Source organism: Micromonospora sp. NPDC049044, assembly GCF_040649215.1.
In the GTDB taxonomy this organism is placed as follows: Bacteria; Actinomycetota; Actinomycetes; order Mycobacteriales; family Micromonosporaceae; genus Micromonospora.
The window spans coordinates 1-55,660 of the sequence record NZ_JBEZFA010000046.1 but is presented as its reverse complement, the minus strand read 5'-3'; the positions used below and the strand labels follow the sequence as shown (position 1 = coordinate 55,660).

Below are 55,660 nucleotides of genomic sequence, written 5' to 3'. Positions count from 1 at the left end.
TGCCATCGCCGCAAGCCGGGACCTCAACCTACGCATTCGCCTGCTGTCCTCTGGCCGCGTTCGAGACAGTTGGAAGCAGCTTTTGGATCTCATCGACACGTGGCGATGGGATGACATTGACATGTCTGCCTGCTCGGGACTCGCCTCGGCACCTGCCTCGTGCACCAGTGCGAGCCACGGGAGCGCCTTCCTCTGAATCCGCTGCACCCATCGGGATGGTCTTTTAGGCTGCGTGGGCGGGGCGCTCGGTTCGACGAGGGCGTCGCGGTGGCGCTGTACGGCTGCTCGGGGCGGTCCGCTCGGCGGCCTGGCTCTACCACCATCTCAGTCGGCACGGGAGCTGCCACGACGGCGCGTGACGCCCCCCGGTGTGTTCGCCGTCCGCGACCGAGCCCGGCTACCGGTGAGGTGCACCGATGACCCACAGCGAACAGCAGCGCCCGGAGATCGTCGTCGGGCTGGTGGCGACCCCGCCGGACCAGCCCGCCCGGGTGGTCGCGCGGCTCAGCGCCGAGTTGGCCGGACGGCTCGCCGAGCGCCTGGGCGCGGATGTGCGGTGGACCGTCCGGGAAGGCTGGGGGGAGGTAGCACCGCGCCGGGACGGTGGAGTTGAGGCACTGCTCGACGATGTCGCTCGACGACGCAGTGGCGACCAGTGGGACATCGCCATCTGCCTGACCGACCTGCCGCTGCACGCCGAGCGGGTGCCGCTGGTCGCGCAGACCTCCGCCCGGCGCCACGTCGCGGTGGTGTCCCTGCCCGCGCTGGGCCTACACCAGCTGCGAGCAGCCCGCGCGGCCGTTCCGGATCTGGTAAGCCGACTGCTGACCGACGCCTCCGACCAGCGGGTGCCACCGGCCGAGATGACACGTCGGATTCCCGCCGTCCGCCGAGTGGTCGGCGAGGCCGACACCGGCGAGCGGCGCTACGTCGCCTCGGGGCTGATCGGCCGGGTGCGGCTGTTGACCGGCATGGTCCGGGCCAACCGCCCTGGCCGCGCTCTGCTGGGGCTGTCCAAGTTGCTGGTCGGTGCGTTCGGCGCTGCCGCATTTGCGCTCACCACGGACACCATCTGGCAGATGGGTGATGCGCTCGGCGGATTCCGGCTCACCGTGATCATGCTGCTTGGGTTGACGGCGTTGGTGGCCTGGCTGATCGTCGCGCACGACCTGTGGGAGAGACCAACCCGCGAGACACCGGCCGAGCTGGCACGGCTTTTCAACCTGGGTACGATCCTCACCCTCACGCTGGCCACGGCGCTGTCCTACGTGGTGCTGTTCGCTGGAACGGTGCTCGTCGGGGCATTGCTGATCGACACATCCGTGCTGGAACAGACCTTGCAGCGACCGGTGAACCTCACCGACTACCTGACGCTCGCCTGGATCACCAGCTCGCTGGCCACCGTGGGTGGCGCGATCGGCTCCGGGTTGGAGAACGAGGAGGCGGTCCGGGCTGCCGCGTACGGCTACCATCCCGAGCCAGGCGGCTGGCGAGACGAGCAGGACGGGCAGCCCCACAGCGGTAGGTGACCGGAACGGCCTCCGGCCCTACAACATCTCCAGCGGTTGCGGGCCGGACGGCGGAGGGAACGCCGTGTCGAGTGCCGCCACGTCCTCCTCGGCCAGCTGCACGTCGCGCGCTTCCGCGTTCTCCCGGGTGTGTTCTGGCCTGGACGATCGAGGGATGGCCGCGACCGTCTCCTGGCGCAGCAGCCAGGCCAGCGCGACCTGAGCGGCAGTGGCCCCGTGCCGGGCGGCGACCTCCTCGACCTGGGGGTGGCCGAGCAGCCGCCCCTGCTCGATCGGCGAGTACGCCATTACCGGAATGTGGTGCTCGCGTAGCCACGGCAGGAGGTCGTACTCGGGACCGCGGCGCGTGAGGTTGTACAGGATCTGATTCGTCGCGCAGGCGCTTCCGCCCGCATCGAGAAGATCGGTCATGTCCGAGAGGTCGAAGTTGCTCACACCCCACTGCCCGATGTCGCCAGCGTCAACGAGTTCGGTGAACGCCTCGATCGTCTCCGCGAGTGGATGCGTGCCGCGCCAGTGCAGCAGGTAGAGGTCGATGTGGTCGACGCCGAGTCGTTGGAGGCTGCGGCGGCAGGCCTCTACGGTTCCCCGTCGGCTGGCGTTGGACGGCAGCACCTTGTCGACCAGAAAGACGTCGGCGCGTCGTCCGACGATCGCCTCGCCAACGAGTTCCTCGGAAGCGCCGTCACCGTACATCTCCGCAGTGTCGATCATGGTCATGCCCAGGTCGAGTCCGGTGCGCAAGGCGGCGAGCTCGTCCCGCCGCCTCGTGGAGTGCTCGCCGAGGTACCAGGTCCCCTGACCGAGCACGGGCATGGTCTGGCCGGACGGCATCTCGATCGCTTCGCTGGCGAGGGTCATGTCAACCTTTCCCGGGTAGCGGTGGGTTGGCTGTGTTACCCGCCGCCACAGGCAGCACACCCGCGGAGCGGGGCCTTCTCCGCACCGGCGCTGACTGTGCCGCATCAGACCGGTCCTGAGCCCGTGGCGGCGGCCGTTCCGCCGCCCAAAAGGCTGCCGCTCCCGCCGAGCAGCGGCTGTGAGACTGGCCCGAAGCGACAGTCAGCCCGGTGCCCAAGAGCCGGCTGGCCTCCGGCGACTGGCGCACGGTGTACGGGCGTACGGCAGGTGTGCGCCCGACGACCTCGTCGCTTGGCTGGCCGTACCGGTGCTGGTGATCGGCCCCGTGACGTCGTGCTGAGCAACGGGACAGGGATCGCCTGCAGCGCATCGAACGCGGGGAGATCGATCCGACCCGGGTCCAAAAGCAAGCAGGGCCGCTGCGAGAAGGGTCGTCCTCAAACGTTGACCACCGCCCGCATCCGGCCACCGCGGTCCGCCCGGTGGCCGGATACGGCGTATCCGGAGGTAGCGACCTGCGGGCACCGCGCATTCGCAGCCGAACTGCCCAACTGTTTGCCGCAGACGACCCTGGGAAGGCGCACTCGGTGAGCGGACCGGAGACGAACCTGGGCAGCCGGTCGGACACCAGCCGTGCCGTGGCGTTCAGCGATGCGATCTTCGCCATCATCATCACGCTGCTGGTTCTGGACCTCCGGGTGCCGGACGTACCGCCTGGACGCCTCCTGTCCGGCTTGCTGGCCCAGTGGCCATCGTACGTCGCCTATCTCGCGTCCTACTCGTACGTGGCCGTCGTCTGGCTCAACCACAAGGCGGCGTTCAACCGCATTCAGCAGGTCGATCGCGGCCTGCACTGGATGAACCTCCTCGTACTGTTCAGCACGGCGCTGCTGCCGTTTCCGACAATCGTCGTGTCGCACGCGCTGCAGGAACACAACAACACCGACCAGCGCGTGGCCATCGCCTTCTACGCGCTCATCGGCGCGTTGCTGTGCGCGACGTGGCTGGCGTTCTACCACTACCTGGCCCGGAACCCCGACCTGCTGAAGGACCAGGCCAAGGACGGCTTCTTTCCGGTCGAGCGGGTCCGGGCCATCGCCGGGGTCGTCCTGTACGTCCTCGCGGGATTGATCGGCTACCTGCTGGCGCCGCTGGTCGGCCTGGCCATCTTTCTCCTCCTGCCCATCTTCTACGCCATCACCAGCGCCGGCCTGTACCAGCTGCGGGTGGCCCATCGGATCACCCATCACCCTCCCCCACCACGCTGAGGGCGGCGCACCACCGTTTCACCTGAGCCGGGGCGGGTACTCTCCGCCGTCCGCGTTCGAGGGGGGATCCGAGGTGAACTACAGCGAGTTCATTGAGTCTGTGGCAGCACGACCCGAGGTTCCGCCGGAGCAGGCCGAACCGATCGCCCGCGCCACGCTCGAGATCATGGCAAAACGGATCACTGGTGGCCAGGCAAGGGACCTCGCCGTCCAACTCCCCGAGGAACTACGAGGCCAGGTTGCCAGGCCCACCGAAGATCCGGAACGGTTCGGGCTCACCGAATTCCTCGAACGGGTGCAGTCTCGGGCAGGGGTGGATCGCCAGGTGGCCACCGACGGAGCGCGAGCCGTACTGGATACCCTCCGTGAGGCTGTCAGCGCAAAGGAGTACGGGGACTTCGTCGACCAATTGCCGCAGGAGTTCTGGCAGCTGACCGGGCCAGGGTCGGGACAGCTCCAGCCCCGCCGGATCGGCACCTAGGCCACCCCCGGGCCGAGGGATTCGAGGATCCGACACCGTCGAGTTGGTCGAGAAGACGCAGGCGGCCCGGACTCGCGCGTTCACTGCTGATACTGACTGCGGGTGCGGGGCAGCCACTGCGGATGATTGTCGCGCAGGTAGGCGACGAGTCCCTCGCGCAGGTCGCAGCGCAGGTCCCAGGCACTCGCGCCGTCGGCGGCCGAGGCCTGCACCTGGACGACCACCGTCTGCGGGGTGGCGTCGACCATCTGGAGCACCCACTGGCCGCGATCCCACAGCGGTGACGACTCGACCAGCCGTCGCGCTTCCCGGCGCAGGTCGTCCAGGTCGGCGGTGTGGTCGACATGGATCTGGATCTTGCCGACCACCCGGGACTCGTTCCGGGTCCAGTTCTGGAACGGCCGCTCGGTGAAGTACGTCGTCGGCAGGATGAGCATCCGCTCGTCCCAGAGCCGGATCACCACATTGGTCAGCTTCACCTCCTCGACCCGGCCCCATTCACCGTCCACCACCAGCACGTCGCCGACGTGCAGACCATCAGCGAAAGCGACCTGCACACCGGCGAACGCATTGCCGAGCGCGGTACGGGCCGACAGACCGATCAACGCGCCGACCACTCCCGCCGACGTCAACACGGAGACGCCGAAGAGACGTACCGGCCGAAAGGTGATGAGGATCAGGCCGATCGCGACGATCGTGACCACGGCGACGGTGAGCCGCCGCACGGGGCGGATCTGGGTCCGAGCCCGCCGGACCCGCCGGCTGGCTACCGCGTCACCCGGCAGCCGACTGAACGCGGCCGCCTCGGCGACGTGCAACGCCCTGATCACCAACCAAGCCCCGGACAGAACCAGTGCCACCAGGACGCCGTGCCGCAGATGACGCTGCCAACCAGCCGGACCCAACGGCAGGGCGTAGTACAGCACCCCGACCAGCAGGACCATCGCCGCCGGACGGCGGCAGGCATGCCGCAGCGGCTCCAGCAACCACTGGTAACGGCCACGGGCCACGCGGCGGACCAGCATTCCAGAGATCAGGTCCACGACCACCGCCGCCGCCAGCGCGGCTACTACGACCAACGCGGTACGCATCAGAGGCCGCTCACCGTAACCCCGATGTCAGCTTCCCCCAGCTCGCTGTCCCGTCCACGTGCTCAGGGTGCCACCCCCTCCAGTGGTAGGCGGCCAACATGGGCGAACAACCGCTGACCACACTGCGTGAGCCGCCCGTCGATCGCTTACCGGTTGCCGACAGCTGACCAGAGGTCGCCCCGGCGGCCCGAGCGGAAGCGCTTTCGATCATTGGACCAGATGGTGGGGTTGCGGTCAGCGGCGCTGCGCCAGGTGGTCGAGCAGGTGGGCGTGGCGGAACTGGTAGACCGCTCCCGCCTGGCGCAGGACGCCGCGACGGTGAGCGTCCTGCCAGAACGCGAGCATCCGGGTCGGCTGGCGGCGACCGAGAAGTAGCGGCAGCCGGGCGTAGATGAGCCATCGCCCCCAGGCCCGACCGAACAGGGCGTAGGTCAGGCCGTACCCGACGCCGACGAGGAATCCGCGCACGAAGGCGGGGCCGACCGGTGGATCGCCGGGTGCGATGTCGGCAAGGCCCGTGGCGAGGACGCCGATCAACACTCCGGTCATGGCCGTGACAACGAGCGCGTCGGCCACGGTGACCCGGCGGTCGGCGGCGAGGAGCCGGGCGACGCCGGTCCGGCTGCCCCGTCCGCTGACCGGCCGCCGGAGCCGGTCCCGGACCGCGTCGAGCCCGAAGACCCATCCGCCCATGAGTACCGCCAGCAGCGGGTACAGGGCGAGTGGCCGCTGCTGGGGCTCCGTGAGCGGCGTCGGCTTCCCGATTGTGGTCACTATCGCGATGCCGAACCCGATGCCGAGGAGCATGTACAGTCCCACGCCCCAACTGCGGGCGGTTCCGCCGAGGTCACGCAGTCGATGCCCGGGCGGCGTGCCGTACGGCTCGCCCGAGCGCAGATTCATGGTCTGGAGCCCGGCCGCGGCACCGAGCAGGCCGCCGACGCACAGCACGAGGAGGGAGCCGACACTACCGAGCAGATCGCCGAGCAGCAGGACGGGCAGCACCCCTGCCGTCACGGCGAACGCGGCCACCGCGGTCCACGCCCGCACGCCCACCGCGGTGACCGTCTCCAGCCGCCACCACGCGATGTCCGTCGTCCCGGTCCGGTGTAGAAGCCGCGCGAGGTAGCCGAGCCACGAGTCCGCCTTCCTCGCTGTGTACTTGCCGCGCAGCCATCCGGGCCGCGGGCCGTCGTCGCGATAGGCGGCGGCGAGGTAGGAGCGCAGCAGATGCTCCTCGATCGCGCGACGGCCGTCGAGTCGCAGCAGGTCGCCCGGGTCGCCGCCGGGGACGTCGTAGACAGTGCGCGCGAGGTACACCATCAGAGGTGTCTGCAGCAGCGGTGCCACGCCCTCCCAGCGTGTCGCGTCGGTGAAGCGGCCGGCCGCGAGGTACGGGCCGGCGAGCGCTCCCGTGACCGTGCCCAGCGTCACGACAGCCGCCCGTGGTATGGGTGCGCCGGCCGCTGCTACCACCTCGGCGTAGACATCCCTGACGCTCGTCAGCACGAACGGCCGATCCCAGACCTCCTGCTCGAGCGTCTCGACGGCCTTCGTCCGATTCGCGCTGGGCATCTCGTCGAGGCCGTCCAGCAGCGGTACGACATGCCCGCGCTCGACGAGCAGCCGCGCGGCCTGCGGCTGGACCAGGTCCGGATACTGCCCCGCGAGGTCCCCCGCCAGCCACTCGTCGAGCGTCTGGTCGAACGGATCCCACCGGGTGAGCGCGAACGGCACCAGGGAACGGCTGCCCTCGTCCTGACGTGAAGCGAGCATCGTGAGGGCCGCGCTCTTGCCGGCCTCGGGCTCGCCGAGGACGATCAGCCGGCCGGAGGGCAGCGCGCGGTACAACTCCCCGATGTGGGTCACGTCGCGGGGTCTCGGCAGCGAGGCCTTCGACCGGCCTTTGATCTGCGACGACGGTGCAACGAGTTGTCCAGTCTCGTAGACCAGCGGCAACCGGATGGCGTCCGGTGTGGCCAGCCCCAGGCGGTTTGCCTCCCGCTGCCACTGTCGGCGCATCTCCGCGTTGAGCTCGGCCGCGGCGGCCAGCAGATCCGCCGCGGTGACGAGTGCGGTCGGCTGGCGGCTGCCGAGCAGCGCGACGCCGATCGTCGCGGCAAGGGCGACGATCGCGGCGACCCAGTCGACCTTGCCGTTGTCGACAACCACGTTGGTGGCGACCCCGCCCAGCACGGTAATCCCGCAGATGACAGGGAGACGCGCAACTCCGCCACCCCAGCGCCGCATGCGCCCATTCTCCACGGCGAGGGGGCACGCCTGTAGACCCCCGTGCGCACTCTCGTCGGCTACTCGTTTCATAGACCTGCGACCGTGGCCCGGCCAGGCTTCGGTCGAGGCACCCGGGCTGTCGCTCTCACCTCGGCTGCCCACGCTGGTCGTGTGGCTCTCGTCGCCCGACCGGCTCCTGGCCGATGGCGAGCAGGTCGTCGACGTCCTGCCGAAGCTGTCCGCCCGGGCGCGGGTCTTCGCCACCGGCCGGGGCCGCAGAACCGACGCCACTGACGCCGATGTCGAGGGGGCGCTACCCGAACGCGGCCTGTTCCAGGATCTCGACGACCAGCCAGATCGTGTCGTCACCACCCAGGTCGTGGTTCACCACAGCGCCCTCATGATCCGCCAACCGAATTGCCACACCAGGTCAACCGCATACCGGGACTCGTCCCTTCGCCAGGGTGCCGACAGGTCAGGGTCGGTGCGGCCCGTTGCGCGGCATGACAATGACAGGGGTCGGTCGGTGCGCAGGTTTGCGATTGTTCACGAAGACGCCGACGCACTTTTCGCTGAATAGTTTCCTCACCATGTTTTCCGATTCCCCTGCAAATTCGGGGAACGATTTCTAGGAGGGGAAGATGCTCAGACGTCGCGTGTTCGGCATCGGGCTCGCCGCACTGCTGGCGGTCTCCGTGGCCACCGTTGCCACTCCGGCCAGTGCGGCAGAGTCCGCGACAGGTGCCGGGACGATCCCACAGCCGGTGCTCGCAGCGGCACAGGCTCTGGCCGGGGAGCAGGCCGCAGCGACGACGCCCACGTTCAGCCGGAAGCCGACCGCTCGTGGGCCGGCCATGGCGGCCGCCGAGAATGTGATCACCTGCACCGCACGGGCCCAGTACCCACATGCGTCGACCGGCGGCAACGGCATCCCGGGCAGCATCGACGGCAAGGCCGATTCGTGGTGTGACGCGCCAATCCCGTACATCGGTGCTCAGGCCGAGTTGTACCAGTACGTCCCAGGCAGCGGCTTCTTCCTGGTGTCGGTCGGAGGCCTGAACTCCGGTCCTGGCAACAAGACGTACACAGGTGTCGCCTTCACGATCTGCCAGAGTGTGCCGAACTACTACGTCACCAAGGGCATCCACACGTACACCGCTCCCGGCGGCTACTACCCACCGTCACTGACGATGACGACACAGTCGCCCATCGTGCAGGTCACCTGCTGAGGAGGCCGCACTGATCAAGCCGGTCGACCGTCGCGGTGCCAGCGGCGGTCGACCGGCTACGCCCGGCCTCGTCACGCCTCCCGCAGCCGGTCCGCGAACGCCCAGGCGACGGCGGCGGTCAGGATCCGCACGCCGCGGGTCGAGGCCGGACGCAGCCCGATCAACTCCTCCACGCGTCGCAGGCGATAGTCGAGCGTGCGGGTGTGCACACCAAGCGTCCGTGCCGTCGCCGGTCGGGACATGTCGTGCAGGTAGTACGCGTCGAGGGTGCGGATCAGGTCCGGGCCGGCTTCGAGTCGGGTGATGAGCTCCCGCAGCCAACCGTCCATCTGGGGCGAGCGGGCGGCTCCGAGTTCGACGAACCTGTCCGCGACGCTGTAGAGGTGCTGGGGCATTCGCTCCGCCGACGTCAGTCGGCTGATCTGTCGTGCCTGCTCCAGCACACCGGCCAGCTGGCCCACGGGCCCGAGGGCAGCGCCGGCGGCGCACTCACGGCCGGAGTCCATGGCGACGCCGCGGACCAGGTCCAGGGTGCGATCCGCCGCCGAACCGTATACGCCACCGTCGACAAGCCATGCCGACGTGCCCGCCGGCGCGTCGACCGATGCCGGCGTGACAAGTACCAACTCCGCCGGCCCGAGCCAGGACATCGGGATCCGCCAGGACGCCAGCACCGCAGCGACGATGCGCTTCCGAGCCGGCGCGGTCAGGCCCGGCGGGTCGAACCGAACAACAGTCACCAGCCAGTGACTCGCAAGACGTACGCCGGCCGCCCGAGCGATGCCCGTCGGCGGTGGTTCGTCGTCGGCCAGCAGCGATCGCGCGAGCATCTGGACCTGAGCCGACATCGACCAGGTCTGTGCGACGCCGACAACGTACCCGTCCAGGTAGGCACCGCGGGCCCGGTTGCCCTCCCGCCCGAGCCAGTTGGCCATGTGGAGCACGTCCTCGGTGTTGGCCGCAGTAGCGGTCTCCACCACATCGCGCAGCATCAGTGCGGTATGGGTGCTGAGCGCCTGCCGCTGCGACGCCAGCGAGAGCCGGTCCTCGCCGCGTCGTCGGCCGACGTCGCCGATGGCCGCCAGGTCATCCTCGTCGAGCGGCGTGTCGTCCCGTACGCGCTCCAGACTCACCAGGCGGATGAAACGCGCGAAGTCGAGCATGTGCGTGAGCTGCTCCGGTGACGGTGACGCGTACTCGGGCACCTCTCGCTGGTAGGTATTGACGGCACGCACAGCATTGACGTCAATCCGCCGTTGGAGCGCCACGATCAGGTCCGGCACGACACCTCCTGCAAGGGACGGCGAACGCATTCGATAGACGTTTGCCGATCCTATCGTCGGACCTAGACGCAAACGGCGACGCGGTGACGGCGGTCCAACACGTCCCAACTGACGAGGGCGCCTGGTGGTGCCGTACCCGGAGACCCTGTCCGTGCTTGGGTGATCAACCTTGCGGTGGCCGAGTGGTGCCTACGCCGTCCGGCCCGGGTGCCAGCGCCCCGGCCCTCACGCTGAACTGAGCCCGTGGGCCGTCGGTGTCCGGCTCAGGCCGCCCCGGATGTCCTCCTCGATCCGCTTCGCGGCGGCCAGCAGCGGCGGGAGCAGCTCTCGACGGATCATCTCGAACGACCCCCGGCTGGCGTGCGCGGAGACGTTCACCGCGGCGATCACCGACCCGTTCTCGCCGTGGATCGGCGCGGCCACCGAACGCAGCCCCTCCTCCAACTCCTGGTCCACGATGGCGTACCCCTGGGCGGCGATCTTCGTCAGGATGGCGCGCAGCTTGGCCGGGTCGGTGACGGTGCGCCGGGTCAGCGGTCGCAGCTGCGCGGCGGCGAGGTAGTCGTCCAGCCACTCGACCGGCTGCGCGGCGAGCAGCACCCGGCCCATCGAGGTGGCGTACGCGGGGAACCGGGTGCCGACGCTGATCCCCACCGTCATGATCCGCTTGGTGGGCACGCGGGCGACGTAAACCACCTCGTCACCGTCGAGCACCGACACCGAGCAGGACTCGTGAACCTGCGCGACAAGCGCCTCCATGTGCCGCTGCGCGACCTCGGGCAGGCTCAGGCTGGACAGGTAGGCGTAGCCGAGTTCGAGGATCCGGGCCCGCAGCGAGAAAAGCCGGCCGTCGGTGTGCACGTACCCCAGCTCGACCAGAGTGAGCAGGAAGCGGCGCGCCGCGGCCCGGGTCAGCCCGGTCCGTCTGGCCACCTCGCTGAGCGTGAGCTGCGGATGGTCGCCGTCGAACGCCCGGATCACCGCAAGGCCGCGCTCCAGCGACTGAACGAACTCCGGCGACCTCGTCGCCTCCTCGCTCGCGCTCACCCGGCCTCCTGCCGCAGGGTCTCCCGGGCCACAGTGAACGCCCGGTTCGCCGCCGGTACACCAGCGTAGACGCCGACCTGGAGCAGGACCTCCGCCACCTCCTCGGGGCTGAGCCCGTTGCGCAGCGCGGCCCGGACGTGCATCGCCAACTCCTCGTCGTGGCGCAGGGTGGCGAGCACGGCGAGGGTGACGCAACTACGGGTCCGCCGGTCGAGGCCCGGCCGGTTCCACACCTCCCCCCAGGCGTAGCGGGTGATGAAGTCCTGGAAGTCGGCGGTGAACTCGTCGGTGCCGGCGATCGCCCGGTCCACGTGCGCGTCACCCAGCACCTGTCGACGTACCGTCATGCCGGCGTCGTGCCGCTCGCTGTCGTTCATCCGTCACCACGTCCCTCGTGGAAGTGTTCCAGCAGGAGTCGGCACACCTGCTCGGGTTGTTCGACGTTGGCCAGGTGCGCCGCCGCGTCGACCACCGCCAGCCGGGCCCGTGGGATGCGACCGACGATGTCGCGGGCGTGCTCCACCGGGGTGGCCGGGTCGTCCGCCCCGGCGATGACAAGCGTCGGCGCGGCGACCCGGCCGAGGTCGGGTCGGAGGTCCATCGCGGCTATCGCCTCGCAGCAGGCGGCGTATCCGGCCGGCGACGTCGTGGTCAGCATGGCGCGGTGGGGGGCGACCACCTCCGGCCGCGCCGCCGCGAAGGTCGGGGTGAACCAGCGGGCCACCACCGCGTCGGCGACCGCCGGCAGGCCGTCGGCCCGGACCGTCGCGGCTCGTGCCCGCCACTGCTCGGGTGGGCCGAGCGACGCCGACGTGCAGAGCAGCGCCAGCCGCCGCACCCGGTCGGGCGCGTAGGTGGCGAGCCACATGCCCACCATGCCCCCGAGGGACAAGCCCGCGTAGTGGACCCACGGCACGTCGAGGTCGTCAAGCGTCCGCACCAGCTCCCGGCCCAGCAGGTCCAGGGTGTACGGTCCGGGCGGCACCGCCGAGCGCCCGTGGCCCAGGTGGTCGTACCGGATGACCCGGAACCGTTGGGCGAGCGCCGACAGCTGGGGTTCCCACATGGCGGCGGTGGTGCCGAGGGAGCTGCCCAGCAGCAGCACCGGCGCGGCGGCCGGGCCGTCGACGGTGAGATGCAACCGGGTGGTCATCCGCGCGCTCCCCGGACGGCGGCCAGGGCACTGTCGACGAACCGGCCGGCCGAGCCGAGCCAGCGGTACGGGTCGAGCGCCTCGGCCAACTCCGTGTCGGACAGGTGGGCACGGACGTCGGGGTCGGCGAGCAGCGCGGCGCGGAACGAGGGCGCGGCGGCGGCGCGGGTCACCAGATCGTGTGCGACGCGGCGGCCGACGGCGGGCGCCAGTCGGGCGACGACCGCCTCGGCGAGCAGGAGCCCGCCGGTCGCGTCGAGGTTCTCCCGCATCCGCTCCGGGCGGACCTGGAGCCCGGCCAGCATCCGAGCGCACCGGGCGGTCGCGCCACCGGTCACGTGCAGCAGATCGAGCAGCGGCTCCCACTCGGCGTGCCAGCCGCCCGCGGCCCGCTCGTGCTCCTGCACCGCCGTGGCGAACAGTGTGGCGACGAGACCCGGACCGCGTCGCGCCGCGGCGGTGACGAGGATCGAGTCCACCGGGTTGCGCTTGTGCGGCATGGCCGAGGAGCCGCCTCGTCCGGCGCCGCCCTCGGCGACCTCACCCACCTCGTTCTGGGCGAGCAACCCGACGTCGAGCGCGATCTTGCCGGTGGCCACCAGGAGCCCACCGAGGGCGGCGGCCAGATCGAGCCAGGGTTGACGGCGGGTGTGCCAGGGCAGCGGGCTCGGCGGGAGGCCCAGGTGCGCCGCGAACCGTTCGGTGACCTCGGCGCCGGCCGGGCCGAACGCGGCAAGGGTGCCGACCGCGCCGCCGAGTTGCGCGGGCTGCGCGGCGCGGGCCTGACGCAGTCGGTCCCGGGCCTGGGCCAGACCGGTCAACCAGCCGGCGGCCTTGAGCCCGAAGGTGCTGGGTGCCGCCTGCTGCCCGAGTGTCCGGGCGACCATCACGGTGTCCCGGTGCGCGTCGGCCAGCCGGGCGGCGGCCTCCACTGCGACGTCGAGGTGAGTCAGCAGCGGCCCGAGCGCCCGCACCGCCACCAGGACCAGCGCGGTGTCCAGCACATCCTGGCTTGTCGCTCCGGAATGCACCCAGGCCCGGGCGTGCTCCGGCACGGCGGCGGTCAGCTCGCCCACGAGCGGGACGACCGGGTTGCCGGTGGCGTCGGCGGCCCGGCCCAGCGCCGCCGGGTCGTACCGCTCGGCGCGGCACTGCGCGGCGATCGCGTCGGCCGCCGGTACGGGCACGACGCCGGCGTCCGCCGCGGCGCGGGCGAGCGCGGCCTCCACGTCGAGCATCGCCTGGAGCACTGCCGAGTCGCTGAGTTCCGCGTCGACGTCCGGGGTGCCGGAGAGGCCGCCGAGCAGGCCGTCAGAGGGCGAAGAAGACTGTCTCATGGTCGCCCTGAAGGTGGATGTCGAACCGGAGCCCGTCCGGGGCGGGACTCGCCAGCAGGGTGCCACGGCGGTCGGCGTCGACGCTGCGCAGCACGGGGTCGGCGGCGTTCGCCGTCGACTCGTCGGGAAAGTAGAGCCGGGTGACGAGGCGGTGCAGCAGCCCACGCCCGAAGACCGACAGGGTCAGGTGGGGGGCTTCGGTGCCGCCGTCCGGCTCGGGCAGCGCACCGGGTTTGACGGTAAGCAGCCGGTAGCACCCCTGCCCGTCGGTCTCGCTCCGCCCGAATCCGCGAAAACCCGCGAGCGCGGGCGGCCGGGCACCCCGAGGGTCGTCCGGATGGTCGAACCGGCCCTCCGGGTCGGCCTGCCAGCTCTCCACCATCGCGTCGACCACCGGCGTCCCGGTGCCGTCGACGATCCGACCGCTGATCCAGAACGCGCCCGGCGTGCCCTCGGGCACCACGTACGGGCCGTCGGGCCAGTGCAGACCGATGTGCAGGTACGGCCCGACGGTCTGCGCGGGCATGACGCCCAACTGCTCACTCATCGTCGTCCTCGTCCTCGAAAGGAGTGCTCTCCCGGCCGCGCAGCACGATGTCGAATTCGTACGCCAGCGCCCACTCCGGTGTGGTGGCGGCGTGGTCGTACCGGGCGATCATCCGTGCCCGGGCGGCCTGGTCGCGGACCGAGTTGAAGACCGGGTCCTGGAAGAAGAGCGGGTCGCCAGGGAAGTACATCTGCGTCACCAGCCGTTGGGTGAACGCCCGGCCGAAGAGGGAGAAGTGGATGTGCGCCGGCCGCCAGGCGTTGTCGTGGTTACGCCAGGGGTAGGCGCCGGGCTGCACGGTGACGAACCGGTAGCGCCCCTGGTCGTCGGTGAGCGCCCGGCCGACCCCCTCGAAGTGGGGGTCGAGCGGCGCGGGCCAGGTGTCCCGTGCGTGGCGGTACCGACCTGCGGCGTTGGCCTGCCAGATCTCGACAAGCGTGTGGGGTACCGGCCGGCCGTCACCGTCGAGGACCCGCCCGTGCACGATGATCCGCTGTCCCTGCGGCTCGCCGTCGTGCTGGCGGGTCAGGTCGTGGTCGAGCGCACCGACCCGCCCCTCCCCCAGCAACGGCCCGGTGATCTCGGTCAGCCGCTGCGGCAGGTAGACCAGTGGGTGTCTCGGCGCCCGCGCCACTGTCGACTGGTAGCCGGGGCTGAGCAGGGGCGGGTGGGCGTCGACATCGTCGCGCCGGTACCGCGGTAGCACCAGACCACTGTCCGCCTGGGTGTCCTGGGTGGTCACTGTCGTCTCCCGTCGGACTTCGTCGCCTCCAGCGCCCGCAGCACCGCGAGTTCGCGTGCCGTCGGCGGCGTACCGGTGGCCAGTCCCCGGGCGACGGCGAGGTCCCAGCCGGTGGCCGCCCGCGCCTGGTCCTGGGTCACGCCGGGGTGCAGGTGGGTAAGTGTGAGTTCGCAGGTGACCGGGTCGGGTGCGAGGACGCCGAGGTCGGTGATCACCACTCGGGGGCCTCCGCCGCGCAGACCGAGTCGTTCCCGGTCGCCGGGGCCCGTCCCGTACCCGACCGAGGTGACGAAGTCGACCCGTTCGGTGAACGTCCGGAGGTCCTGCCGGACGATCACCACGACCTCGCCGCAGGAGGCGGCGATCTCCGGGGCGCCACCGGCGCCGGGCAGCCGGACCGTCGGGGCGTCGTAGTCGCCGCCGACGACGGTGGTGTTGATGTTGCCGTAGCGGTCGATCTGCGCGGCGCCGAGGAAGCCCACGTCGATCCGACCGGGCTGGAGCCAGTAGTTGAACACCTCGGGCACCGAGACGACCGCGTCAGCGGTGTCGGCGAGGATCCCGTCTCCGATGGAGAGCGGAAGCCGGTCCGGTTTCGCGCCGAGGCACCCGGATTCGTAGATGAGCACCAGGTTCGGGGCGTGGGTCGCGCGGGCGAGGTTCGCCGCGGTGCTGGGCAGCCCGATCCCGACGAAGCAGGCGGTGCCGTCGCGTAGTTGCCGTGCGGCGGCGACTGTCATCATCTCGTCCGCGGTCCAGTCCGTCATCGCGTTCCCTCGCTCGCTGCGCTGGCTCACGCCGCCGCGCCGGCCCTGTGCACGTGCTCGTCCAGCCAGGCCCGGAAGGTGTCGCGGTGCCGGCTGACCGCGTCCCAGTCCCGGTAGAAGTCGTTGTCCCGCACCGAGTAGCCGTGGGCGTAGGAGGGGTGCGCGCCTCCGGGCACCTCGGCCACCGCGGTGACCGCCCAGCCGGGCAGGATCACCTGCCCGGGTACGGGTTCCCACTCGTCCACGATCTCCTCGACTGTGACAAGTGAGCGGTGGGCGGCGAGCACCGCCTCCTTCTGCACCCCGGTGATGCCCCACATCTGCACGTTGCCGTTCCGGTCGGCGCGCTGGGCGTGCACCACCGTCACGTCCGGACGCAGGGCGGGGACGGCGGTCAGCGTTTCGCCGGTGAACGGGCAGGTGATGGGCCGGATGTTTGTGGTGTGCCCGGGCAGGTCGGTGCCGGTGTAGCCGCGCAGGACGGCGAACGGCAGCCCGGACGCCCCGGCGACGTACCGGTTGGCCATGCCCGCGTGACTGTGCTCCTCCAGGTCGAGTGGGCGTGGCCAGGCGTGCTGCACGGCGTCCCGGAAGCGGTGCAGCGACCCGACGCCCGGGTTGCCACCCCAGGAGAAGACCAGGCGACGGGCGCAGCCCGCCCCGATGAGCTGGTCGTAGATGACGTCGGGGGTCATCCGCACGAGGGTCAGATCCTGCCGCCCCTGGCGGATGATCTCGTGACCGGCGGCGAACGGAATGAGGTGGGTGAACCCTTCCAGGGCCACCACGTCGCCGTCGCGGACCAGGTCCGCCACGCCTTCTGCCAGCGAGACGAGCTTCGCCATGGGCCTCCCCGCCTCCCGCCCGAACCGTGCCGCGGCAGCCGTTCGCTATGCGGACTGCCGTACTCATCTCGAACGTACGACGGGGAACGACATCCGTCAACGACAGGCCGGACCGCCGTCCACAATGCACCGCAGTCATGCCGGGCGATGCGTTGACGCGAGCCGGGCCACGTGCCAACGTTCATGAAGAGAACGGCCGTTCGGTCAGCGAACACCTTCGGGCCCTTCGTGAGCGGAAGTCCGCCCAGCCCACCGGCCCCACGCTCCGAGGAGGACCGCCATGACACTGCTTGACGTCACGACCTGGCAGGGCACCCTGCACAGCGACGGCTGGGTGGAACCGGCCGGCGGCACGGCACCCGTGCGATCCCCCGCCACCGGCGAGGAGATCGGCCAGGTCGGCGTGGCGAACGCCGAGGACGTGACGCGCGCCTGCGCCCGCGCCGCCGCCGCCCAGCGCGCCTGGGCCGCCACCAGCTACACCGAGCGGGCCGCTGTGCTGCGCCGGGCCGGACAGCTGTTCGAGCGGCACGCCGCCGAGATCGGCGACTGGATCGTGCGGGAGGCCGGGTCCGTCCCACCCAAGGCCGGCGTCGAGACCGACACCGCGGCGCAGGAATGCTACGAGGCGGCGGCGCTGGCCTCGCACCCGCTCGGCGAGATCATCCCCAGCGCGCAACCGCGGCTGAGCCTTGCTCGCCGGTTGCCCGTCGGCGTCGTCGGGGTCATCGCGCCGTTCAACTTCCCGCTCATCCTGGCCACCCGGTCCGTCGCCCCGGCCCTGGCGCTGGGAAACGCCGTGGTGCTCAAGCCCGATCCGCGCACCGCGGTCTGCGGCGGAGTCTCGATCGCCCGGGTCTTCGAGGAGGCCGGCCTGCCCGCCGGGCTGCTGCACGTCCTTCCCGGCGGCGTCGAGGTCGGCGAGGCGCTGGTGGCCGACCCGAACGTACGGGTGGTCAGCTTCACCGGGTCCACCGCCGCCGGTCGCAAGGTCGGCGAGGCGGCGGCACGTCACCTCAAACGCGCACACCTCGAACTCGGCGGCAACTCGGCGCTGATCGTGCTCGACGACGCCGATCTGGACCTCGCGGTCTCCGCCGGCGCCTGGGGGTCGTTCCTGCACCAGGGCCAGATCTGCATGACCACCGGACGGCACCTGGTGCACGAGAGCCTGTCCGAACGGTACGTCGAGCGGCTGGCGGAGAAGGCGAACCACCTGCCGGTCGGCGATCCGGCGAAGGAGCAGGTGGCACTGGGGCCGATCATCGACGAGCGCCAGCGCGACAAGGTCCACGCACTGGTCACGGCGAGCGTCGACGCGGGCGCCCGACTGGCGGCCGGGGGCACGTACGAGGGGCTGTTCTACCGGCCGACGGTGCTCACCGACGTCACCCCCGCGACCCCGGCGTACGCCCAGGAGGTCTTCGGCCCGGTCGCGCCGGTGATCACCTTCGCCGACCAGGACGAGGCAGTGCAGTTGGCCCGGCAGACCGAGTACGGCCTGTCGCTGGGGATCCTGGGCCGCGACGTGATGAGGGCGATGGCCCTCGCCGACCGGATCCCCAGCGGGATCGTGCACATCAACGATCAGACGGTGAGCGACGAAGCAGTGGCGCCGTTCGGTGGGGTGGGGGCGTCCGGCACCGGCTCCCGGTTCGGTGGGGCCGCGGCGAACGTCGAGGCGTTCACCGAGACCCAGTGGCTCACCGTGCAGGGCACCATCACGCGGTACCCGTTCTGACGCCGGGAGGAGAGGAGCATGCCGGGAATGCGTACCCAGGTCGGCATCGTCGGCGCCGGGCCGGCGGGACTCATGTTGTCGCACCTGCTGCACCTGCGCGGAATCGAGTCCGTGGTGCTGGAGAGCCGCAGCCGCGACCACGTCGAGCACCGGCTCCGGGCCGGGGTCCTCGAACAGGGCTCTGTCGATCTGCTCTGCCGCAGCGGCGTCGGTGAGCGGCTGCAACGGGAGGGACTGCGCCACGAGGGCATCGAGCTGCGCTTCGCCGGGGAGTCGCACCGGGTGCCGATGGCAGACCTGACCGGGCGGGCGATCACCGTCTACGGGCAGCAGGAGGTGGTCAAGGACCTGATCGCCGCCCGACTCGCGGCCGGTGGCGCGATCCTCTTCGAGGCCGAGGCGGTACGCCTGGCCGGTCTCGACTCGGACGCGCCGGTCGTCCACTTTCGACGGGACGGGCGCGACGAGGAGCTGCACTGCGATTTCGTGGTCGGCTGCGACGGGTTCCACGGGGTGAGCCGCGGCGCGGTGCCCGAGGGGGTGCTGACCACCTACGAGCGGGCGTACCCCTTTGCCTGGTTGGGCGTCCTCGCCGCCGCGGCGCCGGCGGTGGACGAACTCATCTACGCCAACCACGAGCGGGGCTTCGCCCTCTACAGCATGCGCTCGCCCGAGATCTCTCGGCTGTACCTACAGGTCGCGCCGGACGAGGACATCGCCGCGTGGCCGGACGAGCGGATCTGGGCGGAGCTGCGGGCCCGGTTGGAGACGGTGCCGGGGTGGTCGCTCAACGAGGGACCGATCCTGGAGAAGTCCATCACCGGAATGCGCAGTTTCGTGGTCGAGCCGATGCAGTGGCGGCGGCTGTTCCTGGCCGGGGACGCCGTGCACATCGTCCCACCCACCGGCGCGAAGGGCATGAACCTCGCCCTCGCCGACGTCGCGCTGCTCGGGGACGCCTTCGCCGCGTGGTACGACGGGGGCCGCACCGATCTGCTGGATGGCTACTCGGCCACGGCGTTGCGCCGGGTCTGGCGGGCCCAGCACTTCTCCTGGTGGATGACCTCGATGCTGCACCGGTTGGAGCGCGACGACCCGTACGAGACGAAGCTGCAGACCGCCACGCTGCGGTACGTCGCCACCTCCGAGGCGTACGCCAGGAGCCTGTCCGAGAACTACGTGGGCCTGCCCGAGGTGTGAGCGCGAGCTGGTGCGACGTCGCCACAGCAGAGCGTTGTTCAACTTATTCATGACGGGCGTCAGAAATTCTTGACTTTCAATACCGGGGTGACTGACCATGGCCAACACAGCGGCGTGCGCCCCCACGCAGCGGTAGTTCGCCTGCAGATCCGAGGCATCCGCCGACTTCCGACGCACCCACCACCCCCGCCCAGGAAGGGCCTCGTCAATGAAGAAGGTAATGGCTCTCGGGCTGATCGCCGCCACCGCGATCGCCCTCACCGGATGCACCGACTCCGACGCGTCCAACCCGTCCGACCAGACCTCGGGCGACCTGCGCAAGGTTCGGGTCGCGGCGCTGCCCATCACCGAGACCGCCGCGCTCTGGGGCGGCATCAAGGCGGGTATCTTCGCCGAGCGCGGGCTCCAGGTCGAGGTGCTGCCCGCCCAGGGCGGCGCGCAGGCCATTCCCGCGCTCATGAACGGCGACATCGACTTCGCTATCGGCCAGCCCTTCGGCCCGTTCCGGGCCGACCTGCGGGATCTCGGCGTCGTCATCATCGGCAACTACGCCTCCTCTTACGCCGACGGCGACGACATCAACGCCGTGGTGGCCTCGGCGAGGTCCGGCATCAAGCGACCGGCCGACCTCGCGGGCAAGCGGGTAGCGGTCAACAGCCTGGGCGCCGCCGGCGACGTGACGATCATGGCAGCGGTGGAGAAGGACGGCGGCGACCCGTCGAAAATCAACTTCGTCGAGGTCGCCTTCCCGGACACCCCGGCCCAACTCCAATCCGGCAACATCGACGCCGCCTGGGTGCCGGAGCCGTTCGTCACCCAACTGAAGAGCCGCGGCGACACCTTCATCGTCGCGCCCTACCAGGCGGTGGTGCCCGGCCTGGCCACGCTCACCACCATCACCACAAAGGAACGCACCGAGAAGGACGCCAAACTGGTCGAGGACTTCACCGCGGCGATGAAGAAGACGTTGGAATGGGCCAAGGACCCTGCCAACGAGGCGGCGCTGCGGCAGGCCATCAAGGACAACCTGGAGCTGCCGCCGCCGGTGGCCGAGTCGGTGCGGCTGCCGGCGTTCGGTTGGGAGGTCGACAGGTCGAGCCTGCAGACGCTCGCCGAACTCGCGCAGAAGTACAAGGTTCTCGACAAGCAACCCAACCTCGACCGTCTCATCCAGCAGCAGTAGCTGGCGCGGTCCCGCCCTCCCCGCCCCCGGACCGGGGAGGGCTTCGCCGCCCGCCTGACGACGGGAGTGACATGCGCGTGTTCCCCACCCGACGCCTGCGCGCCTTACGCAAAGCGATGCTGGGCGTCGTCGGCCTTACCGGGTTCCTCGTCGTCTGGCAGCTGATCCCGACGCTGGGCCTGATCAACCCGCTGTACCTGCCGTACGTGACGGACGTGCTGGCGCGGCTGTTCGAGCAGCTCGTCGACCTCGCGTTCTGGCGACGGCTGGGCAGCACCATGACGTCCTGGGCGATCGGCCTGACGGTGGCGACCGTCGCCGCCGTCGTCCTCGGCACTGTGGTCGGGTTGGTGCCGTTCCTGCGGCGCGCGACGCACACGATTGTCGAGTTCCTGCGACCGATCCCGTCGGTCGCCCTCATCCCACTCGCCGTCCTGATGTTCGGCATCCAGCGGCAGGCCGCCCTCGTCATCATCGTCTACGCGTCGTTCTGGCAGGTGTTCGTGCAGGTGATCTACGGCGTCGCCGACGTCGACGCGGTGGCTCGCGACACCGCCCGCAGTTTCGGTCTGACCCGGCGGGAGCAGTTGTCGCACCTCGTCCTGCCCACCACCCTGCCGTACCTCATGACGGGCCTGCGCCTAGCGGCCGCTGTCGCGCTCATCCTCGCCATCACCGCGGAGATGGTGATCGGTAACCCCGGTCTCGGGCGCATGATCGAGCTGTCCCGGTCCGCCGGGGACGCCACCGGCCTGTACGCGCTGGTGGTGGTCACCGGCCTGCTCGGGCTCACTGTGAACATCGTCTTCCGGTTCATCGAGCGTCGGTTGCTGTCGTGGCACCAGTCGGTACGAGGAGAGGAGCCGTTGTGACCGCGTACACCGGGCGGATCGCCACCCCGGCACGCCGCCGGAGGGTCGGATCCCGGATCGCGGCGAGCCTGCTCTACCCGCTGGGGCTGCCGACGCTGCTGCTGGTGCTCTGGGGTCTGGTGGCGACGAGGACGACGAGTCGGTTCTTCCCCGACCCGTTGACCATCGCCGAAGCCTTCCGGGAAACCTGGGTCGGCCCGGCGTTCGTCGAGGACGTGCTGCCCAGCCTCGCCCGCCTCGGCCTCGGTGTCGCCGGGTCGATAGTGCTCGGCATCGCCGCCGGTACCGTCATCGGCCTGACCCGCTGGTTGCGCGAACTCCTCGAACCGCTGCTGGAGTTCCTCCGGGCCATCCCGCCGCCGGTGCTGATCCCGGTGGTGATGCTCCTGCTCGGGATCACCGACACCATGAAGGTCGTCGTGATCGCCTCCGGCGCGGTCTGGCCGATCCTGCTGAACACGATCGAGGGTGTCCGGGGGACGGACAGCGTCATGACGGAGACCGCGGAATCGTTCCAGGTCACCTGGTGGGAGCGGCTCTGGTTCCTCGTGCTCCCGGCCGCCAGCCCACGGATCATGGCCGGGGTCCGGCAGGCCCTCTCGGTAGCGCTGATCCTGATGGTCATCTCCGAGATGTTCGCCTCCTCCTCCGGCCTCGGCTACCGGATCGCCTACTTCCAGCGCAACTACCTGATCGCCGAGATGTGGAGCGGCATCCTCCTGCTCGGGCTCGTCGGCGTCCTCCTCGCCGTAGCTTTCGGCCTCGTCGAACGGCGCGTGCTGCGCTGGTACCACGGAATCAGGGAGGTCAACCGTGCCTGATCGGAGCGCCCTGCTGCGGGTGGAGCACCTACGGAAGGTCTACGAGTCACCGACGGGGGACGTCGAGGCGATCGGGGACATCAGCTTCACCATGGACGCCGGTGAGCTCGTCTGCATCGTCGGGCCGTCCGGTTGTGGCAAGACCACACTGCTGAAGTGCCTCGCCGGCCTGCTGCGGCCCACCGGCGGCGTGGTCGAGATGGACGGCTCGCCGGTGACCGGGCCCAGCCCGGCGATGGCCGTCGTGTTCCAGGAGTACGGTCGCAGCCTCTACCCCTGGCTGACGGTGCGCGGGAACGTCGAGTTGCCACTGCGGCACAAGAAACTCACCCGCGCGGCCCGGAACAAGCTGGTCGTCGACGCTCTTGAAGCGGTGGGCCTCGCGCACGCCGCGCGAAGCCACCCGTGGCAGCTCTCCGGGGGGATGCAACAGCGGGTGGCGATCGCGCGGGCGATCGCGTACCAGCCCGACGTCCTGATCATGGACGAACCGTTCGCCGCCGTGGACGCGCAGACCCGGGCCGACCTGGAGGACCTGGTCCGCGAGCTGCACGCCAGCCGCACCATCTCGGTTGTCTTCGTCACCCACGACATCGACGAGTCGGTGTATCTCGGTCAGCGGGTTCTAGTATTGTCCACGTCGCCGACCTGGGTCCAGGAGGACCTCGCGATCGACCTGCCGCCGGAGCGCGATCAGATCACGACCCGCGCTCTGCCCCGTTTCACGGAACTGCGGACGCACGTCTACGACCAGATCCAGCGGGCCAAGCGCGGGCAGGCTGTGGCCCCGCGATCCGCGCGGTGATCGGCGGGCAGGCCAGCGAGTTCGCCGAAGGGAAGCACTGTGGGTAGTCGTCAGCCGAAGCAGTTGTTGCTCGCCTTCTTCGGCGAGCACGTCGTCGACGCCGCCACGGGACCCATCCGGGCGAGCGCCCTGATCAACGTGCTGGAAGGCGCCGACGTCGCCGCGCCGGCCACCCGCGCGACCCTCGACCGTCTCGTACACAGCGGCATCCTCGCCCGCAGGAGGAGCGGCCGGGAGACGCTCTTCTCACTCACCGAGCACGGGGCCGCGGTGTTGCGCGAGGCGACGTGCCGCGTTCGCGGGCCGCGGCCGTTCGACCCGCAGGGCAGCGGGTGGACCCTTGTCACCTTCTCGATCCCGGAGGGCCAGCGGATGCTGCGGCACCGGCTGCGTTCGACCCTCACCTGGGAGGGCTTCGCGCCGCTGCGGGACGGGCTCTGGCTGGCGCCCGGCGAGGTCGACCTCGCCGGGTCGTTGGAGCGGCTGCGGCAGGACCTCGCGCCCAACACAGTGGTCGCCTTCCACGCCCGCGAACTCGCCGGCTTCCCGATCGGCGAGAGCGTGCGCGCTGCCTGGGACATCGAGGCGATCCGACGCGCGCACCTCGCCTTCATCGAGGTGTGGGACGACCCGTCCGCACTGACGATGGCGCCGAGCGCGCTGACCGTACGAACCATGCTCGTGGCGGACTGGCTCGCGCTGCTGCGCGCCGACCCGAGGCTGCCGGCCGAGTTCATGGACGCGGAATGGCCCGCCGCGAGATCGGTGCGGACCTACCGCCGGATGCACGACGAGCTGGCCGAGGCGTCCGCTGCGGAATTCGCCGAACTCGTCGCGGCCCGGCCGGCGACTAGGCGCCGAACCGGGTCCGCAGATCGGCCTTCCGCACCTTCCCCGACGCCGTCCGCGGCAACTCGTCCACGATGACGACGTTCTTCGGGAGCTTGTAGCGCGCGATCCTGCCGTCCAGGCGGGCCCGCACGGTGGCGGTGTCCACGGACGCCCCCTCCCGGACTGTCACGATCGCCCACGGCACCTCCCCCCAACGCTCGTCCGGCACGCCGATGACCGCCGCCGAGGTCACCCCGTCGACCTCGGTGAGCAGCTGCTCGACTTCGAGCGGGTAGATGTTCTCGCCCCCCGAAATGATCATGTCTTTGAGGCGGCCGGAGATGTAGAGGTACCCGTCGGCGTCCAGGTGGCCGAGGTCGCCGGAGCGGAACCACCCGTCGGCAGTGAACGCCTCGGCGGTCGCCTCGGGCAACCCGTGGTAGCCGGGGAAGACGTTGGGACCGGCCACCTCGATCTCACCGACAGCGCCCGCGGGCAGCACCGCACCTGCCGCATCGGTGATCCGCACGTCGGTGAAGAAGTGCGGCAGGCCGACACTGCCCTGCTTGACGCGGGTCATCGTGGGCGGCAGCGCGGTGGCGCCCGGCGCGGCCTCGGTCATTCCGTAACCCTGGGAGAACGACAGGCCCCGCGCCTCGTACGCGTTGAGGATGCGGGCCGGCACCGCCGAACCTCCGCAGGTGAGCTTCGTCAACGTCGACAGGTCGGTCGACGCCCAGGCAGGATGGTCGGCCAGCAGCTGGTAGGTGGTCGGCACGCCGCTGAGCATGGTGACCCCGTGCCGCTCGATCTGCGCGAGCGCGCGGCCCGGCTCGAAGCCCCTCTCGATGACCATCGTGGCGCCCTTGAGGATGACGGGCAGGGCACCCATCCCGAGCGAGGCGACGTGGAACAGCGGCGAGATCATCAGGGCGACGTCGGTGGAGACGACGTCATAGTCGACAACACAGTTGAGCGCCACCCAGGTGAGGTTGCCGTGGGTCAGCACCGCACCCTTGGCCCGGCCGGTCGTACCCGAGGTGTAGATGATCGCCGCCGGATCCTCGTGGGCGGTGTCGGCGTGGTCGGTGAACGGGGTGACGGCGGCCCGGGCCAGGTGGGCCAGCCCGGGCCGGTCCGCGCTGCCCGCACCGTTGACGATGACGTACGGGGTCCCGGCGGTCGCCGCGGCGGAGGCCACCGGCACCGCGAAGTCCGGGTCGTGGATCAGCACCCGCGCGGCACAGTCGGCGAGAACGTAGCCGATCTCGGGTGCGGCGAGCCGGGTGTTGACCGGCACGAAGACCGCCCCGAGCTGCGCCGCCCCGAACATCACCTGGAGGAGTTCCGGGCTGTTCTCGCCCAGGTAGGCAACGGAGTCGCCGTTGCCGACACCCCGCTCCCGCAGCACCGCCGAGATCCGGTCCGCGGCGTCGGCGAACTGGCGGTACGTCATGGGCGACCGGTCGCCGTGGATGATCGCGATCTGGTCCGGGGACTTGAGCCGGCGCTTGGCCAACCAGGCGCCAATTCCGTGCTGGTGCATCATCAATCTCCTGGGGGTGGAGGTGGTGTGCTCACCCGGCTCGACGGATGCCCCCGGGATCAGGCGTAGAAGCGGTACAGCCCGCGCGCGACGACCGCCGGCTTGGCCCCTCCCTCGATCTCGATCGTCTGGTCGACGGCGAGCTGGTAGCCGCCGCGGACCTCGACGACCTCGACGACAGTGGCCCGCATCCGCACCCGCGCTCCGACCACTACCGGGGCGGGGAAGCGCACCTTGTCGAGGCCGTAGTTCACCTTCGTGGTCACGCCCTTGACCTCGAGCAGTTCGGTCCAGAAGGGAACCGCCAGGGAGAGGGTGAGGAAGCCGTGCGCGATCGGTGCGCCGAACGGGCCGGTCCTCGCCCGCTCCGGGTCGACGTGGATCCACTGGTGGTCGTCCGTGGCGTCCGCGAACAGGTCCACCTGGTCCTGGGTGACAGTGCGGTACCCGGTGTGGCCGAGATCGGTGCCGGCGAGGTCACCGAGCTGGTCGTAGGTGATGGTCGTCGTCATGGCGTTTCCTCTCGTCGTCACCGGGCCAGGCCCAGCAGTCGGGCCGCGTTGTCCTTCAGGATGCCCGGGAGCACGTCCGGCTTGAGGTCGGTGGCCTGCACGTCGCGAAGCCACCGGTCCGGGGTGAGCATCGGGAAGTCGGTGCCGAAGAGCACCCGCCGCTTCAGCAGCGAGTTCGCGTAGCGCACCAGCTCGGCCGGGAAGTACTTCGGGCTCCAGCCGGACAGGTCGATCCAGGTGTTGTGCTTGTGCGTGGCCACCGACAACGCCTCGTCCTGCCAGGGCACCGACGGGTGGGCCATGATGATCTGGAGGTCGGGGAAGTCGGCAGCGATCGGGTCGAGCAGGATCGGGTTCGACAGGCCGAGGCGCAGGCCGTAGCCGCCCGGCGTACCCGCGCCGATGCCGGTCTGCCCCGTGTGGAAGAGCGCCGGGAGGCCGGCCCGTTCCAGCAGGCCCCACAGCGGCGCGTACTCGTCGTGGCTGGGGTCGAAGCCCTGCACCGTGGGGTGGAACTTGAAGCCGCGTACGCCCTCCTCCCGGATCAACCGGTCGGCGAGTTCGACCGCCGCTCCCCCGGTGCGCGGGTCGACCGACCCGAACGGGATGAGCACGTCGGCGTGCTCGGCCGCCGCGCGGGCAATGTCGCTGCTCGACAGCGGCTGATGCTTCAGTTGGGTACGCGCGTCCACTGTGAAGACGACCGCCGCCATGTGCCGCTCGCGGTAGTACCGCGCCACGGCGTCGACCGCGGGCCGTGGGCCGTCGGTCTTGAAGTACGCCGACGCCGCTGCCACCAGCGGTTCGGGCAGTGAGGTGTGACCGTGGTCGTCGACCTCGATGTGCACGTGCATGTCGATCGCCGTGACGTCGTCGAGGTCGATCGCGGGCTGGTACATGGGGGCCAACCTCCGTCGGGCGGTCGGGGCGGGCGGGTCAGGACGGCGCTGTCTCGAACTCCTCGGGGAGTTTCGGGAATCGTTCACCGACACTCTGCGCGGCACCGGCGAACGTCGTCGGCCAGGCCTCCACCAGCGCGTCGTACGTCCAGCCGCCTTCGCGGTGCGCGGTCAGCGCCGCCTCCGGGTGGGTCCAGATCTGCAGGCGGTCCCCGCCGACACCGATCACCTGACCGGTCACCGAGGCCGCCGCGTCGGAACCGAGGAACGCGACAAGCCCGGCCACGTCGTCCGCCGTGCCGAATCCCAGTTCGTGTCGGAAGAACGCGGGCATCGGCTCGCCGTTCGCCTCGGCCCGCACCGCCGCCGCGAAGTAGGGAACGGTGGCGGTCATCGCGGTCGCGGCGACCGGGACGACGGCGTTGGCGGTGATGCCGGCCCGCTTCAGCTCCAGCGCCCAGGTCCGGACCATGCCGACGATGCCCGCCTTGGCGGCCGCGTAGTTGGTCTGGCCGAAGGTGCCCCGCTGCCCGGTGGGCGATCCGACGCAGATGATCCGACCACCCTCGCCGGCCTGCCGCATGTGCTGCACCGCCTCGCGCACCGTGGTGAACGTGCCACGCAGGTGCACGTTGATGACGGTGTCGAAGTCGTCGTCGCTCATCTTCCACAGCACCGTGTCGCGCAGCACGCCGGCGTTGGTGACGAGGATGTCCAGCCGTCCGAAGTGCTCGACAGCCGTGCTGACGAGTTCCTTCGCGGTCTCGGTCGGGCCGACCGGTGCGACCACCGCGACGGCCCGACCTCCCGACGTTTCGATAGTCGCCACGGCGTCGGCGGTGGCCTCGGCGTCGACGTCGTTGAGCACTACCGAGGCGCCCCGCCGCGCCAACTCCTGCGCGTAGGCGAGGCCGAGACCCCGCGCGGCGCCGGTGACGATGGCGACTTTGCCGTCCAGTGACATGAGTGCTCCCGTTCGTCGATGCCGGTCCGCGCACGAGGGTGGGGAGTAACACGCGCACCAGCAACGTAATGCAGAATTTGATCGGGCGTCAACGATCCGCAGTCTGTCTACATCAGACGGCTGGGCGGGTGGAGTTGCTCAGCGCCCGGGAGACCACCCGGCCGGCGGCCTGGACCAGCGGCGCCAACGCCACCGGGTCCGCCCGGTCGTGGGCAACCACAAGCGAGATCGCCGCCACCACACCCTCCGGTACGCGGATCGGCGCGGCCACCGAGAGGGCGTCCATGGTGACCTGACGGTCGCTCACCGCGTAGCCGACCCGTCGTACCTCGGCGAGGCAGCGACGCAGCCGTTTCGGGTCGGTGATGGTCAGTTCGGTGTACCGCTCCAGCGGCGCGGCCAGCACCTGCTCTTGGACCTCGGCGGGTGCGTGGGCGAGCAGGACCAGCCCGACGCCGGTCGCGTGCAGCGCGAAGCGACCCCCCACCCGGGTGAGCACGGGCACCGCGTGTCGCCCGGCGATCCGTTCGATGAAGACGAGTTCGAGATCCTGCCGGACCGCGAGCTGGACGTTCTCGTGGGTCACCTCGTACAGGTCCTCCATCACCGGCAGGGCCAGCTCCCGCAGCCCCAGGCCCCTGGGTGCGAGCGAGCCCACCTCCCACAGCCGCAGACCGATCCGGTACCGCCCGTCGTCGCCACGCTCCAGTGCCCCCCACGCGACCAGCTCCGCGGCCCGCCGGTACACGGTGGGCAGTGGCATTCCGGTGCGACGCGCCAGCTCGCTCAGGGTCAACGCCGGGGTGGCCGGGCTGAACGCGTCGAGCAACGCCAGCACCTTGCTCGTCACCGACCGTCCCGCTTCTGCGCGCACCCCGTCATCATCCCCGCTTACGCCGGGCGCTCACAGCTCCAGCACGAGTCGGGGCGTACGGGCCCGGGAGACGCAGATCATCATGGTGTCCCCGGCGGCCCGCTCCTCGGCGGTGAGCAGGCTGTCGCGATGCTCCGGCACACCGGCGAGCACCGGCGTCTCGCAGGTGCCGCAGGTGCCCTCCCGGCAGGACGAGAGGACCTGGACCCCGGCCTCCTCCACCGCTTGCAGGATCGGCGTGCCCGGCGGCACTGTCACCGTCCGCCCGGAGAGCGTGAGTTCGACCTCGATCGTCGTCTCCGGCGCGCCGGTGTCGCCACTGGCGGTGAAACGCTCGACGTGCAGGCAGCCCGTTGGCCAGTCGCGGCAGTGCTCCTCGACCGCCGTGATCAGTGGTTCCGGGCCGCAGCAGTAGACGAGCCCGGTGCCGGGCCGGCCCAGCAACCCGGCCAGGTCGAGCAGGCCGGTCTCGTCCTGCGGGTGCAGGCTCACCCGGTCGCCGTACCTTTCCCGCAGGGCGGTGGCGAAGGCCATTGTGGCGTGGCTGCGTCCGCCGTACACCAGCCGCCAGTCGGCGCCCGCGGCGTCGGCCGCGGCGACCATCGGTGCGATGGGGGTGATACCGATGCCGCCGGCGATGAAGAGGTAGCGGCGTGCCGCGAGCAGCGGGAAGGTGTTGCGTGGCCCGCTCACCCGGACGGTCGCGCCGACGGTGAGCCGCTCGTGCGCCAGCCGGGAGCCGCCACGCCCGTTCGGTTCGCGCTGCACCGCGATCCGCAGGACGGACCGCTCCGCCGGGTCACCGCAGAGGGAGTACTGACGGGCCAGCCCGGCGTCCAACTCCAGGTCGATGTGCGCGCCCGGGGTCCACTCGGGCAGCTCACCGCCGTCCGCGCGACAGAGGCGGATCGCCACCACCTCCGCCGCCACCTGATCACGACCGGCGACCACCAGCTCGACACCGGTCAGCACGTCCACAGTCACTCGCGCATCGCCAGCCGCCTCGCCGGTCCGGGCACCGGCCCGGCCGCACCCTTGTGGTCCTGCGGGTGGCCGAGCAGCCACTCCCACAACTCGACAGGCTCCTCGGTGCGACGCTCGGCCCCGCAGTGACAGATCCCGCGCAGAATGTCGGTGCCCGGCACCCAGTGGATCCGGTAGACCCGGTCCCCGGTGCGGGAGCCTGCCCCGGAGCTCATCGCGCCGCTCCCACCGTCCCCGACCCGACCATCCGCGCCAGCAGCCGCCGGGCGGCCAGGCCACCGGTGTCGATGTTGATGCTCAACTCCTGATACCGGTCCGGCTCGGTCGCGATCACCTGCTCCAGGATGTTGAGGGCTGTCACGTCCTGCATGACAACTGTGTGATTACTGTGGTGGAGGTACTCGCTGACCGACTCGTCGTCGATCGCGAAGTCCCGCGCCACCGCCCAGAAGTCATAGGTGGTGTGCTCCGTCGACGGGGTGATGGCGTACACGATCTCGGCGTGGAACGCTTCGCGGTCCTCACCCTCGGCGGGCGGGTAGACACCCTGCGGCGCGATCCGGCTGTGCAGCAGGTAGAGGCAGGGCGGGTGGTACTCGATGTCCTGCCACCGGGTGATCCGGCCCTGGATGCCGGTGGAGCGCGCGTAGAACGGCGGGCACTCGGCGTCGTCCATGTGCCGACTGACGTAGACGATCCCCCGGTCCTCGTCCACAGCGGTGGTGATCGGGGTGTTCGCCACCTCCGGCGTGCCGATGTAACCGCCGTGCAGATAGGTCTCGTGGGACAGATCCAGAAGGTTGTCGACCAGCAGGCCGTACCGTGCGTTCAGTGGCGCCATGCCCCGCACCACCGCGTAGCGCGGGTCGGCCAGCCACGGTGCGCGGGGAATCGCAGCCGGATCGGCCCGGTCCAGGTCGCCGATCCAGACCCAGATGAAGGAGTCCTGTTCGACCACCGGGAAGGAGACCACCCGCGCGGTGCGCGGGATGCGTTGTTGACCGGGTACGAAGACGCAGGCGCCGGTCGGATCGTAGGTGAAGCCGTGGTAGCCGCAGACGATCGTGTCGCCGTCGAGCCGGCTCTCCGACAGCGGGAAGCGCCGGTGTACGCACCGGTCAGCGAGCGCCACCGCCTGCCCGGCGTTGGTGCGGTACAGCACCAGCGGCTCACCGAGCACCGTCCGGGCGAGCAGGTTCCGGCCCACCTCACCGCCGTAGGCGGCCACATACCACTGGTTACGCGCGAATGCCATGCGACCGGACCTCCATGCCGACGGACGTCGATGGAGCCGGATCGTCCCGTGCGGTGTCCCCACTGGGGAACCGGAGCTTTCACTGAGTGAAAGGCCGGGCTGTCGCACGTGACGGTGTGGCTGCCGTACCGGCGGCACGGCAGCCACACCGGGGCGTCTGGGGGCACACGAGCCATAGCCGGGGCAGCCCGTCAGCCAATCCCGAGGTGAATCGGTGGGGTTATCGTGTCGGACGTGAACCTCGGCAGTGCTCCGCACAGGTAGCAACGGCAGCGCAACCAGGAATTTGCCGGACAGCGGCAAAAGCAGACGGTGATCACGACTGCCTCATCGTCGCCGCCGACCGACCCAGAGGGCATCGAACCTCACAAGCACATGTGGCTCGCCTCGCGTGCGGTGTCGACGGCACCTCCGTGCGACGCTCGTCTGCCGCATTCGGTGCGGTCAGCCAGGAACCGAGAGGGCTGTCGTCGGCGTGGTCGAGATGTCGATCGTGGTGAGGTGGCCTTTGCCGATGGTGTGTACCAGAAATCGACCGTCAGGAAGTAGCCGATCGATGCGTGCTGGCAGTCGCACGCAAGCGGCGATCTCCCCGGCCCGGTTCACCATGATGAGTTGGTTCCCGGCGCGGGCGAAGAGTGCGCCGCCGGAGACGGGGACGCCCCCACTGGTAGCACCGTGCGGGAGATGCGTCACCTCTGTACAGGCACTGCGATCGAGGTCGATGATCGTGACGCCGGTGTCGTCGGCCAGCCAGAGCGTCCGGCCGGTGAGGAGCGGTGGCAGCGGTGGCAGGTCACGGTCGTGGCGCCACAGGATCTCCATGCCGCTGGCGGGATGCAGGGCCATGACGGTGCGCCTACCGCTGAGGAAGACGATGCGGCCGTCCTGGCTGGGGCTGAAGGCGACGCCGGAGTCGGGAAAGCGCACCGGCGCTGGCAGCGACCACTCACGTTTGGTAACGCCGGTCCGAGCGTCCAACAGCAGCAGTGCTGCCTGTTTGGCAGTCGCGATGAGCATCGCGTCGGCCGTGCCGCCCCGATCCGGGTCCATTCGGACGGGCAGCGGCCAGGCCAGGCTGCTGTCCGACGCGGGTCCCGGGAACGGGCCCGGAAGAAGCTCGCCGTTCGCCAGATCCACCCGCATCAGCGGACGGTAGCCGCGCCACCCGCCCAGGAAAGCGACGGATCCGCTAACGCTGACGTAGTGGCGCAGGCGCAGTCTCGGTGCCGACCACGTCCGCTGCCCGCTGTGCAGGTCGAAGCAATGTAGGACACCAGCCTGACTCAGGTAGAGACAGCGGTCCCCCGCGACAACAGTGGTGCCCCAGCAGTCCTCAACGTTCTGCGCCCATAACGGCGCTCCGGTTTGAGGGTCCAGGCGAACCAACCGCGAGTGTCGCTCCGCTACGACGAGCGCACCGGACGCGACGGCCAACGCCCCCGGGCTCGAACGCAGGTGCAGAAGCCGTGACCACAGCACCTTCATCGGTTGATCCACGAGCCTAGTGTCGCGCACGAGCCCACGATCGAGATCCGGCAGCTGATCATCGACCACATCACCCGCCGGCAGGGTGAAACCGAAGACGTCACCCGCGAGGGCCTGGCCCGCGCGCTGGCCGGGCTGTTCTGGTCGACCATCGAGAAGGTCGCACCCGGGCAGCGGGATCTAGGGCTACCGCATACGCATCCGTGATAGCCCAACGACCCGCTGGCACGCTGCCCTCCAGCCGACCCGTGAGGAGTCCGCGGGTCGAGCCTCGCCCTGTGAAGTGGTTTACCTCACATCCTGTCAGCGCCGTCGGTGACGCGGTGTCTTGAGGCCGAACCCCTTGAGACGGAGGAGCGGCGATGAGTGGGAAGACTGATGTGGTCGTGATCGGCGGCGGGTACGCCGGTGTCATGGCAGCCAATCGCCTGACGCAGCGCGACGATGTGGCCGTCACGTTGATCAATCCTCGCCCGACGTTCGTCGAACGGATTCGCCTGCACCAGGTGGTGGGCGGGTCCGACGGCGCGGTCGTCGACTACCGGGAGGTCCTGGCCGGGGGCGTCCGGCTGGTGGTCGACACGGTGACCCGGATCGACGCGGCCGGGCGCAGCGTGACGTTGGCGGCCGGCGGCACGGTCGCCTACGACTACCTGGTGTATGCGGTGGGCAGTGGCAGCACCGGCCCGGACGTGCCCGGAGCGGCCGAGTTCGCCTACCCGATTGCCAGCCTGGAGCAGGCGCAGCGGCTGCGGTCGGTCGTCGCCGCCGCGTCGACGACGGCCCCGGTGACGGTGGTCGGCGCGGGTCCGACCGGCATCGAGACCGCCGCGGAGTTGGCGGAGGCGGGCCGTACCGTGACCCTGGTCTGCGGCGAGGTGCTGGGCCCGTATCTGCACGCGCGGGGCCGGCGCTCGGTCGCCAAGCGGCTGGCCAGGCTTGGTGTGACAGTGCTCGACGTGCCAGCCATCTCTCGCTTCTTCCCGAGCGGGGGAGGTCTCTACAAGAGCCGGGGCGGCTCAACCAGCCGATGGTGGCCCGATCCTTCACCACGGCCCCATACGACCGAGCAGCCCCGCTTCGGCTGGGGCGGGCAGTGTCTGCCCCCCAGCCGCCGTACCCGGGGATGTCAGGCAGCAGCGTCCCGGTCAGCGGAAGTGCGGCCCCGCCTCACCACGACACCGCGCAGCGCCCTCACAAATAACCAGAGAACAGCCAGGAGCACCGGCAGGACGGCCCACGATCGCCAGCTTCTTTCGGCGAGAACGTCGGGCGTGCGGATACCGGTGTAGAGAAGCATCAGACCGGCGATGAGCAGTCGCCTCCACGGGTTGGACTGTTTCACCATGCCCAGCTCCGTCGGTAGGAGACGCCGCGACACGAGGACCGCGACAGCCCGCGGGTCCACTGGTTGAGCTTGGCGCACATGCCGTTGTATCTTCTCGCTCCCCAGTCGTGGGTACGGTCACGCCAGAATCGGCCTGCCTGCCGTCTTGAGATTGTCACAGTCGCCGCCGATGGTAGCGGCGAAGTCGGCCTTGTAGCCTTCGCTACCAATTCACGAGCCGCACTTGCGCCAGTTGCTCCGGCATCTCTTCCAGCCGATCCTGGCCACCCGCCTGCTGACCTTCCAGCCGGCCTTCCCCAGGCAAACCCCATAGCGGTCACCTTCGCACAAGGAGCCCCTCCACCCACTCTGACCTGCGAGAGCGTGGAGCCGCCGGCAGGGTGGGGGCAGTAACACGCCAACGGACCCCAGGACGTCCGCTCATCGGTATGAGCGGACGCCGCCCTACTGCCTGTGGATCAGCGGCGCGGCTCGCACCGGCGACCAATAAGGTGTGCCATCTCTGCCTACGGCACAGGTTCCAGTACGACGACTGGGATCTGGCGGGTGGTCTTCTGCTCGTAGTCGGCGAAGCCTGGATACGCGGCCTTCTGGGCGCTCCAGATCCGTTCCCGCTCGTTGCCGGTGGCAACTCTGGCGACCAACTCGACCTTGTCCGTGCCGATTTCCGCCTGTGCCTGCGGGTGAGCGAGCAGGTTGTAGTACCAGTCGGGATTGGCGGGCGCACCGCCCTTGGACGCGAACACGGCGTAGCCGTGGTCCAGCTTCTGGTACATCATCGGGTTCACGCGAGGCTGGCCGCTCTTGGCACCGACAGTGTGCAACAGCAGCAGCGGCGCGCCAGCGAACTGACCGCCGACCTGCCCACCGTTAGCGCGAAACTCAGTGATGATCTTGTCGTTCCAGTCGCTCATGCCTTCTCCTTGCCTCCGCGCACCGACTCAAACGTGATTCTGACAGTCTCAACCGGGGCGTGACACCGCGAGCACCACGTACCAACAATCCACCTGTGGCAGCGCGTGACGCTCGGCGGCATGAGCCGATGCCAGGGTCAGGAATGCCTTGGCGCTGCTCGCGACTGGTGCCCGGGTCGACAGGCATGAGTTGTGTCGGTCCTCAGTGGGAGACTCTCGCGCCGTGGACGTTGACGAGTTTTGGGCGGTCGTGGAGTCGGCCGGGGCGGGTCTCGACGGGCGGACCGGCGACGACGGTGAGGCCGTTGCCGCAGCGCTGGTGACGCGATTGGCCGCAACATCACCGGAGGGCATCCTCGAGTTCCAGGAGCTGTTCGATCAGCTCCATGACGCCCTCTATCGCTGGGACGTGTGGGCGGCTGCGTACCTGATCGGCGGAGGATGCTCGGACGACAGCTTCATCGATTTCCGGGCGGGAGTCATCGCGCTCGGGCGCGAGTGGTACGAACGAGTCCTAGCTTCTCCCGACGGACTGGCTGACCATCCCGTGGTACGACAAGCGGCGGCCGAGGAAGACGACGGCGCGCTGTTCGCCGAGTCGGTGAACTACGTCGCCAGCGAGGCCTACGAGCAGGCCACGGGTGGCGACGACGATGCCTTCTACGACGCGATGAAGGCCCGCCAACACGTCACGGTCAGCATCGACGAAGCGCACGTTCCCGACATGGGTGAGGACTTCGACTTCGACAACGATGACGAGATGCGGCGTCGGCTACCCCGACTGGCTGAGCTGTTCCTCGACCCTGGCGAGAATTGATCTCGGCAGCTGCGCCACGGTGCTTGGAGACGGCGCGGCCAAGCCAGGACAGGATCCTTTCGTGGTAAGCCCTTACCTCTGTCGTCGGTGGAACAAATCGCGGGGCGACGGGTTCGGCATCTGGGGGCTACGCGACGTACTACCTCGGGACCGTGGAGGACGGCCGGCCGGTGCGCCAGCTTGAGGTGTACGACCCGGGGCCCAATCCTCATCCTAGGGCTACCTCAGAAAGTGGAAGCGCTGGTATCCGTAGACGCGGACCTGTCCGACGAGGACGCCGAAGGCGACGGTGTCGGCAACGGCGGGATCGTCGGGGCGGGCCGGCCGGACCTGGGGGTGATACTCGCGGGCGCAGCCGCTCAGCGCGACGGTCACGATGGCCGTCCAGGAGCGAGCCGCCGTCGGCGGCGAGTCGGGTGAGGCGTGTTCGGTGGTGTCATGACCGGACGCTGGGCCAGTGCGGCCAGGCCTGCCGGAGCTGCGGCGGCGTGTCGGCGGTGCGCAGCCATATCCGTAGCCGGTACACGTCGGCGGAGTCGTCGTCGCCAGCCTCCGGGAAACGGGCGGACACCCGCAGCCGGCACGGGCCGGCCTTGGTGAGGCGGACGCTGCCGTCTTCTATCTCGCCGGTCGTGATGAATAGCTCCAGCTTCCCGCTCGGCACGTCGATGTCGATGTCGACTTCGTGATCCCAGTCGTGTCGGTCGTCCGGCGGCTCGTCGGCCCATTCCTCGACGGTGAATGGTGTGCCGCTGCTGTCCGCGCGGGGAGTCACGATGTTCACGATGCCGTCGGCGGCGCCCACGAAGCGCCCGAATTCGACTGCGTCGTCCCACGAGTCGTCGAGGCCTGCCAGGTCGCCGCCTCCTGCGTCGCTGACCAGCACCTGGCCGTGTTGCACGCAGACCAACGCGCGATGTACCGCGAGTGGCACTGCCATGCCAATCAATGTACCTCCGTGATCATTTCTGATGCTCACCCGCCCCGAGATTGTGGTTTCGGTACGGCCGCGTCCACCATCCCAACCACGCCGTCCTGACCCGTCGGCTGCAGGCCTACCTACGCTGGCGCAACGCCAACGCCCGCCACCCCGACGTTTTGGCCGCCCAACGCCGCGAACGCGCCCGCATCGAACGCCAACGACACTGAGGCCACCCCGCCACCCGAGCAGCCTGACCCCGACACCGTCAACGTTCGTGGTCATGGCACTAGGACCGACCGACGAACGATGCCCATCTTGATCCCTGTGGCCCTGTCCATGTGTTCCGTGTATAGATTCGGTGGATGGACATCGTCGCCGCGTGTCGGGCCTTCGTCGCCGTCAGCGGCCACGGCAGCTTCACCTCCGGTGCCGCCGCAGCGAGGATCCCCCAGTCGGTGGCCAGCCGCCGCATCGCCGCCCTGGAGGAGCACTTCGGGTCGCGGCTGTTCGATCGGACCTCCCGCGCGGTCCGGCTGACCCCCTTCGGGCAGGACATGCTGCCGACGGCGCGACGCCTTGTCGACCTCGCCGACGCCATGGCCGACGACGCCGAGCGGGCCCGATTACGGCCGCTGCGGGTCGCCGTACCCGAGATCTGCCCGCCGCACCGCCTCGCCGCCCTGGTGGTCGCGGCCCGACGGCAGCGGATCCACCTGGAGGTGCGGCCGGCCGGCCCTCAGGAGCGCGAACGGCTCTGCCAGACGCTTGAGGTCGGCGCCGGGATCGTGGCGGTGCCGGAGGCGATGGCGCCCTGGCGGGTGCCGCTCGGGCTGGCCGCCCGGACTCCCTTCCCGGCGCCGACGGTGTTCCTGGAGACGTTGCGCAGCGGCCGGGCCCGCGCCCAGGCGCGCCGACGGATCCTGATTCAGCCCGAGGACGACGTCGCGCACCTACGGGACCCGCTGACCCGCGCCGGCCAGTCGGCCGGTCTGGCACCGGCCCAGGTGTCGGTCGCGCCATCCCTGGTCGACGCCGCCGCGGCGGCCCTCGGCTCCCCCGACCTGCTGCTCTGCTCCCGTCAGCAGGCCGAGGACTTCTCCCTGCACTGGTGCCCTCTCGCCGACCCACAGCTCCTGCGGGGTTACGACGTCGCCGCCGGCGTACGCGAGGATCTCGCCCACCTCCGCACCGTCCTGCACGCGGAGGTCGCGCGATGCCTGGGCGCGATCGGGTACGCCGCACCCGGCGCCCGCCCGACAGGAGATGCCGGATGAGCGCCACCGCCGTCGTACGCAACGCGCGTGACCTGCTGGATGAGGCAGGACTGCGGGGTGCCTTCCTCGTCCGCGACCTCGACACCGGCCAGGAGATCGGCTTCGACGCCGACACCCCGTACCCGTCGGCGTCGCTGGTCAAGGTGCCGCTGGCGGTCGCCGTCCTGGAGCGGGTCGGGCGCGGGGAACTCGACCCGGCGACGCCGGTCGACGTCGCGCCCGGTCGGATCACCACGCCCGGCCCGACCGGGCTCAGTCGCTTCCGCCATCCCGCGCGGGTCTCCGTGGACGACCTGCTCTACCTGAGCACCGCGGTCAGCGACGGGGTCGCCGCCGACGCCCTGTTCGACCTCGTCCCGCCGGCCGCGGTCGCCGCGGAGCTGCGGCGACTGCGGATCGAGGGCATCACCGTGCGGGGCCGGGTCGGCGACCTCGCCGAGACGCCGGCGGAACGCCTCGGCCCCGACGACGTGCACCTGGCGCATTCCCTCGCCATCGGCGCGGCGACCCCCGGGCAGGGCCATCCGGTCGCCCAGCTCGACGTCACCCGCGCCAACGCCGGGCCGGCGCGGGCCTTCGTCGACCTCCTGCACGCCCTGTGGCGGCCCTCGACGATCCACGAGAGCACCGCCGCCCGCGTACGCGCGCTGATGGCCGACAACCTGCACCGGCAGCGACTCGCACCCGACTTCACCTCCGACGCGTCCCGCTGGTCGTCCAAGACCGGCACCCTGCTGCACCTGCGACACGAGATGGGAGTGGTGGATCATGCCGACGGGCAGTCGTACGCGATAGTCGCCCTCACCGCCTCCCGGGTGCCCGCCGTCGCACAGCCCGGCAGCGAGGCGACGATGGCCCAGGTCGCCCGGAGCCTGCACGACCACCTGCGGACGGGCACCCTGCCCTGGTGGAGTTAGCGGGCGTAGCTGATGGTCCGGGCTCGCCGCTCGCACCTGGTGGCGAGCGCGGTCTTGCCGTCGACCGCGAGCAGGTAGCTCAGCTGCGGCGGTCCTCGTGCCTACGCAGGGGCATTCTGGGCAACCTCGATCCACACTGGTGCAGGAGGCGAGCCCGCCGCCTGAGGGCGGGTCGACAGGCCGTCACAACGCGGTGATGGCGACCTCGGCCGCCTGGGCGATCAGGGCGTCGTCGTAGTCGGCGTCCTTCTGGTCGCGGCTGGACAGCACCGCGAGGACGATCGGCGCACGGTCCGGGGGCCAGATCACCGCGATGTCGTTGCGGGTGCCGTAGCCACCGGCGCCGGTCTTGTCCCCCACGACCCAGCCGTCGGGCACACCGGCGCGGATCAGCTCACCGCCTGTGGTGTTGCCCTTCAACCAACCGGTGAGCACGTCGCGGTCCGCCGGTTCGAGGGCGTCTCCCACTGCGTACGCCCGCAGATCCTCGGCCAGGGCCGCCGCGGTGCTGGTGTCCCGCCGATCACCCGGCCTCGCCTCGTTGAGCTCGGTCTCGTAGCGCGCCGGATCGGTGACCTTGTCCCCCACCTCGCGCAGTTCCTTCTCGAACTTCTGCGGTCCGCCGAGCTGGCGCAACAGCAGGTTGCCGGCGGTGTTGTCGCTGTACCGCACCGCCGCGTCGGCGATGGCGCGCAGTGTCATGCCCTCGGCGACGTGCTGCTCCGTGATCGGCGAGTAGGTCACCAGGTCGTCCGCCGAGTACCGGACCACCCGGTCCATCTCGGCGTCGGTGGTCTCGTCGAGAACTTCGGCAGCGGCCAACGCCTTGAACGTCGACGTGTACGCGAACCGCTCGTCGGCCCGGTACCGCACGGTGCGACCGGTCCCGGTGTCGATCGCGTAGACCCCCAGCCGCGCATCGAACCTCTGCTCCAGTCGCCGGAACTCGGGGTTCGCGTCGGCGGTGGTGGACGCGGTGGCCGTCGCCGTACGGTCGGGTGTCGGTGGTTCGGCGGCGTCGGCAGGGCCGCAGGCGGCCACTGACACCACTGTCGCCACCGCCACCAGACGTCGTGTCGCCCAAATCATGATCGCTCCCTGTCGGTGCCGTGGGTCCGACGCCGGGCGGCGCCGGTCGGACAGGACTCCAACCTGGCAGCGATCCGGCATGCGATCGAAGACAGAAGCCGCCGCCTTCATGCCGATCCGGCATCGTCCTCCAGTGCCCGCCACACCGGTCAACCCGACCCGGTCCCGCGAAGGGACCGTCGGCGCGGAACGCGTCATCCTCTCGGTCCATCGGATCGGTGTGGGTGGTCGCGCCCGGAGCGGACCGGCCGGCCGCCGATCACAGCCAGTCGTGTTCGCGGGCGTAGCGGGCCGCCTCGTGGCGGGTCCGGGTCTGGGTCTTGCGCATGGCGTTGGAGAGGTAGTTGCGGACGGTGCCCGGGGCGAGGTGGAGGCGGGCGGCGATGTCGACGACCGAGTAGCCCTGGCCGGTCACCCGCAGCACGTCTGCCTCGCGGTCGGTGAGGGGGTTGTCCTCGGTGACGGCGAGCGCCGACACGTCCGGGTCGATCCAGCGTTTCCCGGCATGCAGGGTGGCGATCACCGAGGTGATGTGGGCCGGTTCGGCCGACTTGCTGACGAAGCCCTGGACACCGAGCTTCAACGCCTTGCGCAGCACGCCGGGGCGGGCGTGCCGGGTCAGCATGAGGACCACCTGCTCGGGTCGTACGCGGCGGATCTCGGCGACGGCGCCGAGGCCGTCCACGCCCGGCATCTCCAGGTCGATGACCAGCACGTCGGGCTCGTGCCGCAGGGTGGCCTCGACGGCCGTCCGGCCGTCCTGCGCCTCGGCGAGAACGGTGACGTCGCCCTCCATCGGCAACAACGCGGCCAGGGCCGTACGCAGCAGCGCCTCGTCGTCGGCGAGCACGATGGTGGTCATCGGCCGTCACTCCGGTCCGCGCCGGCACGCGTGACAGGGAACGTCGCCGCCGTCCGGAACCGTCCCTGCTGCTGTTCCACGATCAGCTCCCCTCCGTCGCCCGTCACCCGCTGCCGGAGTGCCGCCAGTCCCCTCAGCTCAGGGGGCGAGGCGGCGGACACGCCGTCGTTGACGACTGTGATGCCCGACGCGGCGAGCGTGATCTGCACCTGGGTGGCCTGCGCGTGGCGCAGGATGTTGGTGGTGGTCTCGCGGAGCACCTGCCCGAGCAGTTCGCTGACGCGGGCGTCGACCTCGCCCTCCCGGGTCACCCGGACCCGGATGCCGGCGGCCTCGAACAGGTTCTTCGCGTTCTCGATCTCCGCGGTGAGGTTCAGCCGCCGCTGGCCGTACGCCAACTCCTTGGTCTGCGCGATGGTGTCGCTGACCAGCGCGTACGTCTCCCCCAGCTCCTTCTCCGCCCGAGCGGTGTCACCGCTCAGCAGGCGCTGCGCCAGGGCGATCTTCAGCTTGACGACGTGCAGGGTGTGCCCCTGGATGTCGTGCAGGTCGCTGGCGAACCGGACACGTTCCCGCATCACCGCGAGTTCGGCCTCGCGTTCCCGGGTCTGTTCGAGTTCCCGGATGAGGTCGAAGAACCGCTCGCCCACGATGGTGAAGATCGTCACGACGATGGTGAGGACGGTCGGGACGAGGACGTAGGTGAGCAGGACGTGACCAATGTCGTCCCGCTGCACCAGCAGCCGCGCCGCGCCGACGGCGGCGACGTAGGTGAAGAGCCCGGCCAGCGCCCACTTCCGGTGCCGTCGCACCTCGCGCATGGCGAGGGAGCCCACCGCGCAGAACCCCCAGTAGGCGTTGGGGCTGCCGCTCACCAGGACCCCCAGTGGCCACACCACTGCGGCCACGACCAGGCAGGGCAGCACGACCCTGGCAAGGTCGTTCGCCGTCCATCGTTCGAAGGCCACCAGCGCCGCCGCGGCGCCCGGCGCCAGGATGACCAGGTGCCACCAGCTACGCACGTCGGCGTAGAGCAGGACCACCGCGGCGAACACCACAGGGGGTAGCGACGTGGCGAGGTTGAGCCGGCGCAGCCTGCCCTGCGTCGACTCGGTGAAGCGCGGTGAGCTGGCGGTCACCAGACCAGTATCGGGCAGCGAGAGGCCGCTACCAGTGACACCACGTCACCTGCGGTGATGACATGGTGCCACTGACGGAACCGTCGCGCCCGCGCTGTCATTGGCGCATGTCCACCACACCCGTCATCGACGTAGAACGGCTGAACCTCACCTACGGCGACTTCCACGCCGTGAAGGACCTCACCTTCGCGGTCCGGCCCGGAGAGCTCTACGCACTGCTCGGCACCAACGGAGCCGGAAAGACCTCGACCCTGGAAGTTGTCGAGGGACACCGGAAACCCACCTCGGGCACCGTACGCGTCTTCGGGCACAGCCCCACCGACCGACGGTCGGTTCGTCCCCGGATGGGCGTCATGCTCCAGGAGAGCGGATTCTCCCCGGACCTCACCGTCCGCGAGTCCGTCGGTCTGGTCGGTCGGCTCACCCGCCGCGCCGACGACGTCGACCGGGTACTCGACCTGGTCGACCTCACCGACCGCGCCGGCCGCAGGGTGTCGCAGTTGTCCGGCGGGGAGAAGCGGCGGCTCGACTTCGCCACCGCGGTCTACGGCACCCCGGAGCTGATCTTCCTGGACGAGCCGACCACCGGCCTCGACATCCAGTCCCGCGACGCCGTCTGGGCAACAGTTGACCGACTCCGGGAGAACGGTTCCACGATCGTTCTCACCACGCACTACCTGGAGGAGGCACAGCAGCGCGCCGACCGGATCGGGCTCATGCACCAGGGCACTCTCCACCGCGAAGGCACCGTCTCCGAGCTGACCCGCACCCTCCCCGGCGTGATCCGCTTCTCCCTCGCCACGCCGGTGCCGCCGGTTCCGCTGAAGGCCGACGTGAACGCCGACGGGAAGGTCACCGTCGAGTCCTTCGAGCTGCAGAAGGACCTACACCTCCTGCTCGGCTGGGCGCAGGACCACGCAGTGGAACTGCGCGACCTGACGGCCGGGCCGACCCGGCTCGACGACGTCTTCCGCGCCATCAGCACCTGATCCGCTCATCCCGAAGGAGCCTCACCCGTGTTGTCCATCGCGTCCAGCGAGCTGATCCAGATCTTCCGCAACCGACTGATACTGATCACCAGCCTCATCATCCCGGTCGCGGTCAGCGTGTTCTTCGTGCGTCAGCACGAGACGTACGCCGCCCTCGGGAGCCTCGGCTACATCGCCGCGATCGTCACGTTCACAGTGGCCGCGTTCGGCCTCTACGCCACGGCCGTCACCACGCTGGCGTCCCGGCGGCAGACCCTCTTCCTCAAGCGGCTGCGCTCCACCACCGCGAGCGACCCCGGCATCCTCGCCGGCCTGCTGCTGCCCGTACTCGTCATCGCGGCGGTGCAGGTGACCGCGATCCTGACCGCCCTGGCCGTGGTCGCCGGCGGACCGTCGAACGTCGCCCTGCTGGTGGTGGCGATCCTCGCGACACTGGCCATGCTGATCGGCCTGGCGCTGGCCACGGCCGGGCTGACGAACTCCCCGGAGCACGCGCAGGTCACCACCCTGCCCGTTACTCTCGGTCTGATCGCCGTGACCACCTGGGTGGGCATCTCCGGCACCGAGGACCTCGCCTGGCTCAAACGGCTGCTGCCCGGCGGCTCGGCCACCGAACTCATCATGAACGCCTGGAACGGCGGCGTCGCCGTGACCGACTCCCTGCTCCTGCTCGCGCCCACGCTCGGCTGGGTCGTCATCGCCGTCAACCTCGCCACCCGACTCTTCCGTTGGGAGCCCCGCCGATGACCAGCGACCCCACGCACGCCCCGACCCTCGCCGAAGATCTCCTCCTGCTTCTGTTCCAACCCGAATCCGGGACGACCGATCGCCGGGTAGAACACCCTCTTCTACGTCCTGGGTGGAGCCGTCCTCGCGGACCTCGCCCTCGGCGAGCACCTGACCACGACGGACCGAGGGCGGGTCGGCAGCGTCGCGGGCCACCCGTCGTCGGACAGTCTCCTGCGCCCGACTGGCGGTGGGTGTTCGGCCCGCACATCCTCGGATCGGGGTCGCCAATCTAGCTCGGCGCGGATCTTGGTGGTGCTGCCCGGAGCGCGTTGTCCCGGCTCGAACCGTGGTCGGTGCAGGGGGTCAGTCGGCACGGGTGGTGCTCGGTGTGTCGCCGGCGGCGCGTCGATACCTGTCGGCCAGCGTCCTGAGGTGATTGAGGAGCTCCGGCGGCTCAATGACCTCGAAGTCGGCGCCGAGCAGACCGAACCAGACAGCGAGTTGCTCGAGGTTGTCAGATCCTGTGCGCACCCTGCAGCGATCTCTACCGATAAATTCGACGGGCCCTACTGCTGGTGGGAGTCTTTCAACGACGACTTCGGCGGGCAAGTGCACGATGATTGTCGCCCGGTGTCGCCACACGGCTCGACCGATCCCGCGCATGACGTATGCGCCAACATCCGGGTCCGGCAGCGGCCGGGCGAGAAACCGAGGTCCGTGCGGTAGACGCAAGGTCATACGGTCGACGCGGTAGGTGCGCCAATCTTCTCGCTGGATGTCCCAACCGACGAGGTACCAGCGTCTCCCCCAGTTGACCAGGCGGTAGGGCTCGGCCTCACGGCGAGACTCTGAGGAGTCGTGGGAGCGGTAGTCAAAGCGCAGTCGTTGCCGGTCTCGGCACGCTGCGGCGATCTCGCTGAGCGCCGTCGCGGCAACCCGGTGATCGTCGTCGCCTGCCGAGACGGCGACACTGTAGGTCTGCAGCGCGTTGACTCGGTTACGCAGCCGGGCTGGCAGCACTTGTTCGAGTTTCGCCAAGGCCCGTGTGGAGGATTCCTCAATGCCGGCTACGGACGGCGTGCCGGTACGCAGTCTGATGGCGATGGCGACGGCTTCCTCGTCATCGAGCAGTAGCGGCGGGAGGACTGCGCCAGCGGCGAGGCGGTAGCCGCCGTCGGTGCCGAACGTGGCGTGCACCGGGTAGCCGAGAGCGCGGAGACGCTCGACGTCGTTGCGCACGGTTCTGGTGGTCACGTTCAGCCGCTCGGCCAGCTCGGTGCTGCTCCACCTGCGTGGGGTTTGCAGCAGGGACAGCAGCCGGAGCAACCGCGCCGATGTTTCCAACATGCCGGAAGTTTTCCACCCCAGTAGGAAACGGATGTTCCTACTTCGCTGCCAGAGTCTGCGACATGGACAACACGAAGGCACCACCGGGGCGCTGGCTCGGACTCGTTACTTTCCTCGCGGCCATGGTCATGAACCTGCTCGATGCCACTGCGCGAGCCTCGGCGTCGCGGCCCTCGGCACCATTTTCTTCGCCGTCGCCGGACCCGGGCTTCGGGTGACGGATTTCGTCGCGGCCTCACAAGAGTTCACCGTTGTCACGCTCGGGGTCACCATTTACGCCTTCATCCTGGCCTTCGTGAGCATCTGACAGCAGGCCCGAAACCTAATCCCACTCAGACCTCACCATTTTCTGGAGTAATCAATGATCCTCGTGACTGCGGCTACGGCACCCGTGGGCCGGTCCATCGTCGAGCAACTGGTGTCGGTCGGTAAGCCTGCACGGGCCCTGACTCGTGATCCGCAGCAGGCGGATCTTCCTGCCGGCGCTGACATCGTCGCCGGCGACATGAAGGACCCTGCGACCCTGCCGGCTGCGGTGAGGGACGTCGACGGGATCTTCGTCCTCGCCATGGGCCCTGGGGTGCCGGAGCTCATCGAGGCCGCGAAGAACGCCGGTGTCAAGCGCGTGGTGTTCCAGTCCACGGCGGAGATCGACGACAACGCGGAGCAGCAGCCCAACGACGTCGCGGCGTTCCACCACGGCATCGAGCAGGCGATCATCGACTCCGGGATGCAGTGGACCTTCCTGCGACTGGACATCAACTCCGCCGACGCGCTGCACTGGGCATTCGACGTCCCTGGGCAGCTCGCGGCCGGTGACGTCGTTCGAGGCCCCTACGCCGACGCCGCAGGCTCCCCGATTCACCCCGCTGACCTCGCCGGGATCGCTGTGGCAGCGCTGACCCAGGACGGGCACAGCCAGCAGCGTTACCACGTCACCGGACCGCAGTCGCTCACCCACCGGGAGCAGATCGAGCTAATCGGCAAGACGCACGGCCGTGAGCTGCGATACGAGGAGATCGATCCCGCGACCGCGCGGGCGGAGATCGCCCCGCACGCGCCTGCCGACCTGTTGTTCGCCACTTGGGAGACGCACGTCAACAAGCCGGCGCCGGTCACGGACACCATCGAGCGCGTGACCGGCCGGGCGCCGCGCAGCATGCGCGAGTGGGCCGAAGCGCACCCGGCCTAGCCTGATCCGAACCGGGCGACGGCGAAGCGCCGCCGCCCGGTCGAGCGGCCGCTACCACCAGCCGTGTGCCGGCGGCACGGGACCCGGTGCTCGCTGTCCAGCTCGGTGGCTACTCAGTCTGCGGTTCCGCTGGGTAGAAGCTGAGACATTCCTCGTACGATGCGAGGTCGCCGTCAGCCATGACCTGTTCCAACGAGCGGCTGGCGGCGTCCTTAGCGGACATAACGAGCCCATCGATGTACGGCCACGGCACGCGCAGGTCGCCCTGGACATGATCGACGCGGCGGTCCGGGCCGGGGTCCCGGCCGGCTGGGTCGCCGGCGACGAGGTCTATGGCGCCGACCCGGACCTGCGTGCCGGGATCTCTGCGACAACAGACCAGTCACGGACGCGCGCGCGGCAAGCCGCGGTTTCCGCCGGGTGAACCGTCCCGCGATCCGCTGTACGGCATCCTCGAACACCACCTGCCACCCGGCAAGGTCTACGCTATGACCTACGGCCACTGCACGATCTTCGGTTGTCTTCACAGACCATCGAGGATCACACGGTGGCTGCGCTCCACTTGCGGCGGCCCATGATGATGGACGTCCTCCCGGAGACCTCAGGTCCCCCTGATCTTGGACGTCCGTCAAACCTGGGCAGGCCCACGAACCATCCGGTGCCGCCCGGCTGCTGGTCGAGTTTAGAGACATCACCCGGTTCCCGAACCGGGCCTACTTCGCCTCCTGGAACGGCACCGCCCCCATCGAGTCCTTTGGCGACCGCCGCAGGTTCACCCACCACGACGGTGACCGCCAACCCCCGATGGCCTGGTCGAATTGACCCTGAGCGCCGTGCCGATTCGCAAACGTATCGACGGCCAGTGGAAGGACCTTGTCAGCCCTTAACGGATGGCAGAGGCGCTAACCGATGGTCAAGGTCAGCGGGTTCGAGATGCCGAGGCCGCCGTGGGAATCGTGGACCCGCACGGTGAAGGTGGACGACGTGCCGGCCGACAGGGCCGTCTGGAACTGGTAGCGCTGTCCGCTGTTGGTCGGCGTCGCGGCCAGCCGGGTTGCGCCGAGGTAAAACTCCACCCGGCTGACGAGGTCCCCGGGATCGGTGTCGGCGACGTCGGCGACCAGCGTGACGGTCGTCGGCTCGAGGAAGTAGGTCTGCCCGCCGGGGGTGCTCAACGCCACCGCCGGCGGGTGGTTGGTGCCGGTGGACGCCGGCGTCACCACCGTGACCAGCAACGGCGGCGCAGCGCCAGACAGCGACTGGTCGGTGCCGGCCGAGACGTACAGCACGAAGGTGGTGCTGGTGCCGGGCTCCCCGATCGGTGGTGTCCACAGCGCCTCGAACCGGTCACCGGTCGTCCTCACCCCCCGGGCCACCGTGACGCCGTCCACCCGGAACGACACCGAGGTGATGCTGTGTCCGCCTCCCACGGTCGCGGTCGCCGCCAGCGGGACGGTTCCCGGCGTGGTGTACACCGCGCCGGCGGTCGGGCTGAGCCAGGTGACGATCGCCGGATAGTCAGCGACCGGCGGTGTGGTCGTCCGGGTCGGCGTCACGCTGGGCAGGACGCCGCCGGTGCACGTGACGCCGTTGAGCGTGAACGACGCCGGTATGGGGTTGCTGCCCGACCAGGCGCCAACGAAACCGATGTTCGCGGAGCCATTGGTGCCCAGGGTCGCGTTCCAGCCCAGATTGGTCGCGCTGACCTGCTGGCCCGCCTGGGCCCAGGTGGCGCTCCAGGTTTGCGTGAGCCGCTGGTCGACTGCAGGGAACGCGAACCGCAGCGTCCACCCATTGACCAGGTCACCCAAGTTGGTGACCGCGATGTCGGCCTGGAAGCCACCGGTCCACTGGCTGGTGACGACGTAGTTCACCCGACACCCGGCCGCCGCGTTCGCCGCACTCGCGTGTGAGATCGCGGCCATCATCGCGACCACGGCAACAGCGATGGCGGCCACAGCAGTCAGCGACTTCCGCATGGCACACCTCGCCGTAGATAGCGAATCGTCTATGAATACGTCGACTGTCCTGCCGCTCCGCTTTCCTGTCAAGGCACGCACGGCAGTCCTGCCGCCGGCCGGACAACGGACAGCCCGCCCATGCTGATCGGCAGCGGCCACAGCGCCGAGCAGGCAGCAGAGTGGATAGCGCAGCTTCCCGCCTGGACCGCGACTGACCGCCAGGCCCTGGACGACTTCGCGTCAAAGAACGCAAGGAAGTGGGTGGACACGTCCCGGCAGAGACCCGAGTGCCGGGTACGCGACCCCTCAATCTGGACCGGCGAGTTGGCAGATCACCAGACCGACGGCCATCAGTCAGCCCTGATCCACAGCGCGGGGCACCCTCGTGATGTGGGCGCCGGTGCCGCTCTCCTGCCAAAGTGGAAGCTGGCCGACACCGGCTACCACGTGACGACGACCTACCGGGCCGATTCCGACGCAACTCCTCCATTGTCGTACACCGCGCGGCTTCTGACCTCCGGCGATGATGTCACCGCTATCGTCTCCAGGTGGGATGACACTGCGTAGCAACCGATCGGCGGCAGATCCGGATGGCCGGAACCGGTGAGCCCGCGAGGACGATGTAGTGGTGGCGCGTAGCGCGGTCCGGCAGAGCTCAAGCAATGCGGCACGTCGCGATGCTGCGGCCGGCTATGAGCCCAGGGCTACGCGGGTCGTGGCGAGGAAGGCGCCGCGCACTTCGTCGAGCTCGGCGTAAAGTCCATCCAAATTGGGCACGCCATCCCAAACGGCCCGATTGAGCCGCTCGAAGTAGACACGCGCGGCGGTATACACATCAACGGAGTACAGCACCTGAAGCATGCGTTCGGCGATCCAGAGCCGGTGCATTACCTCCTGGGCGGCAGTGGGCCAGGGCTCGCCCGAGGCCCAGTCGACAGGGCGGTCGAAAGCGATACGTTCCGCCTCTGCGGCCACGGCGATGAACCGTTCGAGATGCGCAAGGCGTTCGGCGCGTCGGGCCTCGGCCCGGGCGACGTTCTGCTTACTCTGCTCGATGCGTGCGCTCATTCGCTGTGTGCTGTACTGCACCAGGTAGGAGAGGCCACCGCCGAGCACGACGCCGCCAAGGGAGGTAAACGCAGGGACGAGCTCACCGGCCATTGTGTCGACTGTAGTTTCTTGATCCTGATCCTGCGCGGCGGCGCGTCTCACCGGAACGTACCCGAGCGGTCCAAGCGCCCGGCCCGCCGAAATAACGGCGATCGACATGAGCGGGCGCGGCCCTACCGCCTCCGCCGTTTGATGCCCGATTCGCGCTGCTCCCCGGCGCAGCGGATGGTTGCGGCGGAAAATCCGTTGACCGGGCTCGAACCAGCGTCCGCCCGGGTAAGAGCCGGGCGCTCACTGCCGGTCGACCGATGCCACGCCGCCAGGTCCGCCGCGATCAACATCATCGACGTGCCCGCACAGGCGGCGTCCAGCAGCACGAGACCGCCCGCTGCGTCGAGCGTCGCGATCCACGCCGCCCTCGCGGCGTTGTACGCGCCGCACGACAGGTTCCACCTGGACGAGTCGTTACCCCGCGGCACGATCATGGTCGCCTGGTCGAACTCGCTGGCCGACCACACCCGCTTGAGCAGGGCGACGCCCTGCCGCATCGTCGTCCACCATCGGCCCAGCAGCTCACCACGCTGGGCGTCGGTCAGCCGAGCCAGCACGGACGACGTCGGATATGCCTGCGCGATCATCCACCAGTCCGTCGTCGAGTCGGCGGCGCAGCGTTTGAAGAGCAGGTCCGCGGCGTCGTACGGGTCGTCCCGCCCCGCCAGCGTGAACTCCCGCCGCAGCTCGCGCTTGGCGGTCAGGTACGCCACGAAGCACCCGGCCCACGGATCAGCCAGGAACGCTCCCCGGTCGATGCTCGCCGGGAACCCGGCCCGCGCGACCATCGTCAACCGCCGCTTGGTCTGCTCGACCGCCAGCCGGTCGGCCTTCGCCGAGAGTCGCTGCGTCACCCGGAAACGCCTGTTGTACTGCCACTTCGACAACTCGATCCCCACCGCGGCGCGGGCCTCGCGGTTCAACCGGTCCCGCAGAGGGTCCAACCGCACCGGATCCACCGCGCCCAGCGATTCGCTCAGCTGGTGGGATCGGAGTCTCAGCTGAAGGGACCAACCAACGGTCCGGCACGGCGGAGAATGCGCGACCCGCATCGAGGTGGATCAGATGACGGCCTGGTGGTGACGGGCCAGATCGCGAGCCAGCAGGTCACACGTCGGCTTCGAGAGCGAAGGTGTTGCCGTCTGGGTCCTGGAACCACGCGATACGTCCACCTCCGGCCCGCGCGGTGATCCCCTTGGCGTCGTGCTCGAGCTGCTCGTAGCGAACGAACTCGACGCCGGACGAGGAGAGCTCCTCGACAATCTGGTCGATGTCGTCGACGTACCACGTCGCCAGCGTCGCCGGGGTCTTCCCGGCAGTGACCGACTGGTACACGTTCAACGCCGGCCCGCCACCGGAGCCATAGACGCGGCTGCCGTCGGCGATGGTGGCGCTGGGGCCGGACCGCAACGCCCGCAGGCCCAGCGCGCCTTCGTAAAAGGCCACGGCCTTCTGTATGTCGGACACGGCGACCGAGGTTCTGAGGTGGTACGCGCTCAAGGGCATGAACCACTCTGGCAGGTACCCCACGAATCGTGGCACCGAACCGACGACCTGTTCCGGTGAGGAGCTGCGCAAGGGCGCCGGCGATTCCCAGCCCGGTCGTCGGGCAGGACGATTGCATAGTCGACCAGCGGGGCCATTGACCAGGAGTTTCGGGACGATTTTGGCCTTTATGGAGCCGCAGGAAGCGGGTGAGACCGCATCGGTGATCATGAAGTTGCGACGCTTCACGGCTCCGAGGAAGACCCCACCCGCCGATGGCATCATCACTCATCCCTGCACTGACCGTAGCCGCACCCACCTCCATCGCCGAGGCCGTGCCGGTCACCGACGGTGAACAGGGCGGGTTGCTGCAGGCGCTCGCCGCTCCCCCTGGCGATAGCGTGCCGACCGCCGCCGACGTTGCCGTCATGATCGAGCAGTGGATCGGCGATGTCGCCCACCCGATCAGCATCAACGTGGCCAGGGCATGCCACCGCCCCGCCGGTACGAGCCTGGGATTCGAGATCCTCGGCTTCGACATGGACCGCTTTCGCAGTTGGCTGTGCTACGGCCTGATCGACACCGCCATCCGAGAGCCCGCCATCCAGCCCAACGAACACGGCCAACTCGCCACGCTCGCCGACGCCGTACGCCTGGCCGATCTGGCCAACCGCGGCCGAGGCACGCCCAACGGCACCCCGCAGGACGTCACCTGGTTCCCAACCTTCATCGACGCGCCCCGAGCCATTCCTGAAGTGACCGACCCGTGAGTAGGTTTCATCGCGCTGCGATGTCGACAGTTCTGGCGAGAGAAGTCGGTGGTTGATGTCCGAAGTGCAATGACCTATGGGGGGTAGTAGCAGTGAGACACATAGCGGAATGGCACGGCCAACACCTGGCCGGATTGAGCAAGGCGGCTGGGCCGAACCTGCCTGACCACCTGTCGAGGTGCTCGACCAATTGGCAAGCGGCGCCACGGATCTGGCCGCGTGCCGCAAGCTTGGCGTGTCCAGGCGAACATACAGTCGCCGGGTGTCCGAACCGCTCGAACACGGGTCATCCGGACCTCCTTCGCTCGACGTCTGAATACAGAATGGACCTGGCGCGCAACGAGTACCAGGGAAGGTCCCGTTGACGTAGCCGCCGTCGGCCCGGGACCCTGGCACCCTGCCTCCACACCCTGCGCCGGGTCGACGTCGGGGACGAAGCGTCGGCGGAGATCTCATCCAGGGGTCGGTGGGACCAGTCGGTCATCTCGTCGATGACCTTGTCGGTGATCCGGGAGATGGTTTCCTTGCTGACCGAGGCGCCGTAGATCTCGGCGAAGTGAGCGCTGGTCTCTCCGGTCGTCAACCCTTTGGCATACAACGACAACACGACCTCATCGACCCCGGAGAGCCGGCGTTGCCGCTTGCGCACGATCTGTGGTTCGAAGGTGCCGGCCCGGTCTCGGGGCACGTCGATCTGCACCGGCCCGGTGCTGTCGGTCAGCACCGTCTTCGATCGGGTGCCGTTGCGGATATTGCCCGCGCCGGCGCCGGCCTGGTCGTGTTTTTCGTAGCCGAGGTGTTCGGTCATCTCCTCGTTCAGCGCGGTCTCCAGGACCGTCTTGGTCAGCTGCTTGAGCAACCCGTCCGGGCCGGTCAGCGACAGCCCTTGTTCCTTGGCCGTCCGGACCAACTCGGCGGCGGCCTCCGCCGACGGCTCAGGCCGCTTCCTACGTCCGGTCTGGTCGTTCAGTGTCGCGGTCATCACGGCACCCTCCTCACTAGGCACAACGCCTGGTAGGTCAGGCCGGAAACACCTTTAGATCCACAGACCCCCCGATCGGCTTCACCGGCACTGACCGATCCTTCGGCGCACCGGATGAGGCTGGCGCGGCGTAGGCAGGTACAAACGGCAACAACGTCAACACCAGCAACACCACCGCCGCCAGCGCACCACGACGCAACACCCGCTCCCAGAAAGGGAAAACGCTAGAAGCCCCGACCGGAACGTCCACAGTGTTCTTCAACGCCAACCCCGAAGCAGAGTGATCGAAAACTAGGAGGTCAGTGAACAGGAGGTCACGAGACGATCACAACCTGTAACCAAAGCGGGTGCGTCAGGGCAGAGCTCCAGCCGATGGCACTCATAGTGATCACGAGCGCTCGACGGATCCCGACTCCAAGATCGCCGGAAGGTCACCGCGGAGAAAAGCTGTTCAGAACACCCGGGTGGGATCGGGGGTTCCAGCTGACGGGACCAGTTGCCAGCCCTTCAAGCTGAGACACCACCCTCACCAGCCGCTCCATCCAGCGTGGAGGAGGCTTGCTTGAACGCGGCAGGGCCGTGCCCCTCGATAGCGTGCCGCGCCGGGACTGGAAGGTTTCGGATCTTCGTCCTGGGTCGCGGCGATGATGTAAGAACGACGCTGGCGGCTGACAAATTTGGTGCCATGGGGTGACCGGAGAGGATGCTCGCGTGGATTCCACACGGCTGCACTGGGCGTCACGCCGCTATCTGACGGCGCGCTACGAGGAGCTCAAGCGGGAGTACAGCCAACTGCCCAACGATGGCCGCCAAGCCGATGGGTATCACTACACCACCGAGGCGAAACGGATCTTCCCCCGATACAACGTCGTGGACGCCATGCTCATAGAGGTTGAGCGGCTCGATCCTGACCGGCTTCCCGGGGTCGACGTGGTGACCTCCACGCTCCTCGCGGCGGCCGAGAACGCGGAGTCCCCGTTCACCAAGCCACCGCAGGACGAGGTCCAGGCACAGGCCATAGCCGATGAACGCCGGCTGTTCGCTGCAAACGTGCAGCGTTGCAAGGCGCAGCCCAATCTCCACACCGACCCGGTCCCCTATCGGCGCGTGCTTACGCACGAGGAGTCAGCAGCCTGGCGCACGTCGCTGCAGCAGCGATGGGGCGCGCAGAACGGCTTTTGGCACCCGTTGCTGAGTAGTTCAGTTCCGCAAGATGTGCTGGTGGTGACCGGAGAATCGATGTGGGAGGACCGCAGCGTTGACCAGGTCCGCCGACTGCTGCGAGGACTGGGCCGCCCGCGTGTGATCGAGTTGCGCGAGTATGGGGCCGACTACCTGCTGGATGCTGAAATCTTCGCCCCGAGGTACACCGGGCCCGAGGGTCTCTGGAGCGACGAGCATCACGACTGGATCGCCTACGCATCCCATGAGGGAACCGTGGCATTCGGCGGCGCGCTCTCCACCGGGCTCGTGACAACCTGGCCTGAGGTCGACAGCTGGCGATGGCCCGGATGGCAGGAACGCGGCCACGGATAACCCATGGCATCCTGCAGGAAGCCGCGAGCTGCACTCAGATCGGCATGTGCGGATGCTGCCCGACTGACAACCGGGAGCACCATGGCTGACGCCTTCGGATCCGCCGAAGAGGTCTCCAGCTTGAAGGGCCTGCTCAGGGCGTTGGTCGTGGGATCGGTGTCTCGAATGACGGAACTGCGGCGGACCCAGCAAGCCCACCTGCAACGCTCCACATCGATCTGCGGCACGCCTACAGACGTGGCCTTAGGCGACCCGGGACGTCGGCCGGCGCCAGCCATCCCGGGAGCAGCAGCACCTGACCACTTCGACCTCTACTGGGAGGTCACACCGCACCGCTTGACCGCATCACCGCAGGTCAGGACCATCGTCTCTGTCCGGCGTCGGTGAGCACTTCGGGCGCGGTGACCTCTTCGCCAACCTGCACCCAATCCGCTCCCACTTGCAAGGCCGGGCCCGGCAATGGCTCCTTACCGCCTTGACCTGCGCACACTCCACTACCAGGCGGCATAGAGCGCCGTCGACTGCTGGCCAGAACCGGGGAGAACTCCGCGGGAAACAGGACGCCGCACCGGCTCTGACCTGCGGCAACGTGGAGCCGCAGGCAGGGGTGGGTGCAGTTGAGCGCCGTTCGATGCCGTTGCACGCAGTTCAAGGCCGTTCAGGGCACCCCGCTGCTCCCACCCTGCTCCCCCAAACTGGGCCCGCGCCGGGCCGCCGACCGCCGACCGACCGTGAAATGCCGGCCCTGTACCCATGCTTGGCGCCAGCGCTGGCTTCCGCAGCCGCATCGGTCGATGGGGAAGCACGTCCACGATCGCCGCGCCTGGTCAGCGGCAGAAGCGTGAATCGACGGTCTCCGGCCGCCGGCGCCACGCCGGGGTTTTCGTGATCAAGACCGTGGCAACCGATTATCATGTGTCGCGTGACGGAGGTCAGCTGGCTCGGCGTACGGGAGCGGGTGGCCGCCATCGCCTCCTCGGAGGCCAGCCAGAAGGTCTTCGGCGCCTCGGGTCACAGGTTCGTGCTGCGCCCAGTTATGAGCGCCGCCGAGCTGGTCGACGTGGAACGAGTCATCGGTACCCCTCTTCCGGAGGAGTACCGCACCTTCCTTCTGGAAGTCGGAAACGGTGGCGCCGGTCCCGGCTACGGAATCGAGCGGGTTGAGCGAACCGCTGACGGCTGGCGGTGGACTGGCCATGGCGTCACGACAGTGGCCAAGCTAGGCGTACCGTTCCAGCCGTTCGACCAGCAGGTGTACGCACAGCACGACGCGAAACAACCGGTGGACAGTGACTTTGCCGACCACGGCTCGTTCATGGAAGCGAGCCGGGCGTGGATGCGACGCTCGGACGATCTTCACGACGAGGAAACCTTCGGAGCCATCACGCTCTCGCATCAGGGCTGCGGCTACTACTGGCTCCTCGTTGTTTCGGGGCCCGAGCGTGGCGCCGTGTGGGACGACGGCCGAGCAGGGGACATGCCCTTGTCGCCATTGACCGGTCCGGCTGGCCAACGGCTGACCTTCGACCGGTGGTACCTGAACTGGCTAACCCGAACGGAGACTGCCATAGTCTCCGCTGACGGCGCCTGATCCGGGAAGGCCAGCATCCGCACTGTTCCCGGCACCTGCGAATGCCGACGACCGGTGCGGACGGCACTCGGTGACGAGCATTTCGTAGCACGAGCGGTCGGCTGACTTGTCGGTCTCGCAGGTGCGACCCCTGACGCCCGCTCGGCGGCAGAGGCGTGTATGTGACCTTGGTGTGCTACGCCGTGCTGCTCGCTCTGCCATCAGGCAGGAGACCGCCGCAACGAAGAGTCGATCCCGACGGGCTCTCC

58 protein-coding genes and 1 pseudogene are annotated in these 55,660 nt (G+C 69.4%); 26 read left to right on the top strand and 33 right to left on the bottom strand.

Annotated elements, in window-relative coordinates; translation table 11 throughout:
- Positions 1-416 precede the first annotated feature (416 nt).
- Entirely contained in the window at positions 417-1,529 is a 1,113-nt protein-coding gene (locus tag AB0B85_RS28970) for a hypothetical protein (RefSeq protein ID WP_357412135.1), read from the top strand.
- An 18-nt stretch (positions 1,530-1,547) separates the two neighbouring features.
- Here AB0B85_RS28970 and AB0B85_RS28965 read toward each other — a convergent pair whose 3' ends face one another.
- Positions 1,548-2,390, bottom strand: coding sequence for an aldo/keto reductase (locus AB0B85_RS28965; RefSeq protein ID WP_357412134.1), 843 nt, complete (start codon positions 2,388-2,390; stop codon positions 1,548-1,550).
- Between the two features lie 482 nt (positions 2,391-2,872).
- Between AB0B85_RS28965 and AB0B85_RS28960 the strand changes: the two genes are divergently transcribed.
- Complete coding sequence (locus AB0B85_RS28960; RefSeq protein ID WP_357412133.1) at positions 2,873-3,658, top strand: TMEM175 family protein; 786 nt, start codon at positions 2,873-2,875, stop codon at positions 3,656-3,658.
- Positions 3,659-3,731: 73 nt separating this feature from the next.
- On the top strand, positions 3,732-4,139 hold the full coding sequence (locus tag AB0B85_RS28955) for a DUF2267 domain-containing protein (RefSeq protein ID WP_357412132.1): 408 nt from the start codon (positions 3,732-3,734) through the stop codon (positions 4,137-4,139).
- An 80-nt stretch (positions 4,140-4,219) separates the two neighbouring features.
- Here the strand turns inward: AB0B85_RS28955 and AB0B85_RS28950 are convergent, their stop codons facing one another.
- Together AB0B85_RS28950 and AB0B85_RS28945 are read right to left on the bottom strand one after the other, a co-directional pair.
- Positions 4,220-5,230, bottom strand: a complete 1,011-nt coding sequence (locus tag AB0B85_RS28950) for a mechanosensitive ion channel domain-containing protein (RefSeq protein WP_357412131.1) — start codon at positions 5,228-5,230, stop codon at positions 4,220-4,222.
- 234 nt (positions 5,231-5,464) lie between these two features.
- Positions 5,465-7,426, bottom strand: a complete 1,962-nt coding sequence (locus AB0B85_RS28945) for a hypothetical protein (protein ID WP_357412130.1) — start codon at positions 7,424-7,426, stop codon at positions 5,465-5,467.
- A 677-nt stretch (positions 7,427-8,103) separates the two neighbouring features.
- Here AB0B85_RS28945 and AB0B85_RS28940 point away from each other — a divergent pair.
- Positions 8,104-8,691, top strand: a complete 588-nt coding sequence (locus tag AB0B85_RS28940) for a hypothetical protein (RefSeq protein ID WP_357412129.1) — start codon at positions 8,104-8,106, stop codon at positions 8,689-8,691.
- A gap of 71 nt (positions 8,692-8,762) precedes the next feature.
- Here AB0B85_RS28940 and AB0B85_RS28935 read toward each other — a convergent pair whose 3' ends face one another.
- The 9 genes from AB0B85_RS28935 to AB0B85_RS28895 all read right to left on the bottom strand — a co-directional run bounded on the left by AB0B85_RS28935 (position 8,763) and on the right by AB0B85_RS28895 (position 16,412).
- Complete coding sequence (locus AB0B85_RS28935; RefSeq protein WP_357412128.1) at positions 8,763-9,974, bottom strand: helix-turn-helix domain-containing protein; 1,212 nt, start codon at positions 9,972-9,974, stop codon at positions 8,763-8,765.
- 225 nt (positions 9,975-10,199) lie between these two features.
- Positions 10,200-11,021, bottom strand: a complete 822-nt coding sequence (locus AB0B85_RS28930; RefSeq protein WP_357412127.1) for an IclR family transcriptional regulator — start codon at positions 11,019-11,021, stop codon at positions 10,200-10,202.
- Positions 11,018-11,398 (bottom strand): 4-carboxymuconolactone decarboxylase, encoded by a 381-nt coding sequence (gene pcaC / locus AB0B85_RS28925; RefSeq protein ID WP_357412126.1) that lies wholly within the window; start codon positions 11,396-11,398, stop codon positions 11,018-11,020. The genes AB0B85_RS28930 and pcaC overlap by 4 nt, the downstream gene beginning before the upstream one ends.
- The gene (gene pcaD, locus AB0B85_RS28920) at positions 11,395-12,174 is read right to left on the bottom strand and encodes a 3-oxoadipate enol-lactonase (RefSeq protein WP_357412125.1); all 780 of its coding nucleotides are present in this window, start codon (positions 12,172-12,174) and stop codon (positions 11,395-11,397) included. Before pcaD ends, pcaC begins: the two co-directional genes overlap by 4 nt.
- Entirely contained in the window at positions 12,171-13,511 is a 1,341-nt protein-coding gene (gene pcaB / locus AB0B85_RS28915; protein WP_357412124.1) for a 3-carboxy-cis,cis-muconate cycloisomerase, read from the bottom strand. Before pcaB ends, pcaD begins: the two co-directional genes overlap by 4 nt.
- Positions 13,486-14,058, bottom strand: coding sequence for a protocatechuate 3,4-dioxygenase subunit alpha (gene pcaG / locus AB0B85_RS28910; RefSeq protein ID WP_357412123.1), 573 nt, complete (start codon positions 14,056-14,058; stop codon positions 13,486-13,488). Before pcaG ends, pcaB begins: the two co-directional genes overlap by 26 nt.
- On the bottom strand, positions 14,051-14,800 hold the full coding sequence (gene pcaH, locus AB0B85_RS28905; protein ID WP_357412122.1) for a protocatechuate 3,4-dioxygenase subunit beta: 750 nt from the start codon (positions 14,798-14,800) through the stop codon (positions 14,051-14,053). The genes pcaG and pcaH overlap by 8 nt, the downstream gene beginning before the upstream one ends.
- On the bottom strand, positions 14,797-15,567 hold the full coding sequence (locus AB0B85_RS28900; RefSeq protein ID WP_357412121.1) for a CoA-transferase: 771 nt from the start codon (positions 15,565-15,567) through the stop codon (positions 14,797-14,799). Before AB0B85_RS28900 ends, pcaH begins: the two co-directional genes overlap by 4 nt.
- A gap of 26 nt (positions 15,568-15,593) precedes the next feature.
- Positions 15,594-16,412 carry a CoA-transferase gene (locus tag AB0B85_RS28895; RefSeq protein ID WP_357412120.1) on the bottom strand — a complete coding sequence of 273 codons (819 nt, stop codon included), beginning with the start codon at positions 16,410-16,412 and terminating at the stop codon, positions 15,594-15,596.
- Positions 16,413-16,692: 280 nt separating this feature from the next.
- Between AB0B85_RS28895 and AB0B85_RS28890 the strand changes: the two genes are divergently transcribed.
- From AB0B85_RS28890 to AB0B85_RS28860, 7 genes are all read left to right on the top strand, one after another.
- Positions 16,693-18,153, top strand: a complete 1,461-nt coding sequence (locus AB0B85_RS28890; RefSeq protein ID WP_357412119.1) for a benzaldehyde dehydrogenase — start codon at positions 16,693-16,695, stop codon at positions 18,151-18,153.
- A gap of 18 nt (positions 18,154-18,171) precedes the next feature.
- The gene (locus AB0B85_RS28885) at positions 18,172-19,353 is read left to right on the top strand and encodes a 4-hydroxybenzoate 3-monooxygenase (protein ID WP_357412118.1); all 1,182 of its coding nucleotides are present in this window, start codon (positions 18,172-18,174) and stop codon (positions 19,351-19,353) included.
- A 208-nt stretch (positions 19,354-19,561) separates the two neighbouring features.
- On the top strand, positions 19,562-20,536 hold the full coding sequence (locus tag AB0B85_RS28880; RefSeq protein ID WP_357412117.1) for an ABC transporter substrate-binding protein: 975 nt from the start codon (positions 19,562-19,564) through the stop codon (positions 20,534-20,536).
- A gap of 71 nt (positions 20,537-20,607) precedes the next feature.
- Positions 20,608-21,408, top strand: coding sequence for an ABC transporter permease (locus AB0B85_RS28875; protein WP_357412116.1), 801 nt, complete (start codon positions 20,608-20,610; stop codon positions 21,406-21,408).
- Positions 21,405-22,229: an ABC transporter permease gene (locus tag AB0B85_RS28870; protein WP_357412115.1), complete on the top strand. Its 825-nt coding sequence runs from the start codon at positions 21,405-21,407 to the stop codon at positions 22,227-22,229. Before AB0B85_RS28875 ends, AB0B85_RS28870 begins: the two co-directional genes overlap by 4 nt.
- Positions 22,222-23,034, top strand: coding sequence for an ABC transporter ATP-binding protein (locus AB0B85_RS28865; protein ID WP_357412114.1), 813 nt, complete (start codon positions 22,222-22,224; stop codon positions 23,032-23,034). The genes AB0B85_RS28870 and AB0B85_RS28865 overlap by 8 nt, the downstream gene beginning before the upstream one ends.
- Positions 23,035-23,073: 39 nt before the next feature.
- Positions 23,074-23,961, top strand: a complete 888-nt coding sequence (locus AB0B85_RS28860) for a PaaX family transcriptional regulator C-terminal domain-containing protein (RefSeq protein WP_357412113.1) — start codon at positions 23,074-23,076, stop codon at positions 23,959-23,961.
- Here the strand turns inward: AB0B85_RS28860 and AB0B85_RS28855 are convergent.
- From AB0B85_RS28855 to AB0B85_RS28815, 9 genes are all read right to left on the bottom strand, one after another.
- Positions 23,885-25,411 carry a long-chain fatty acid--CoA ligase gene (locus AB0B85_RS28855; protein ID WP_357412112.1) on the bottom strand — a complete coding sequence of 509 codons (1,527 nt, stop codon included), beginning with the start codon at positions 25,409-25,411 and terminating at the stop codon, positions 23,885-23,887. The two genes, AB0B85_RS28860 and AB0B85_RS28855, sit on opposite strands and share 77 nt — an antisense overlap.
- A 59-nt stretch (positions 25,412-25,470) precedes the next feature.
- A complete protein-coding gene (locus AB0B85_RS28850) occupies positions 25,471-25,923 on the bottom strand; it encodes a MaoC family dehydratase (protein WP_357412111.1) in 453 nt (150 codons plus the stop codon).
- 17 nt (positions 25,924-25,940) lie between these two features.
- Complete coding sequence (locus tag AB0B85_RS28845; RefSeq protein WP_357412110.1) at positions 25,941-26,822, bottom strand: amidohydrolase family protein; 882 nt, start codon at positions 26,820-26,822, stop codon at positions 25,941-25,943.
- 37 nt (positions 26,823-26,859) lie between these two features.
- On the bottom strand, positions 26,860-27,786 hold the full coding sequence (locus AB0B85_RS28840; protein ID WP_357412109.1) for an SDR family NAD(P)-dependent oxidoreductase: 927 nt from the start codon (positions 27,784-27,786) through the stop codon (positions 26,860-26,862).
- Positions 27,787-27,898: 112 nt separating this feature from the next.
- Positions 27,899-28,660, bottom strand: a complete 762-nt coding sequence (locus AB0B85_RS28835; RefSeq protein ID WP_357412108.1) for an IclR family transcriptional regulator — start codon at positions 28,658-28,660, stop codon at positions 27,899-27,901.
- A gap of 30 nt (positions 28,661-28,690) precedes the next feature.
- Positions 28,691-29,644: a PDR/VanB family oxidoreductase gene (locus AB0B85_RS28830; protein ID WP_357412107.1), complete on the bottom strand. Its 954-nt coding sequence runs from the start codon at positions 29,642-29,644 to the stop codon at positions 28,691-28,693.
- A complete protein-coding gene (locus AB0B85_RS28825) occupies positions 29,641-29,859 on the bottom strand; it encodes a hypothetical protein (RefSeq protein ID WP_357412106.1) in 219 nt (72 codons plus the stop codon). Before AB0B85_RS28825 ends, AB0B85_RS28830 begins: the two co-directional genes overlap by 4 nt.
- Complete coding sequence (locus AB0B85_RS28820; RefSeq protein WP_357412105.1) at positions 29,856-30,899, bottom strand: aromatic ring-hydroxylating dioxygenase subunit alpha; 1,044 nt, start codon at positions 30,897-30,899, stop codon at positions 29,856-29,858. Before AB0B85_RS28820 ends, AB0B85_RS28825 begins: the two co-directional genes overlap by 4 nt.
- A 444-nt stretch (positions 30,900-31,343) precedes the next feature.
- On the bottom strand, positions 31,344-32,387 hold the full coding sequence (locus AB0B85_RS28815; protein ID WP_357412139.1) for a PQQ-binding-like beta-propeller repeat protein: 1,044 nt from the start codon (positions 32,385-32,387) through the stop codon (positions 31,344-31,346).
- A gap of 3 nt (positions 32,388-32,390) precedes the next feature.
- On the opposite strand from AB0B85_RS28815, the gene AB0B85_RS28810 reads away from it, so the two are divergent.
- Both AB0B85_RS28810 and AB0B85_RS28805 read left to right on the top strand, forming a co-directional pair.
- Positions 32,391-32,594 carry a hypothetical protein gene (locus AB0B85_RS28810; RefSeq protein WP_357412104.1) on the top strand — a complete coding sequence of 68 codons (204 nt, stop codon included), beginning with the start codon at positions 32,391-32,393 and terminating at the stop codon, positions 32,592-32,594.
- Positions 32,595-32,749: 155 nt separating this feature from the next.
- A complete protein-coding gene (locus AB0B85_RS28805) occupies positions 32,750-33,679 on the top strand; it encodes an FAD-dependent oxidoreductase (RefSeq protein ID WP_357412103.1) in 930 nt (309 codons plus the stop codon).
- A gap of 562 nt (positions 33,680-34,241) precedes the next feature.
- Here the strand turns inward: AB0B85_RS28805 and AB0B85_RS28800 are convergent.
- Positions 34,242-34,649 (bottom strand): nitroreductase family deazaflavin-dependent oxidoreductase, encoded by a 408-nt coding sequence (locus AB0B85_RS28800; RefSeq protein ID WP_357412102.1) that lies wholly within the window; start codon positions 34,647-34,649, stop codon positions 34,242-34,244.
- Between the two features lie 223 nt (positions 34,650-34,872).
- On the opposite strand from AB0B85_RS28800, the gene AB0B85_RS28795 reads away from it, so the two are divergent.
- A complete protein-coding gene (locus tag AB0B85_RS28795) occupies positions 34,873-35,466 on the top strand; it encodes a DUF4240 domain-containing protein (protein WP_357412101.1) in 594 nt (197 codons plus the stop codon).
- A gap of 219 nt (positions 35,467-35,685) precedes the next feature.
- On the opposite strand, the gene AB0B85_RS28790 is transcribed toward AB0B85_RS28795, so the two are convergent.
- On the bottom strand, positions 35,686-35,841 hold the full coding sequence (locus AB0B85_RS28790) for a hypothetical protein (RefSeq protein ID WP_357412100.1): 156 nt from the start codon (positions 35,839-35,841) through the stop codon (positions 35,686-35,688).
- 61 nt (positions 35,842-35,902) lie between these two features.
- Positions 35,903-36,406 carry a hypothetical protein gene (locus tag AB0B85_RS28785; RefSeq protein WP_357412099.1) on the bottom strand — a complete coding sequence of 168 codons (504 nt, stop codon included), beginning with the start codon at positions 36,404-36,406 and terminating at the stop codon, positions 35,903-35,905.
- A gap of 344 nt (positions 36,407-36,750) precedes the next feature.
- Between AB0B85_RS28785 and AB0B85_RS28780 the strand changes: the two genes are divergently transcribed.
- Together AB0B85_RS28780 and AB0B85_RS28775 are read left to right on the top strand one after the other, a co-directional pair.
- On the top strand, positions 36,751-37,662 hold the full coding sequence (locus AB0B85_RS28780; RefSeq protein WP_357412098.1) for a LysR family transcriptional regulator: 912 nt from the start codon (positions 36,751-36,753) through the stop codon (positions 37,660-37,662).
- Positions 37,659-38,579 (top strand): serine hydrolase, encoded by a 921-nt coding sequence (locus AB0B85_RS28775; RefSeq protein WP_357412097.1) that lies wholly within the window; start codon positions 37,659-37,661, stop codon positions 38,577-38,579. Before AB0B85_RS28780 ends, AB0B85_RS28775 begins: the two co-directional genes overlap by 4 nt.
- A gap of 183 nt (positions 38,580-38,762) precedes the next feature.
- Here the strand turns inward: AB0B85_RS28775 and bla are convergent, their stop codons facing one another.
- The 3 genes from bla to AB0B85_RS28760 form a co-directional block, all read right to left on the bottom strand.
- Positions 38,763-39,668, bottom strand: a complete 906-nt coding sequence (gene bla / locus AB0B85_RS28770) for a class A beta-lactamase (protein ID WP_357412096.1) — start codon at positions 39,666-39,668, stop codon at positions 38,763-38,765.
- 259 nt (positions 39,669-39,927) lie between these two features.
- Positions 39,928-40,530 carry a response regulator transcription factor gene (locus AB0B85_RS28765; protein WP_357412095.1) on the bottom strand — a complete coding sequence of 201 codons (603 nt, stop codon included), beginning with the start codon at positions 40,528-40,530 and terminating at the stop codon, positions 39,928-39,930.
- Positions 40,527-41,669, bottom strand: coding sequence for a histidine kinase (locus AB0B85_RS28760; protein ID WP_357412094.1), 1,143 nt, complete (start codon positions 41,667-41,669; stop codon positions 40,527-40,529). Before AB0B85_RS28760 ends, AB0B85_RS28765 begins: the two co-directional genes overlap by 4 nt.
- Positions 41,670-41,776: 107 nt before the next feature.
- On the opposite strand from AB0B85_RS28760, the gene AB0B85_RS28755 reads away from it, so the two are divergent.
- Complete coding sequence (locus AB0B85_RS28755) at positions 41,777-42,658, top strand: ABC transporter ATP-binding protein (protein WP_357412093.1); 882 nt, start codon at positions 41,777-41,779, stop codon at positions 42,656-42,658.
- A 27-nt stretch (positions 42,659-42,685) separates the two neighbouring features.
- Positions 42,686-43,405, top strand: coding sequence for an ABC transporter permease (locus tag AB0B85_RS28750; protein ID WP_357412092.1), 720 nt, complete (start codon positions 42,686-42,688; stop codon positions 43,403-43,405).
- Positions 43,406-43,750: 345 nt separating this feature from the next.
- Here the strand turns inward: AB0B85_RS28750 and AB0B85_RS28745 are convergent, their stop codons facing one another.
- Positions 43,751-44,734 (bottom strand): YafY family protein, encoded by a 984-nt coding sequence (locus tag AB0B85_RS28745; protein ID WP_357412091.1) that lies wholly within the window; start codon positions 44,732-44,734, stop codon positions 43,751-43,753.
- On the opposite strand from AB0B85_RS28745, the gene AB0B85_RS28740 reads away from it, so the two are divergent.
- From AB0B85_RS28740 to AB0B85_RS28730, 3 genes are all read left to right on the top strand, one after another.
- On the top strand, positions 44,733-45,041 hold the full coding sequence (locus AB0B85_RS28740) for a hypothetical protein (RefSeq protein ID WP_357412090.1): 309 nt from the start codon (positions 44,733-44,735) through the stop codon (positions 45,039-45,041). The genes AB0B85_RS28745 and AB0B85_RS28740 overlap by 2 nt on opposite strands.
- Before the next feature lie 54 nt (positions 45,042-45,095).
- Positions 45,096-45,926 (top strand): NAD(P)H-binding protein, encoded by an 831-nt coding sequence (locus tag AB0B85_RS28735; RefSeq protein ID WP_357412089.1) that lies wholly within the window; start codon positions 45,096-45,098, stop codon positions 45,924-45,926.
- Between the two features lie 669 nt (positions 45,927-46,595).
- Positions 46,596-46,748 (top strand): hypothetical protein, encoded by a 153-nt coding sequence (locus tag AB0B85_RS28730; RefSeq protein WP_357412137.1) that lies wholly within the window; start codon positions 46,596-46,598, stop codon positions 46,746-46,748.
- Between the two features lie 80 nt (positions 46,749-46,828).
- On the opposite strand, the gene AB0B85_RS28725 is transcribed toward AB0B85_RS28730, so the two are convergent.
- A complete protein-coding gene (locus AB0B85_RS28725; RefSeq protein ID WP_357412088.1) occupies positions 46,829-47,977 on the bottom strand; it encodes a cellulose binding domain-containing protein in 1,149 nt (382 codons plus the stop codon).
- Positions 47,978-48,025: 48 nt separating this feature from the next.
- Between AB0B85_RS28725 and AB0B85_RS28720 the strand changes: the two genes are divergently transcribed.
- Positions 48,026-48,454 (top strand): hypothetical protein, encoded by a 429-nt coding sequence (locus AB0B85_RS28720; RefSeq protein WP_357412087.1) that lies wholly within the window; start codon positions 48,026-48,028, stop codon positions 48,452-48,454.
- A gap of 123 nt (positions 48,455-48,577) precedes the next feature.
- On the opposite strand, the gene AB0B85_RS28715 is transcribed toward AB0B85_RS28720, so the two are convergent.
- From AB0B85_RS28715 to AB0B85_RS28705, 3 genes are all read right to left on the bottom strand, one after another.
- Positions 48,578-49,048, bottom strand: coding sequence for a hypothetical protein (locus AB0B85_RS28715; RefSeq protein WP_357412086.1), 471 nt, complete (start codon positions 49,046-49,048; stop codon positions 48,578-48,580).
- 122 nt (positions 49,049-49,170) lie between these two features.
- The gene (locus AB0B85_RS28710) at positions 49,171-49,998 is read right to left on the bottom strand and encodes a hypothetical protein (protein ID WP_357412085.1); all 828 of its coding nucleotides are present in this window, start codon (positions 49,996-49,998) and stop codon (positions 49,171-49,173) included.
- 157 nt (positions 49,999-50,155) lie between these two features.
- Entirely contained in the window at positions 50,156-50,782 is a 627-nt protein-coding gene (locus AB0B85_RS28705) for a VOC family protein (RefSeq protein WP_357412084.1), read from the bottom strand.
- Between the two features lie 86 nt (positions 50,783-50,868).
- Here AB0B85_RS28705 and AB0B85_RS28700 point away from each other — a divergent pair, with 86 nt between their 5' ends.
- The gene (locus AB0B85_RS28700) at positions 50,869-51,303 is read left to right on the top strand and encodes a hypothetical protein (protein ID WP_357412083.1); all 435 of its coding nucleotides are present in this window, start codon (positions 50,869-50,871) and stop codon (positions 51,301-51,303) included.
- A gap of 178 nt (positions 51,304-51,481) precedes the next feature.
- Positions 51,482-51,619 carry a helix-turn-helix domain-containing protein gene (locus AB0B85_RS28695; RefSeq protein ID WP_357412082.1) on the top strand — a complete coding sequence of 46 codons (138 nt, stop codon included), beginning with the start codon at positions 51,482-51,484 and terminating at the stop codon, positions 51,617-51,619.
- Positions 51,620-51,751: 132 nt separating this feature from the next.
- Here the strand turns inward: AB0B85_RS28695 and AB0B85_RS28690 are convergent.
- Positions 51,752-52,285, bottom strand: a pseudogene (locus tag AB0B85_RS28690) (transposase); the annotation flags it as partial.
- A 711-nt stretch (positions 52,286-52,996) separates the two neighbouring features.
- Between AB0B85_RS28690 and AB0B85_RS28685 the strand changes: the two are divergent.
- Together AB0B85_RS28685 and AB0B85_RS28680 are read left to right on the top strand one after the other, a co-directional pair.
- On the top strand, positions 52,997-53,821 hold the full coding sequence (locus tag AB0B85_RS28685) for a hypothetical protein (RefSeq protein WP_357412081.1): 825 nt from the start codon (positions 52,997-52,999) through the stop codon (positions 53,819-53,821).
- Between the two features lie 922 nt (positions 53,822-54,743).
- A complete protein-coding gene (locus AB0B85_RS28680; RefSeq protein WP_357412080.1) occupies positions 54,744-55,412 on the top strand; it encodes an SMI1/KNR4 family protein in 669 nt (222 codons plus the stop codon).
- Positions 55,413-55,660: the final 248 nt, after the last annotated feature.

Excerpts from the sequence above, each read along its gene's own strand:
- AB0B85_RS28970 (WP_357412135.1), top strand. The coding sequence starts at position 417 with ATGACCCACAGCGAACAGCAGCGCCCGGAGATCGTCGTCGGGCTGGTG.
- AB0B85_RS28965 (WP_357412134.1), bottom strand. The coding sequence starts at position 2,390 with ATGACCCTCGCCAGCGAAGCGATCGAGATGCCGTCCGGCCAGACCATG.
- AB0B85_RS28950 (WP_357412131.1), bottom strand. The coding sequence starts at position 5,230 with ATGCGTACCGCGTTGGTCGTAGTAGCCGCGCTGGCGGCGGCGGTGGTC.
- AB0B85_RS28940 (WP_357412129.1), top strand. The coding sequence starts at position 8,104 with ATGCTCAGACGTCGCGTGTTCGGCATCGGGCTCGCCGCACTGCTGGCG.
- pcaC (WP_357412126.1), bottom strand. The coding sequence starts at position 11,398 with ATGAACGACAGCGAGCGGCACGACGCCGGCATGACGGTACGTCGACAG.
- pcaD (WP_357412125.1), bottom strand. The coding sequence starts at position 12,174 with ATGACCACCCGGTTGCATCTCACCGTCGACGGCCCGGCCGCCGCGCCG.
- pcaB (WP_357412124.1), bottom strand. The coding sequence starts at position 13,511 with ATGAGACAGTCTTCTTCGCCCTCTGACGGCCTGCTCGGCGGCCTCTCC.
- pcaG (WP_357412123.1), bottom strand. The coding sequence starts at position 14,058 with ATGAGTGAGCAGTTGGGCGTCATGCCCGCGCAGACCGTCGGGCCGTAC.
- AB0B85_RS28900 (WP_357412121.1), bottom strand. The coding sequence starts at position 15,567 with ATGACGGACTGGACCGCGGACGAGATGATGACAGTCGCCGCCGCACGG.
- AB0B85_RS28895 (WP_357412120.1), bottom strand. The coding sequence starts at position 16,412 with ATGGCGAAGCTCGTCTCGCTGGCAGAAGGCGTGGCGGACCTGGTCCGC.
- AB0B85_RS28890 (WP_357412119.1), top strand. The coding sequence starts at position 16,693 with ATGACACTGCTTGACGTCACGACCTGGCAGGGCACCCTGCACAGCGAC.
- AB0B85_RS28885 (WP_357412118.1), top strand. The coding sequence starts at position 18,172 with ATGCCGGGAATGCGTACCCAGGTCGGCATCGTCGGCGCCGGGCCGGCG.
- AB0B85_RS28880 (WP_357412117.1), top strand. The coding sequence starts at position 19,562 with ATGAAGAAGGTAATGGCTCTCGGGCTGATCGCCGCCACCGCGATCGCC.
- AB0B85_RS28875 (WP_357412116.1), top strand. The coding sequence starts at position 20,608 with ATGCGCGTGTTCCCCACCCGACGCCTGCGCGCCTTACGCAAAGCGATG.
- AB0B85_RS28855 (WP_357412112.1), bottom strand. The coding sequence starts at position 25,411 with ATGCACCAGCACGGAATTGGCGCCTGGTTGGCCAAGCGCCGGCTCAAG.
- AB0B85_RS28850 (WP_357412111.1), bottom strand. The coding sequence starts at position 25,923 with ATGACGACGACCATCACCTACGACCAGCTCGGTGACCTCGCCGGCACC.
- AB0B85_RS28845 (WP_357412110.1), bottom strand. The coding sequence starts at position 26,822 with ATGTACCAGCCCGCGATCGACCTCGACGACGTCACGGCGATCGACATG.
- AB0B85_RS28840 (WP_357412109.1), bottom strand. The coding sequence starts at position 27,786 with ATGTCACTGGACGGCAAAGTCGCCATCGTCACCGGCGCCGCGCGGGGT.
- AB0B85_RS28825 (WP_357412106.1), bottom strand. The coding sequence starts at position 29,859 with ATGAGCTCCGGGGCAGGCTCCCGCACCGGGGACCGGGTCTACCGGATC.
- AB0B85_RS28820 (WP_357412105.1), bottom strand. The coding sequence starts at position 30,899 with ATGGCATTCGCGCGTAACCAGTGGTATGTGGCCGCCTACGGCGGTGAG.
- AB0B85_RS28815 (WP_357412139.1), bottom strand. The coding sequence starts at position 32,387 with ATGAAGGTGCTGTGGTCACGGCTTCTGCACCTGCGTTCGAGCCCGGGG.
- AB0B85_RS28805 (WP_357412103.1), top strand. The coding sequence starts at position 32,750 with ATGAGTGGGAAGACTGATGTGGTCGTGATCGGCGGCGGGTACGCCGGT.
- AB0B85_RS28800 (WP_357412102.1), bottom strand. The coding sequence starts at position 34,649 with ATGAGCGACTGGAACGACAAGATCATCACTGAGTTTCGCGCTAACGGT.
- AB0B85_RS28785 (WP_357412099.1), bottom strand. The coding sequence starts at position 36,406 with ATGGCAGTGCCACTCGCGGTACATCGCGCGTTGGTCTGCGTGCAACAC.
- AB0B85_RS28780 (WP_357412098.1), top strand. The coding sequence starts at position 36,751 with ATGGACATCGTCGCCGCGTGTCGGGCCTTCGTCGCCGTCAGCGGCCAC.
- AB0B85_RS28775 (WP_357412097.1), top strand. The coding sequence starts at position 37,659 with ATGAGCGCCACCGCCGTCGTACGCAACGCGCGTGACCTGCTGGATGAG.
- bla (WP_357412096.1), bottom strand. The coding sequence starts at position 39,668 with ATGATTTGGGCGACACGACGTCTGGTGGCGGTGGCGACAGTGGTGTCA.
- AB0B85_RS28765 (WP_357412095.1), bottom strand. The coding sequence starts at position 40,530 with ATGACCACCATCGTGCTCGCCGACGACGAGGCGCTGCTGCGTACGGCC.
- AB0B85_RS28755 (WP_357412093.1), top strand. The coding sequence starts at position 41,777 with ATGTCCACCACACCCGTCATCGACGTAGAACGGCTGAACCTCACCTAC.
- AB0B85_RS28740 (WP_357412090.1), top strand. The coding sequence starts at position 44,733 with ATGCCGGAAGTTTTCCACCCCAGTAGGAAACGGATGTTCCTACTTCGC.
- AB0B85_RS28745 (WP_357412091.1), bottom strand. The coding sequence starts at position 44,734 with ATGTTGGAAACATCGGCGCGGTTGCTCCGGCTGCTGTCCCTGCTGCAA.
- AB0B85_RS28735 (WP_357412089.1), top strand. The coding sequence starts at position 45,096 with ATGATCCTCGTGACTGCGGCTACGGCACCCGTGGGCCGGTCCATCGTC.
- AB0B85_RS28720 (WP_357412087.1), top strand. The coding sequence starts at position 48,026 with ATGCTGATCGGCAGCGGCCACAGCGCCGAGCAGGCAGCAGAGTGGATA.
- AB0B85_RS28715 (WP_357412086.1), bottom strand. The coding sequence starts at position 49,048 with ATGGCCGGTGAGCTCGTCCCTGCGTTTACCTCCCTTGGCGGCGTCGTG.